The following is a 57,671-nucleotide window of genomic DNA, read 5'->3' as shown; positions in this document are numbered from 1 at the left end:
AGAGTGTTAATCGCAATTTGCGCTTCTAATCGTGCCAGCGAGGACCCTAAACAAACATGATGGCCATGACCGAATGAAAGATGCTGATTAGGACTTCTCGTAATATCGAAGACATCCGGGTTCGTGAAAATGCTTGGGTCTCGATTAGCCGCTCCTAACAAAAGATAGACTTGCTCTCCTTGACGGATCGTCACCCCGCTGATGTCAATATCCTCTGACGCAACTCTGGCTGTCATTTGCGTGGGGCTTTCATAGCGTAAACATTCCTCAACTGCGGTACCAATAAGATCTGGATTTTCTCTCAGTTTCAAAAGCTGTTCTGGATGCTGCAGCAGACAAAGGACTGAATTGCTGATGAGATTAACCGTTGTCTCATGTCCGGCGATCGCCAGCAATATGCACGTAGATGCCGCCTCCTCTTCCGTCAGCTTATCCTTTTCTCTCCCCTTCAAGAGCATGCTGATCATATCCTGTTGAGGGTGGCGTTTTCTCTTTTGAATCAGCTCTTTGAAATATGCCATAGCCTGCACAGCCATAATATTGCCCTCTGTTAATGCCTTTCTTGACCGGGTAAAATCAATCGTTTGAATGAGACTTGCAGCCCACTCCTTTAATTGCTCCCTATCTTCCTCCGGTACACCTATAATGTTAGCTATGACAAAGCTTGCTAAAGGAAAAGCAAAGTCCGAAATGACCTCCATCTTTTTTTTACCTTGCACTTGATCAAGCAAATGATGGACAGTTTCAATGATATACGGCTGATAACTCTCTGTCGTTCTCGGCGTAAACGCTCCGCTGGCAAGCGTCCGCAATCGTCTATGATCAGGCTGGTTCTGAAACAGCATCATTTGATTTTGCACATGTGAAAGGTCCTGATATTTGGTTGAGCTCTCAGGCAGCGGGGTGCGGACTTTGAATCTCGCATCTTTCAAAATAGCAGCCGTTTCTTTATATCCTGTGACATACCAGCCCGGATATTTTAAGAAACTCCCTTTATAGATAGGATGAACAGCTCGCAATGTGTCGTAAAAAGAATATGGGTTTTTCAAAAACTCAGAAGATGCAGTTGACGATGCAATTGTCACGTGATTTTCTCCTTTCTGTTCAAAAATAAAAGCAATCGACATCATACCGATTGCTTTTATTGATTCTTTCAGCTTTTCGCACTTAAACTGGCCTTCATTTCTTCGACTGATTCAACTTCAAAGCCTAAATCACTCAGCATTTTATGATCCTCCGTCTCCTCTTGCCCGGCAGTTGTTAAGTAGTCTCCAACAAAAATGGAGTTTGCGGCGTAAAGCCCTAATGGCTGCAATGAGCGGAGATTGACCTCTCTTCCTCCGGAAATGCGAATTTCTTTTGATGGATTGATAAAACGGAACAGCGCCAGCACTTTTAAACAATACAGCGGGTTTAATTCGTTGACGCCTTCTAACGGCGTGCCATCAATTGCATGCAAAAAATTCACAGGAATGGAATCCGCGTCAAGAGCCTTCAAGCTTTTGGCGATGTCAATGACATCCTGTTTCGTCTCCTTCATCCCGATAATGGCGCCTGAACACGGAGACAGCCCCGATTCTTTTGCGATTTCAACCGTACTGACTCTGTCATCGTATGTATGTGAGGTCGTGATGTTTGAATGGTTTCTCTGTGACGTATTCAAATTATGATTATAGCGGTCTACTCCGGCATCTTTGAGCCGCTTCGCCTGCTCTGGCTTCAACAGTCCAAGACATGCACAAATCTTCAGTCCATACGTCTCTTTAATTTCCTGAACCGCATCTACGACCTGATCCACTTCTCTGTTAGACGGCCCTCTGCCGCTTGCCACGATACAATATGTGCCGATATTCAGATCGTTCGCCCGCTTCGCGCCTTCAAGCAGCGTTTCCTTATTCACCATCCGGTAAGACTCAATCGGCGCTTTCGAAATCGCAGACTGTGAACAATAGCCGCAGTTTTCCGGGCAGAGCCCGGATTTCGCATTCATAATCATATTGAGCTTTACTTTTTTTCCATAAAAGTGTTTTCTGATATGAAAAGCTCCATGCATTAATAGCAAAATATCTTCATCAGGACAATGTAATATTGAAAGCGCCTCTTCGTCAGTCACTTCTGCTCCAGCCAGCACCCGGTCTGCAAGTTCCATCCATTGATTCATTCTCATACCCCCACTTGATTCATCAGTAATGATAGATTGATATGGTCTTTTACCATATGTAGAACCGTTTCTTTCGTAACGTTGGCAAGCTTTGGCGTAACCCCTAAAATCGGAACACCGCATAAGCGCTCAATCATCTCAGGATTGGTTTTTTCATCTTCATCAGGAGAGTCACTGATTCCATTGATGATAATTCCGGCAATTGGAAGCCCCATGCTTTCTGCATATTTGACAGTTAAAAAGGTATGATTAATGGTTCCAAGGTGAGGACGTGCCACAATAATCATGGGAAGCTGCAACGCTTTTATGACATGACTGACCAAATAGTCCTCTCCCAATGGCACAGAAATACCGCCCGCACCTTCTACGATGAAGCATTCATGTTTTTCTTTAATCTGCTCCCAATGGCTTAAAACCTCTTCCATGGTGACAGTCTTTCCCTCAAGTTTCCCTGCAACGTATGGTGCAAGCGGCGCCTTGAAGGCAAAAGGCGTAATGTCTTCATGGGAGAGACTGGTCTGCGACATGTCTTTCAGCAGACTAGTATCACTATCTGGATGATGACGCGATATCCCGCTTAAAAATGGTTTATACACCCCGACATCTTTGTTATGTTCTCGCAATAAAGCGGCGATTCCGCTGGATATAACCGTTTTCCCCACTTCTGTATCTGTTCCTGTCACAAAAAAACCCCTCAAATGATGTGCAGCTCCTTTCCGATTGAATGAAATGTTTGCAGCAAATGATCAATATCACCCGTACTGTGATCCGACGTGATTGTAATTCGAATACGGCTTTCACCCGGCGCAACGGTCGGCGGCCGAATGGCAGGAGCATAAATTCCCTTGCCCTGCAGCTTTTCAGCAAATATGACCGTTTTATGGGCATCGCCAATGACTACAGGAATAATCGGCGTGTGATCTCCTTTCACGACATAACCCATATTCTTCAAACTGGTTCTGATCATGCTGATATAAGAAAATAAAAGCTGTCGTTTTTCCCTGCTGGCTTCAATGATGTTGAAAGCCTCGTGAGCAGCCGCACAGCTGGCTGGCGGAATAGCGGTTTGAAAGATAAATGTTCTGGCATGGTTCAGCAAAAAGTCGATGAAGACCGCTGATCCTGCCGCAAAACCTCCTTCTGCGCCAACAGCCTTGCTTAAGGTGCCGATCACAATGTCAGGACAAACACCAAAGTACTCACTCGTTCCTCCTCCCGAATTACCCAAAACTCCTGTTGCATGGGCATCATCAACGACCACGAAGGCATGATAGCGTTGCGCAAGTGAGATGATCTGATCAAGAGGGGCGATTGTGCCATCCATGCTGAATACCCCGTCTGTTACGATAAAACGGCGCTGATAACGCTGTGTTTCATTCAGCTTGTTTTCAAGATCATTCATATCAATATGCCGATAAACAACTGTATCAGCCTTACAAAGTCGGCAGCCGTCGATAATACTTGCATGATTGAGCTGGTCACTTAAAATGACATCTTCCTTTTCTGGCAAGGATGAAAGGACACCGACATTGGCCAAGTAACCGCTCGAAAACAGCAGGGCCGCTTCTGTCCGCTTAAAGCTGGCAATCTTCTTTTCTAGCTTTTCATGCCAGACCGAATTGCCTGTCGTTAAACGTGAACCGCTGCTTCCTGTCCCAAATTGCTGCAATGCTGTTTGGGCTGCATCGATCAAACGTCTATCGCTTGCGAGCCCTAAATAATTGTTTGAGGACCAGACCGTTTGATTTTCGCTATCAATGTTCCTCTCTGGAACCGGTGCCCCATTCATTGACCGCAGGTTACGGTGTACGCCGGCTTCCTTTACTATGTCTAACCGCTCGTTTAACCAGGAATCAATCTTCAAGGCTCGTAACCTCGTGGATCGCTTGTTTCATAATGGCAACCATTTCCGAGAGCTCTTCAGCTGTGCTGGCAAGAGGAGGAAGAAATGCAATCACGTCCCCAAGCGGCCTTGTCAGCATTCCTAACTCTCTCATTTTTAAGGAAACTTTGTATCCAATCCGCCGATCAGCCGGGTAAGGTTCTTTGGTTTCCTTTGACCGGACAAGCTCTGCACCGCACATAAAGCCAAGCTGCCGAATATCCCCAACATGAGGAAGAGCGTGCAGATCTTGAAGAAGAAAATGGAGCTTTTTACTTTTTTCCGCTACTTGTTCCACAATGTTTTCAGATTCAAATAATGCCAGATTTTCAAGCGCAACCGCACAGCCAAGCTGATTGCCTGTATAGGAATGGCCATGGAAAAAGGTTTTTAGGTTTTCATAATCATCATAAAATGCCTTATAGATGTCTTCAGTGGCAAACGTAACGGCAATTGGCAAATAGCCTCCTGTAATGCCTTTACCGGCAGCCATCAGATCAGGCTGGACATTCTCGTGCTCGCACGCAAACATTTTTCCTGTACGGCCAAAGCCTGTAGCGACTTCATCAACGATCATTAAGACATCGTATGTTGTACATAGCTCGCGCACCCCTGCCAAATATCCTTCCGGCATCACGATCATACCGGACGCGCCTTGTACTATTGATTCAATGGAAAGCGCGGCAATTCCCTCGTGATGTTCCTTAAGCAGCTGTTCAAGCTCTCGGAGGCACTGATCACGGCACTCATCAGGATCACCGCTTTCAGAGCGATACACATAAGGAATCGGGGCCTTGTAACTCTCGAACATCAACGGGCCGTATACGTGGTGAAAAAGCTCAATTGAACCGACACTGACGGCGCCAATCGTATCACCGTGATACCCGTTTTTCATTGCGATGAATTTTTGTTTCTCGGGCTTCCCGATGTTCTTCCAATACTGAAACGCCATTTTTAGGGCTATTTCCATCGCTTCTGCGCCGCTGTCTGAATAAAAGACCCGCGTGAGCTTTTTTGGGCTGATATCGATTAATGTCTCGGCAAGCTGGGTTGCTGGAACATTGGTCATGCCCAATAACGTGGAGTGCGCAATTTTTCCGAGCTGTTTTTTTATGGCGTCATCTAGTTCTTTTTTGCGGTGTCCGTGGACATTAAGCCAAACTGATGAAAAACCGTCATAGTATTCCTTGCCATTTATGTCTTTGACTTTGATTCCAGTCCCGCTTTCGATGATTAAGGGGTTTTCATCATAATCTTTCATTTGGGTAAATGGCAGCCAGAGGTGCTTTTTACTTTTTTCTATCAAATCATGAGTCATGGTCTTCCTCCCACTCGATTAAAATAGGCTGCTTCTCCAGATCATGTATGTACGTGTTTACATCATTGGATCCATCAATAAAAAAGACTCGGCAGCCCTCTTCAGTCCCGTATTCTTTCATTGCTGTAATACGCTGATAGCCCATTTTCTTACCCGCAACATAGCCTGTTATGTAATCCGGATCGTCCGACCAGCATAATTCTGCAACGGCTGCCGGGTGCCAGCTTACCTTTGAAGCGAGCGCAAGGGCCTCTTTTATTCTTGAATGAGCTGGCACGTGACTGTGAAGCGCCCATTTTTCAAAATTAGCGTCCGGCCAATCCATTCTGGAGACCCGCACCCCTTTTTCTTTTGTTTGATCCATTCGCTTGCCTGTATGAATATCAAACAACACCGCACCCCTGACATCTGACCATTCAGGGATTTGTTCATATGCTTTTTCAATCACGTCTCGTGGAACGCCTTCTTTTTCCAATAACAATCGGGCAAGCTTTTGTCCTTCTTCCGGGCAGCTCACTTCATTCGTATACACAAGCAATGGCTGAATGGTTTTTATCGATTCATGTACCTCTTCAAATTGAATTTGCATAAAATCAGGTTTTCCTCTTGAATGGGATAACCCTTTTTCTAATAAAGCATTGACTGTATGCTTCATCTCATGGAAAGGAATAAGCCGTTCTCCGCCGGATATATGCTTTCCGCCGTCTTCATGAGATCCATTCATAGAAGCCCTCATTCTGACACTATAAAAAGTTTCTTCTTGCATCATTTCTCGCCCTTTCACTGAAACTGAAGAACGTGTAGTGCTTCTCACCTCAATTGTTAACCAATTATATTTAAAGGTTAACAATTAGAATATATTATTCTCTCCTGTTTCTGTCAATAGAAGAAAGGATCGATTTATGGCAGTTGGTTAAAAGGAAACAAAAAGACCGTTTTCACACAAAACGGTCTTTTTCGATTTCTTTTTACAGTCACAGCCACTTTTGCAAAAACCGGACAGCTTCATGCCTCATAACTGCTGTTTCGAAATGTCCCGAAGCAGAACGGACCACTCGGTAGCAATCAGAAGCTCCCTGTCCAGCATAGACAGCTGTCAATTCTTTTTCGATTTTGTCCACGCCCTCGGCCGGCGTTAACCGATCGTGTACACCAACAAGACTAAGGTGCGGGCGCGGCGCGATCAGGCCTTGGATCTCCGATGCGGAAAAATGCTTTGCAAGCGATGGGACGTAATAATAAAAGCCGTGCCTATCAAGATTCTGTGTTTTGATCAGCACGTGATGATCCACCTGGCTGCACAAATCCACACACACCTTAATCCGGTCATCGAGCGCCGCTGTCCACCACGCCATCAAACCTCCCATAGACATGCCGATGGTTCCGATCCTGTCAGGCTGAACATCAGAGCGTGACTGCATATAGTCCAACGCACTTAAACTGTCATAAATCATCATCCCCCACATCACTTTTCCGGTGAGAAGCATTTCTTTAAATATCTCGCTTTCCGCTTTTCCCCGCCGATCTCCAAATCCCCAATGATCAATCGCAAGAACGCCGTATCCGAGTGAAGTAAGCTCATCAGAAAAAGAAGGCGTTTTCAAATAATCCGCTCCCTCAATCAGCTCACTTTTTCCCCTATCATACTGGCCCCCATGCGAATGCTGAAACAATACGGCTGGGCACGGTCCTTCTGTTTTCTTCGGCTTCACAAAATAAGCGGGCACCTTTTCATGTCCATTTAAATCGAGCAGGAGCGTTTCAACAATATTTTCTTCTCTTTCTTCAATACGTAATGTCTCAACACTGATTGGCCTCCGATCAGGCAAATCACCAAGCAAACGAAACAGTTGCTTTCTTCTTTCGACTCTCATCCCATCACCCTTCCTTTTTCGCTTACTTCACATTTACGAGACAGATCTGGGTTCCCCTTTATTTTTCCAACATAAATCACATCATTTACTAAATATTTAGTAAATATAACGAAATATTCCGAAAACAATTATTGTAACCGCTTACTTTTATATGATAGTATCAATTTATCAAAAACAGATGAGTTAATATTTTACTAAATAGATGAGAGGGATACCCATGGTTCGTATTAAAGATATCGCCTTGAAAGCTAAAGTTTCCAGCGCAACTGTGTCCAGAATTTTAAATGAAGATGAGTCGCTTTCTGTTGCGGGCGAAACGAGACAAAGAGTCATCAACATCGCTGAAGAGCTTGGTTATCAAACCGTTGCCAAACGCCGAAAATCCCGCGGGCAAAAACAGCGGGCTCAGCCGCTGATCGGTGTGTTGAGCTGTCTGTCCCCTGATCAGGAAAGGCAGGACCCTTATTTTTCTTCCATTCGGAAAGGGATTGAAAAGGAATGCTTTGAACAGGAAATTTTCATTACAAATTCGATTCATCTCGGCTCCTTTCAGGAACATATCTTTCGGGAATTGGATGGTGTCATTGTCATCGGCCGTGTTCATGATGAAGCGGTTAAGCATATCAGCGGGAGGCTGGAGCATGCCGTATTTATCAATCATTCACCAGATCCGCAAGCATACGATTCGATTGGAATCGATTTTGAATCGGCTTCACGCCAGGCGATTGATCACCTTCTCGACTTAGGCTACAAACGGTTAGGCTACATTGGCGGACAAGAAAAAGAGCATACGCTGAAGGACGGCCAAAGCATTCGCAGAACGATTGAAGATAAACGCCTGACCGCTTTTTTGGAGTCAGCCGCCCCCCAGCCTGAGCATGTGCTGATCGGAGAATACAGCATGCGTGAGGGCTATCGCCTGATGAAGAAAGCAATCGATCAAGGCCATCTGCCGGAAGCATTCTTTATTGCCAGCGATTCTATGGCGATCGGCGCATTAAAAGCGCTTCAGGAAGCCGGACTGCAAGTGCCGCGGGATACCGCAATCGTCAGCTTTAACGGCATTGAGGAAGCTGAATTTGCCAGCACGCCTTTAACGACGGTGAAGGTATACACAGAGGAAATGGGCCGGACAGGCGTAAAACTGCTGCTTGACCGTCTCAATGGCCGAACGCTTCCTCACCATGTCACCCTGCCTACAACATTAATCGTAAGACAAAGCTGTGGATGTACAGCAAAGGAGGTGACATAAGCAAAGATTCATCACGATGATAAGGAGGAAAAGATGAAACACACTTTTGTTTTATTTCTCTCTCTTATTCTGCTTGTTCTGCCCGGGTGTTCAGCAGAGAAAAGCTCAGCAGATACCGCAAAAAAGACGTTAACCATTTATTCTACAATGTCAACCGACAGTGAAAGAGATACGTTCAGAAAACTAGCGGCAGCATTCGAAAAGGAACACAGTGACATTCATGTCAGCCTTCATTTCCCAGGCAATGACTATGAAAATATGATGCGTGTCAGAATGGCGGCCAATGATTTGCCAGATCTATTCGATACACATGGCTGGGGGAAAATCAGGTACGGTGAATATACAGCGGATCTCCGGGATATGGAATGGACTCAAGATCTTGATCCCAATTTAAACAGCATCCTCAAAAATAAAAGCGGAAAGGTGTATGCCTATCCGATCAATCAGGCAAAAGACGGTCTGGCGTATAACCGCAATATTTTAGACCGTTACGGCATTGCTCCGCCGGAAACCATGGATGACTTTATCAAAGCACTGAGAACGATTAAAGAAAAAAGCAAGGGAAGCATTGTTCCCTTCTGGTTTGCCGGCTATGACAAAAGCTCATTTGCACAATATTACGACCAATTCGCTACACCTCTTCTCATCACAGACCCTGCCCATAATGAAAAAAAACAGCTCATCAACGGCACTTTTCAATGGAGTAAATTCACTTATTTATCAGAAATCCTCAAACAAATGCAGAAAGAAAAATTGATTAACATCGACGCCGTCACGGCAAAAAAATCACAGCTCATTGAATTAATGGCCCAAAACAAAATCGCCTTTACAATGCAAGGCGGCACCCTCGGCCAAGACGTTGCCCAGATCAATCCGAACGTCAAGGTCGGCATTATCCCGACACCCGCCATACATCCCGGTGATAACCCGATATGGATCGGCGGTGAACGCTACACCCTTGCAGCATGGAAAGATTCGCCTCAATTAAAAGAGGCAAAAGAATTTATCGCATTTATGGCCCGCCCGGCCAATGCCAAACAAATGGCTGAAGCCACATCGCTTCCTTCAGGGCTGACCAATGTGAAAGCTAATATTTTCTACGCAAACGATTATGAGCATTATCAAGATGTCAAAGTCGAGCCTTACTTCGACCGTTTATACTTGCCAAACGGAATGTGGGATGTCTTGGGCACGGTTGGGCAGGAGCTGGCGGCTGACATTATGGCGCCTCAAGAAATTTCGCAGAAACTGGGAAGAGAATATAAACGACTCAGGGAGCAATCGGAAACACAGGGAGCTGAAAACAATGAGTGAGATCGCAAGGGACGTTCATGTGAAACAGGTTAAGCCAAAAAAGCAGTCCTCACTTTGGTGGATGTACATTCCTGCTTTGCTCTCCGTTCTGGTCTTTATGATTTATCCGTTTGTGAAAGGCACATTGATTACCTTTACAAACTGGAACGGCTTTTCACAAGTTTACCAATGGGTTGGATTCGCGCAATATGAAAGGCTGTTTTCTGATCCTGACACTTGGCATATCTTAAAAAACACTCTGCTTTACGGGCTTGGGAGCACCTTTTTTCAAAATGTGGTCGGGCTTCTGTACGCTCTGCTCTTAAATCAAAGCATTAAAACGAAAGCGGTAACAAGAACAATTGTGTATTTGCCGGTGATGATCAGCCCGCTCATTATGGGCTACATTTGGTACTTTTTCTTCTCCTATGACGGAGGCGCGCTCAACGATTTGCTCGGGGTCTTCGGCATCAGCCCTATTAATGCGCTCGCCAGTCCCTCGCTCAATCCATGGATCATTGTCATGATTAACACCTATCAATATGTCGGGATCGCTATGGTTGTCTACTTAGCCGGTCTGCAAAGCATTCCGAAAGACTACTATGAAGCGGCGCAAATGGATGGCGCGAAACAAGGCCAGCAGTTTTTTACCATCACGCTGCCGCTGTTAATGCCCTCCATTACCATTAATATGGTCATCAACATTATCGGAGGCTTAAAGCTGTTTGACGTCATCATTGCACTCACCGCTGGCGGCCCCGGAAATGCGTCACAATCCATGTCCACATTTATGTATGATTTGTATTTCAAACGGCAGGATGCCGGCTATGCCGCAACGCAAGGCATATTTATGGCATTTGTCATTTTGATCATCAGCTTTTGCGCGCTTGCGTACTTTAAAAGAAAGGAGACGGAAATGTCATGAGAGCCGCCCGTACAAAAAGCATGCGGATCATTACGCTTCTTGCAGCCATTGTGGCCTGTGCGCATTTTATTCCTTTTTATATCCTGCTGACCACTTCATTGAAAGCAAAAGGAGACTACAGTTCGAAATGGATATTTCCAGCCGACATCTCCTTTCATAATTTTTCAGAGGCGTGGGAGCGCGCTTCGCTAGGAAACTCTTTTATAAACACCATGATCATCACAGGTTTTTCTGCCTTGTTATTAATTATATTCGGCTCACTTGCCGCCTACCCGCTTGCCCGGCGGGAAACGAAACTGAATAAAGCCGTTTTTGCCTTGCTGATTTCCATTATGATCATCCCTCCGTTAACGTCCATGGTTCCTTTGTACCGAATGGTCGTGGACGCCGGAATGGTCAATACACACGCAATCGCCATTTTCATCAATACAGCGGCTTACATGCCTTTAACCGTATTCTTATATTCAGGCTTTATCCGATCGACCATTCCAAAAGAGCTTGAAGAAGCCGCAAGAATTGACGGCGCAGGCATGCTGAAAATCTTTTTTACGATTGTGTTTCCTCTGCTGAAGCCGATCACTGCGACCATCTGTATTATTTGTTGTGTCTTTATTTGGAACGACTATCAATTTGCCATTTTCTTTTTACAAGATCAAAAGGTTCAGACATTAACAGTAGCCATGGCAGGTTTTTTCGGAGAAAACGCAAACAACCTTCATTTAGTTGCCGCAGCGGCACTTATGGCAATGCTGCCGATGGTTGTTCTGTTTTTGGCGCTGCAAAAATACTTTATTGCCGGCCTGTCTTCCGGAGCGGTAAAGGGTTAACATTAAAGGAGGAAGCAATATGAAAAAGATTACATTTATCGGTGCAGGGAGCACGATTTTCGCCAAAAATGTTTTGGGAGACTGCCTGTTAACAGAGGCACTGAATGGATTTGAGTTCGCTCTTTACGACATTGATCCCAAACGCCTGCAGGAATCCCAGCTCATGCTCGAAAATCTAAGAGACCGTTATAACCCAAGTGTGGCCATCAACAGCTATGATGACAGAAAACTCGCCTTGCAAAACGCAGGCTATGTCATCAATGCGATTCAGGTTGGAGGATACAAACCGAGCACAGTCATCGATTTCGAGATTCCTAAACGGTATGGGCTGCGCCAGACGATCGCCGATACAGTCGGCATCGGCGGGATATTCAGATCTCTCAGAACAATCCCGGTCTTATTTGATATCGCAAAAGATATGGAGGAAATGTGCCCTGACGCATGGTTCTTAAACTATACAAATCCAATGGCCACTCTTACAGGCGCCATGCTCCGCTATACCAATATCAAAACAATCGGGCTCTGCCACAGTGTTCAAGTGTGCACGAAGGATTTATTTAAAGCTCTCGGAATGGAGCATGACGGAATTGAGGAACGCATCGCAGGAATCAATCATATGGCTTGGCTTTTGGAAGTCAAAAAAGACGGCACAGATTTATATCCAGAAATCAAAAGGAGAGCGAAAGAAAAACAAAAAACAAAGCATCATGATATGGTGCGGTTTGAATTAATGGATAAGTTCGGCTATTATGTCACGGAATCGTCCGAACATAACGCAGAGTATCACCCATACTTTATTAAACGGAATTACCCTGAATTGATCAGCGAGCTGCAAATCCCGCTCGACGAATATCCGAGAAGGTGCGTCAAGCAGATTGAAAATTGGGAGAAAATGCGGGATGACATCGTCAACAATAAAAACCTTACGCACGAACGCTCAAAGGAATATGGTTCAAGAATTATAGAAGCAATGGAAACAAACGAACCATTCACCTTCGGAGGAAACGTCTTGAATACAGGGCTGATCACCAACCTTCCTTCAAAAGCGGTTGTGGAAGTGACATGCGTCGCCGACAGAAAAAAAATTACACCGTGCTTCGCCGGAGAACTGCCTGAGCAGCTTGCCGCCTTAAACCGCACGAATATTAATACACAGCTGATGACAATCGAAGCGGCTGTCACACGGAAAAAAGAAGCGGTTTACCAAGCTGCAATGCTTGATCCGCATACAAGTGCGGAGCTTTCCATGAAGGACATCATCTCCATGTGTGACGATTTATTTGCAGCACACGGCGATTGGCTTCCGGAATACAAATAAAAACTAGGGGACCGCTCTCCCCTAGTTTTTTGGTTTTGTTTCGCCTTCCCATGCCATCATGCCGCCTTCAACATTGACTGTTTTAAAGCCTTGCTCATCCAGGTACTTGCAGACGTTCATGCTGCGCATTCCTGAGCGGCAGATAAATACGTACTCTTTGTCTTTATCAAGGCTTTCCATTTTTTCAGGAATATCCCCCATGCGAATATGAACGGCTTGCGGGATCATGCCTTCCGCTACCTCTTCATCTTCTCTGACATCAATTAAATATAATTCTTCGTCCGCCTCAATTTTTTCTTTCAAAGCGGCTGTGCTGATTTCTTTTATTTCCAAAGAAAACACTCCTATTCACAGTGATCATGTTCAGTATATCAAAGTCAGCTGAACGATTGCTATTCTGAGACTGATGAAAAAAATCCCCTTTTGGCAAAGGGGATTTTTTCTAGGCTTAGTTTGCCACAATATTGACAAGCTTGCCAGGCACCGCGATGATTTTCCGAATCGTTTTGCCTTCAAGCTGCTCTTTGACCTTTTCATCTGCTTGAGCAAGCTGTTCCAGCTGTTCTTTCGTTGCATCGGCAGGAACCTGTAATTTCGCTTTTACTTTTCCGTTCAGCTGAACAACGATTTCAACTTCATCATCCACAAGTTTTGTTTCATCATATACAGGCCAAGCTTCGTAGGCAATTGTGCCGGAATGGCCAAGCTTCTCCCAAAGCTCTTCCGCTAAGTGTGGCGCGATAGGAGAAAGAAGCTTCACGAAGCCTTCCATATATTCTTTCGGAAGTTCTGTTGCTTTATAAGCTTCATTAATAAAGACCATCAGCTGGGAAATACCCGTGTTGAAACGAAGGCCTTCATAATGGTCTGTGACTTTCATGACTGTTTCATGATAGACGCGCTCCAATGTTTCACCCGCGCCTTCAACGATTTTGCCATTAAGCTCACCGCTGTCTTCAATAAATAGGCGCCATACACGGTCAAGGAAACGGCGCGCACCGTCTAATCCTGATTCAGACCAGGCGATTGAAGCATCAAGAGGTCCCATGAACATTTCGTACAATCTCAGCGTATCAGCACCGTGAGAGGACACGATTTCGTCAGGGTTGACAACGTTCCCTTTAGATTTACTCATTTTTTCGTTATTTTCGCCGAGAATCATTCCTTGGTTGTACAGCTTTTGGAACGGTTCTTTCGTAGGCACTACGCCGATATCATAAAGGAACTTATGCCAGAAGCGGGCATACAGAAGGTGAAGCACGGCATGCTCTGCACCGCCTATATACATATCGACCGGAAGCCATTTTTCCAATTTTTCTGGTGATGCCAGCTGCTCCGGATTGTGCGGATCAATATAGCGCAAGAAATACCAGCAGCTTCCCGCCCATTGCGGCATTGTATTCGTTTCTCTTCTTCCTTTTTTCCCTGTCTCAGGGTCTGTGACTTCCACCCACTCTTTAATGTTCGCAAGCGGTGATTCGCCCGTTCCGCTCGGTTTGATTTCATCCGTTTTCGGCAAAATCAGCGGCAGCTCCTCTTCCGGGACAGCTGTTGACGTTCCGTCTTCCCAATGAATGACCGGAATCGGCTCGCCCCAATAACGCTGGCGGCTGAAGAGCCAGTCACGAAGACGGTACGTCACTTTCTTCTCACCGTTTTTCGTTTCTTCCAGCCAAGCGATCACTTTCTCAATCGCTTCCTGTTTGTGAAGGCCGTTCAGGAAATCAGAGTTCACGTGCTCGCCGTCGCCAGTATAAGCTGCTTCCTCAACGTTCCCGCCTTTTACGACTTCCTTCACCGGAAGGCCAAATGTTTTGGCGAATTCAAAATCACGCTCGTCGTGGCCTGGAACTGCCATGACAGCACCTGTTCCGTATGATGCAAGAACATAATCCGCAATCCAAATCGGCAGTTTTTCTCCGTTTACAGGATTGATCGCATACGCTCCTGTGAATACGCCTGTCTTTGTTTTCGCAAGATCTGTGCGTTCAAGGTCACTCTTTGATTGAATTTCTTTGATATAAGCTTCAACAGCTTCTTTTTGCTCAGCCGTTGTGATGTTTTCCACCAATGCGTGTTCCGGGGCAAGGACAGTGTATGTAGCGCCAAACAGCGTATCTGGTCTTGTTGTAAACACCGTAAAGGAATCATCATGTCCATCTATAGCAAAATGAACGTGAGCGCCTTCCGAACGGCCGATCCAGTTGCGCTGCATATCTTTAATGCTTTCCGGCCAATCAAGCTCTTCCAAATCCTCAAGGAGCCTGTCCGCATAAGCGGTGATTTTCAGCATCCACTGCTTCATTGGGCGTCTCTCTACCGGATGGCCGCCGCGTTCGCTCTTGCCGTCAATGACTTCTTCGTTGGCAAGAACAGTACCGAGCGCAGGGCACCAGTTTACAGGCACTTCGTCAACGTAAGCAAGGCCTTTTTCGTATAGCTTTAAGAAAATCCATTGCGTCCATTTATAGTATTCAGGGTCAGTCGTATTGATTTCGCGATCCCAGTCATATGAGAAGCCAAGCGCTTGAATTTGGCGGCGGAAGTTATCAATATTCTGCTTCGTAAACACAGCAGGGTCGTTCCCTGTGTCAAGGGCGTATTGTTCAGCTGGCAGGCCGAATGCGTCCCAGCCCATTGGATGAAGGACATCATAGCCCTGCATGCGCTTCATGCGGGACAGAATATCCGTAGCTGTGTATCCTTCAGGATGGCCGACGTGCAACCCAGCTCCAGACGGATAAGGAAACATGTCCAGCGCGTAAAATTTTTGTTTTTCATTATTATCAAGAGTGGCAAATGTTTTGTTTTCAAGCCAATATGTTTGCCATTTCTTTTCTATCTCTTTGTGCTGAAAACTCAAAGTAAAAACCTCCTTCTGATTGAATACGGCGTGTATGGTTCAAGTATTGACGGGAAGGAGAGGATTATATTCAGAATATTCCCAAACTAAAAAAAACTCCCTCATCCCAAAAAGGGACGAGAGACTTTCGTTTTCCCGCGGTACCACCCTCGTTAGCGCGGCATACGCCGCACTCACTTGATACTTTTAACGCAGTTATGCGTCAGCGGCTTTTCACCGCTGCAACTCTGAGGTGAGTTCGGAAACAAACTTGATTGACTTTCACCAGCCGTCAACTCTCTGCAACAATATCTGTTTCTTACTGCTCCTCTTCATTGTTCTTATCGCAACCGTAATCTAACTGTATTTTATAGAATTCTGTTCATAAGTGCAAGCAGGTTTGTATACAATGGGAATGTACCCTGAACGGGCGAAGATTGAGGACAATTATTCGGGTGGAGTTTTGGTTTGACGTTTGGACTCGGCCGGTTCGCCGCCGCTGTTCAGTTCTCTCACAAAGTCAAAACTTCTGAGAACAGCTTCACCGCCGTAGCCTGAGATAATGGATAAGATGACAAGTTGAATTCCTGAATCGGGGTCAGCGGATAATACAAGTAAAATGGAAGCTGTCATTCCGATAAACCAATCTTCCAAAAATCCAAGGTAGATAAACCGCTTCGTCATTCTGGGCTTCTCCAGTCTGCCTCTCTTTTTCACATGACCGAGAATCCCCATGATTCCTCCAATTACACAAGCAATAAGTACCTGATGCAGCATCTTCATCATCACCTTCCTAAAGCCCTTATTTCGTAAAGCGACTTCAGGCCATCCAGCCCCCTTAAACGATTCCGATGATTTTCGATATCTACATACCGGCAAATCTGTAAAAAGCTTGTTTCTTCCATTATATGTGAACACATGATCGGTAAGCTTGATGCATTGGATTCATTTTTCACCCAGTGACATTTACCTAGTCACCTATTTAGCATGTAGAAAACCTTTCCGTTCATATGTTCATATTCTGTTCTTATTTTTAGTGTATACGAGGACAAGCCCTAATGACAAACAACAAACTGCACTTGCTTGAATCAGAACATGTGTTGTGCTACGGTTACTGTAGAATTCATTTTAAAAAAGGGGAATATCAGGCTTTCGCATAGCAAGCTGACGGCCTAAGGGGGATTTATATGGCTAGTTTTCAATCATTTGGGATACCAGGACAGCTGGAAGTCATCAAAAAAGCGCTTGATCACGTGCGAGTCGGTGTGGTAATTACAGATCCCGCACTTGAAGATAATCCTATTGTCTACGTAAATCAAGGCTTTGTTCAAATGACCGGCTACGAAACCGAGGAAATTTTAGGAAAGAACTGCCGCTTCTTACAGGGGAAACACACAGGTCCTGCAGAAGTGGACAACATCAGAACCGCTTTACAAAATAAAGAACCGGTCACCGTTCAGATCCAAAACTACAAAAAAGACGGAACGATGTTCTGGAATGAATTAAATATTGATCCAATGGAAATAGAGGATAAAACGTATTTTGTCGGAATTCAGAAAGACATCACCAAGCAAAAAGAGTATGAAAAGCTTCTCGAGGATTCCCTCACGGAAATTACTGCACTTTCAACTCCTATAGTCCCGATTCGCAATGGCATTTCAGCTCTTCCGCTAGTCGGAAACCTGACAGAGGAGCGATTTAATTCCATTGTTTGCACATTGACGAATATCTTATCAACATCCAAAGATGATTATTTGATCATTGATTTATCCGGATTGGCCCAAGTGAACGAACAAACGGCCGACCAAATTTTCAAGCTGAGCCATTTGCTGAAATTGACTGGAACTGAGTTAATCATTACCGGCATTAAGCCTGAATTGGCCATGAAAATGAATAAATTGGATGCCAATTTTTCGTCGCTGAAAACATTTTCAAATGTAAAGGATGCCGTTAAAGTGCTTCCGATTATGTAAAAAGATCCCGCTCATCCGGCGGGATCTTTCAGATTGTTGACAAAATCCTAAAATGGTTTTCATTTTAGGATTTTGTCATCTTTTCAGCGTGATTGAAAACCCTTGAAGTCTAGGAAGGACGAGCATAGGAGCGGAGCGAATGTTCTAATTCGTGAGCACCGAAGCGCAGGCCTGACAACGAATGCGAGGGTTTGTCGACACGCTGAAAGATCCCGCTCATTCGGCGGGATCTTTTATTATGAAGAGATTGATGCCTGCTTATTTGTTTCTTTAGCTGATTTTATCCGTTTGTCATATAGAAGCGTTGTGGCAATACTGATCAGCAGCAATACCAACAGAGATAAAACAAGGGCCTTAATGCCGTAATGATCGACAAGCACTCCTCCGAACAGGGGACCAATCATTCTGCCGCCTGTCGCCGCACTGTTGACAAAGCCTTGATAAAAGCCTTCTTTCCCTTTAGGGGCGAGCTGATTGGCAATTGTCGGCACAGCAGGCCAAACAAGCATTTCTCCGATCGTCAGGATCACCATCGCAGCGAGAAACATCGGAAATTGCTTTGCAGTCAGCAGCATGCTGAAAGACACAATAAAAATGATAAAGCCGATGACCATTTGCGCTTTTAGCGACTCGGCCCATTTTTTCACCACAAAACTGACGAGCGGCTGGCCGAGCACAATGAGAATTCCGTTAACTGTCCACAGCACGCTGTATAAGGAAAGAGATATTCCAATGCTTTGTGTGTACGAAGCAATTGTGGTTGACCACTGAGAATAAGCCAGCCATCCGAGTACATAGCCTCCGCTTAAAATGATCAATGCGGCAAATTTTGCTTTGCTGTTCACAGCATCATAATCAAGCACGGATGTTTGGGATGCATCGCCCGTCTGAATATTTCGAAATCCGAAATATACAACAAAGAAAAAGATCAGATACAATACGGCATTTGCCAAAAATACATATGAAAACGAGAAAGATGCCACGACACCGCCAAGTGCTGAACCGACGGCCACACCCGCGTTTTGCGCGACATATATCGCATTAAATGCCTTCCTTCCCCCTTCAGGCCATACCGATCCCGCCATTGCGTAGCTGGCCGGAAAAACTACACCGGAGCCAAAGCCCACAATCGTCAGCAGCACAATATAGGTCGGCCAATCATGAAAAAAGACAAGGCCCATCAGGCTTGCTAACGTAATGGCTATCCCAAGCATAATCGATTTAAAACCGCCGATTTTATCAAACAAAAAACCTCCGCATAAATTACCAGCCACACTGGCGCCGGAGTTCAGCATCAGGACAAGTCCGGCTACCGTTAACGACTTTCCTAAATGATTATGGATATAAATCGTATTCAGCGGCCATAAAAAAGAAGCACCCGTCACATTGATAAACATTCCAATGACTAAAATTTTAAGAGCACGCGGCATACTTATCCCCCTTTCTTACCTAAAAAAGCTCATGAAAAAAACGAAACCTAAAACGGCTCCGTACGAATCCAGTTATCATAGCACATTCATTCTATCTATCTCTCTCACATTTTTCAACTGATGAGCGTGAAAAAATCTAACAAATATTGTTTGAAAAATGTAAAATAAATAGAAAAAGGGGTCATATTATGGAAATGGTATTAGCATTCTTAGGTTTTCTGGCATGTCTCATTGCACTGGGCTATAGATTATATCACTTTGTCAGATATGTACTGAAAAAGGAAAAACGTTTCTCCAAGAGACTTTTTTGGCCGCTTTTCATTGGAGGCCTTGTGCTGCTCTTTACCGGGGCAGCATTGGCAGAACCTGACACTTCCGCAGCAAATGCCGAGAAAAAATATTCAGCGCTAAACGCCGAATATAAAAACCTCACAAAAGAGCATGAAGAACTTGAGAAAGAATATAAATCTGTCAGCTCTGAAGCAAAGAAATTAATAGACAACAAAGAAGATCAAGACAAGCTTGAGAAGCTTAAAAACGAAAATAGCGATCTAAAAAAGACTCAGAAATCATTAAAAGCTGAGATTAAAGAGCTTCAAGAAAATCAAAAGCAGCTCAAAGAAGATGCAAAAACGGCAAAGGCTGAAAATGAAACACTCCGACAAGATAAAACAAAGCTTGAAAATCAATTAAAAGAGACGGAAAGCCAAACCGCCAGTTCTCATGAAGACACTGGAAGTTCTTCAAACAATACGAGTAAAAGTGATGAAACCAAAACAGCTGACAAAGCAGAAGGCTGTAATATCAAAGGAAGCAAAAACGGCATCTACCACACGCCAGGCAGTACATACTATGACCGGACAACCGATCCGGCTGAAATGTTTTGCTCAGTTGAAGAAGCTGAAGCCGCCGGTTATAGGGCGCCAAAACGATAAACAAAAAGCTCCAGAATGTCTGGAGCTTTTTCTGTTTCACAACGACGATTTAATGACCTTCTTATAATAAAGAACTGACAGAAAACCAAAAATGGAGTAGAGCGCAGTATATAACACCATCACCATAATCATAGGCGCCCATACCTCTGATCCGAATAAGAACCAGCCGGATTGGACGGCAAAGTAACTGTGGAAGAGGCCGACAACGAGCGGAATGCCGAAGTTGTACATTTGTTTGATGCGTATTCCCTTTATTAGGTCGCCCTGCGTAAAACCGAGTTTTCTTAAAATCGTATAGCTCGGTTTTTCATCTTCACTTTCACCCATTTGTTTAAAATAAAGGATACAACCTGATGTAATCAGGAACGTTAACCCTAAGAAGCCGACGATGAACATCACCATACCAAACAGTGATTTTTGCGCAGCGCTTGTATCCAGTCTTGATAAATGCTCGTTTTTCTTGTTCACCTGTTGAAAAAGCTCATTTGCTTTTTCCATTTGATCGTCATGTTTCACATTGACGCCGATAAATGTAGATTGCGCCAGCTGAATGCGGGGGTCCTTATCCTTGTTCAGCTGTTGAAACAGGCTGTCATCCACAATGACAGCGGGCATGCCCCCGCTTGTAAACGTGTAGGATACAAGAAACTCTTCTCTTAATCCTTTATATTTTAATGGCTGCGTCTCATGTTTGCTTTTTATTTTAATAACACCAGAGTCCTTGAAAACCATTATTTTTTGCAGCAAGTCGGTGTATCCTGAGAAAACGGCTTCTCCAGCCGCCACATCGACTCCTTTTACATCTTTGTCGCTAACAACAGCAAGCTGCATATTGCTGGGATCGCCCTGCATCTCTTTCGGAGTTCCATCCATGATATTTGCAATGTCAACATTTGCTTGCAGGACAGGTGTTGCCTTTTTTACAAACGAGATGTTGCTTTCCCTCAATCTGTTTTCAAATAACTTGGCATCTTTCTCATTCATGAATGAAAAATCAGCCGCTACATTTTGTTCAGCGGTCTTTTCTGACGAGTAATACGAGATATATGCAAGAGATAACAGCCCGATCGCAAGTGCTGAAACGGTTGTAATAATCGTCAGCAGCAGAGCATTCGATTTCATTCTGAACATGATTGATGACAGTGACAGGACCTCAGAAATATTTAAGTAGCCGCCCTTGCTTTTTCGAATGATATTCGAGATAAACGTAACTGATCCTTTATAAAACAAAAACGTCCCGATAATGACGCTCCCCAGAATGAAGCTCATCGCAACAAACAGTTCATTAATGGTCTTAAATTTTCCGCCAAACAGCTCAGAAGACACATAGTATCCTGTCAAAATCAACACGATGCCTAAAGCGCCGATTATCATTTGGAAAAATGATATTTTCTTTACTTTGTCTTCAGTGGAGGACGTTACTTTAAACAAAGATAAAATACTCTGTTTTTTGATAAACGTATAATTCATGATCATGATCAAAAGGTAAATGCCGCAGAACACAATGACCGTTTGGACCAAGGCCTGCTCAGAAAAATGCAGTTTCGCATCCGCTTTGACATCGACAATTTTGAACAGAATCATCAAGACAAGCTTCGATATCGAAAACCCGGCCGCTACCCCGATCGCTAATGAACCGAAATACAGCATGACATTTTCTGCACTTAAGATGCGGAAAATTTTATGCTTCGTCATTCCAATCAATTGAAACAGCCCGATTTCTTTACTCCGTCTCTTAATAAAAATCGTATTGGCATATAAAATGAAGATCGCCACTACAGCCACAAGCAAAATCGAAGCGGTTTTAATAGCCGCAGCTCCCTTGATCGAAGCCTTCACTTCGTTAATTGCTGGGTCATACTGCAGCGTGACAAAGGCGAAATAAAGCGCCACGCTAAAGATGAGCGCAAACACATACAGATAGTAATTACGAAGATTCTTTTTCAAATTTCGCAGGATGAGCTGATTAATGTTCATGCTGCACCCCGCCTAACACGCCTTGCGTTTTCATAATATCCTGGAAAAACGTCTGCCTGTCCTGGCCCCCTTTATTCAGCTGTGTATACATTTGCCCGTCCTTAATAAAAATGACTCTGCCGCAGTAGCTGGCTGCGACGGGATCATGGGTAACCATAATAATCGTGGCGTTTCGTTTTTGATTGAGCTGGCTCAGCTTATTTAATAGATCAGAGGCCGATTTCGAATCAAGCGCGCCGGTCGGTTCATCAGCGAAAATAATGCTCGGGTCATGAATAAACGCTCTTCCGGCGGATGTTCTCTGCTTCTGGCCGCCGGAAATTTCATTCGGGTACTTATCCCGCAATTCATATATTCCCAGTTCCTTTGCAACTTCCTCAAACTTGCGATTGGCTTCCTTTTTTGATAGTTTCGTGATCGATAAAGGCAGAAGGATATTCTCTTTCACTGTCAATGTGTCTAACAAATTGTAATCCTGAAAGATAAAGCCTAAATGCTGTTTTCTAAATTCAGCCAGCTGCTTTTCCTTCATAGCTGTCATGTCATTTCCATTAATATGAATGGTTCCGTGACTGACCTGATCGATTGAGGACAGTACATTAAGCAAAGTGGTTTTTCCTGACCCGGAAGCACCCATAATACTGACGAATTCGCCCTTTTCAATGTGAAGATCAATGCCCTTCAGCACTTCCTGTTTATTCAGCTTGTTTCCATAACTTTTTCGAATTTTATTCGCTTCTAAAATCACCATTTACGCAGTCTCCTTTATATTGGATAATCTCATTATAAAAAGGAATGCCGCGCTTTTCCTTCGATACGGCGAACAAAAAAGAAAAGCATGTGACATTTTCGTCACACGCTTATGACCCGTTCAAATTGATTCCGTTTCGGAAAGGTTAATGTAAAAACTGTCCCCGCACCGAACTCCGACTCAACATCAACATGAATCAATAACGGCGCCGCTGCTTTTTTCACCAAGTACAGCCCCATGCCAGTGGACGCTTGATTATGGTGATCTGTTGTGGATGTGAACCCTTTATCAAAAATACGCGGTACATCTTTTGGATCAATGCCCCTGCCACAGTCTTTCACTTGGAGCTTCGTCTGTTCCCCTTTTTGAAAGCTTTTGATCTCAATTTCAGAGGCTTCGCTGTATTTCACCGCATTTGTCAGCAGCTGCCTGATGATAAACGCCAGCCATTTTGCATCACTCAGCACTTCTTTGGCCTCGAGCTGTATGTCAAAACCGATCCCTTTTTGGATACACCACGATTGTAAATCTTTGATTTCTTTAAAGATCAAAGGCTGAAGCTGAATGAATTCTACTGACAGATCGTTTTCAATAAATGAAATGCGTTTTTGATGAAGCTGTTGATCAAGAAGCAGGTGAATACGCAGCCATTCATATGACAGCTGGGATTTCAAAGCTTTTTCTTCCATTCTGTCAATGATTAAATGCATTGCTGTTAATGGGGTTTTGACCTCATGAATCCATGCCATCAGTTCATCTTTTTCCTTTTCCAATGCTAAGCGATGCTGTGTTGCAGTCTGCTTCAAGTGTTTCGTTTGCCCGGCAATGCTTCTGTCAACGATTGCTTCAAATGGCGTTTCCGGTTCATTTATGGCAGTCACATCGAGATTGTTTTCCCATGTTTTCAGGCTTTTATAAAACGCGGTTTCTTTCCGATAGCGGAACCAAAGGAATATAACAAAAAACAAGATGCACAAATACACCATATAAAGCACATTTCCAAATGATATGGAAGGATCGACAAAAGCAATGAACAGCATCAAAGCCTGCTGAAACAAAAACGCGGCAATCCAGCTCCGCCTTTCGATAAGGAATGCTTTAATCATAGAACTTGTCCTCTTCCTTCGCGATGTAGCCCTGGCCCACCTTTGTCTCGATATATGCACCTAGCTGCAGGACCTCCAGTTTTTTTCGCAGGCGATTGACATTGACGGTCAGCGTATTATCACTAACAAAACGCTCATCGTTCCACAAGCTTCTGATCAGCTCTTCCCGGCTGACGATCTTGTTTTTTTGCTCTATTAGTTGTTTAAGAATGAACATCTCATTTTTGGTCAGTTCAACAGATCCTTTGTCATTGCTGACGAGGTTCTGCTCCGCGTCTACAGCAGCGCCGCACCACGTTTTAATCGTACTCGGCTCCGTATTATAATGGTGCACACGCCGGAACATCGCTTGGATTTTCGCAATCAGCACATCAAAATGAAATGGCTTTTGGATAAAGTCATCTGCCCCGAGCTGCATGGACATCACCATATCAGCAGGATGATCCCGGGAGGATAAAAAGAGAATCGGAACATTAGACCGGGAGCGGATCTGCCGGCACCAATGAAAGCCGTCAAATTTAGGCAGCTGTACATCAATAATGACACAATCAGGATTAACCGCCGCAAATTCCTGCAGCACCTGACTGAAATCCTGAATGCCGTATACATCATAGGACCATCCCGTTAAACGATCCTTGATTTCATGAAACAGCGATTCATCATCTTCAATCAGCAAAAGTTTAAACAATCAACTCACCGCACTTTTTCCTTTTTTATCAAGTGTATAGCAAAACGCTATCATGTGCTATAGAAAAAGCCGGCTGTCTCAGCCGGCTGGTTCGCATTATAGTTCTCTTCTCAACGCTGTCAGCACGTTGGTTTTTGTTGCTTTTCTCGCCGGGTTCATTCCGGAAATGACTGCGACCCCTCCGCAAATCACAACGGCAATGATCACAAGACTCGCCGGGATGTAGGAGAATGTGTAATTCAAGTCGCCCGCATCGCTTCCGCTTGTGGCCGCAAGAATCATCGGAACGGCCAGGTTGACAAGGTAGCTCACGCCGTAAGAAATGATAATCCCAATCACACAGCCTAAAATTCCGATATACGCGCTTTCCATCAAGAACATTCGGCGAATAATTGACGGGCTCGCCCCAATCGCTTTCATAATGCCGATCTCTTGCGTTCTCTCTGTCACCGCCATCGTCATCGTGTTAAAAATGCCGATCGCTGAAATGATAACTGCGATACATCCGACAAAGATCAGTCCGATTTTGAAGACCATGAAGAAGGTATTGGCTCCCTCAAGTTCGGTAGTCACTGATGTGACATAGTAACCGTCATCTGTTAGATCATTTGTCAGCTGTTCCACATTCTCAAACTTATCAGCAAAAACACCAATGTTCGTTTCAACATTTCCGCCTTTGAAATCTAAGAATTCCGAAAAATCTTTTTTGAATTGATCACTGATAAAAATGTTTGAGTCCTCCATCCAGTCTTGAGATGGTTTTTTTGTAATACCGACAATTTTAAAGTCATATGTTTTTGTTTTTGTAACATCCCCTGTTTTAGGATCTGTCTTCGATACACTTAGTTCTATTGTTTTGTTCAGAATATCTTTCGTATAGCCCTTTGGTTCTTTTATATCTTCTGGATTTCCTTTTGCTTCTTCGATTTTTTTGTTATATTCTTCCGATTCTTTTTTCGTCAATAATCTCTTTGCGAAGTCGTATCCTACTACGATTTCATTTTCTGACTTTGCGACTCTTCCCTTTTCCAATTCCATATTGGCCTTTAATTCATCATTCATATTAGTAAAAATGAGATTTGAGCTTTCATTTGTACGATTGCCTAAAGTAGCTTTGTTTGGTTCATACACTTGCGTTCTTTCTACAACTGACCTTACGTGATCATACTTCTCTAAATCAGCTTTTTTAATAGGCTTGTCTCCTTCCTTGCCCATTACACTGACTTTCGTTACAATCTGCTGGCTCATTGTCATATCTGTAATTGTCTTTTGAATCCCAAATCCAACGGACGACAGCACAACCAAAAACGCACACGCCATTGTTGTCGCAAGAATCGTCATAAAGACGCGAAGTCTGTTTTTCTTCATATTTCTTCTGATAAAATGAACCTGATCCTTAAACCTCAACGGTAATTCCTCCTTTTAGCACACCATCATGAAGCTGAAATTTTGAATGTCCGATAGAAGCGACTTCATCATCGTGAGTAATGATCACAAATGTAATGCCACGCTCACGATTCAGCTGCTGGATCAATTCCAGCACTTCATGTTCCGTTTCTGAATCAAGGCTTCCCGTCGGCTCATCCGCTAAGATAATCGAAGGATTTAAAATCAACGCTCGAGCAATACTGACACGCTGCTGCTGGCCGCCTGACAGTTCATTCGGATAATGAGCGGCGTGGTTTTCCAGACCGACGCGTTTCAGCATGTCTTGCACCTTTTGCTTCCGCTCAGAGGGCTTGATTCCTTTTAACGCCAGCGGCATTTCCACATTCTCATACGTCGTTAAACCCGGGATGAGCTGAAAGCTTTGGAAAATAAACCCGAAATGATCAAGCCGAAATTGCGCCCATTCCTTTTCATTAAACCCCGTAACATCAGTGCCATTAATGACAATCCGCCCTTTTGTCGGCGATATGTAGCCGGAAATCAAATTCAAAAGCGTTGATTTCCCTGAGCCGCTTCGCCCGACAATACAGGCGATCTCACCTTTCGCCACACGTAATGAAACATCCTTCAATACTGGAACTTCATTCTCACGGCCCTTTTTTCCGATCGTGAAAGAATGGTCGATATGCTGAACATCTATCATATGTTCTCTCTCCCTTACAAAAGTTTTGTTTTTTTATAAATCGCAAAATAACTAATCAAGAAACCGATTACCGCGCCGGCAGCCATGCCAATGAGATAGCCTGCAAAGCTTTCGCTGGCAGAAAATCCAAAGTAGCCGAAGCCCATGATTCCTATGATAATCACGATCATCTGCACCGGACGGTCAAGCGGCTTCCATAAGAAGAAGTACCCGTTTCTTTCATTAGATAGTTTGACAAAACTAATATAGCCGATGATGTAGAAAATGATAGTCATGATAGCCGGAATCACTAAATAATATGGTGAATTCTCAGCCCATTTCGAGTCTATATAAATTATCGGAATGAAATACTGCACCCATTTGGGTACTGGACCATGGATAAAATCGATTGATCCGCCAAAAAGGATCTCCAGGTTGATCGCAGGCAGGCTGATGAGTAAAAACGGCGAAATGGCCACGGTAAATGAGACTAGAAGCTGTGCGAAACTATTGCCTGTCAAAGCTCCTCCGGCCATAACCAAAGAATAAGCCAGCATGCTAACAATAATCATTCCCAAGCTGTAATTGTGAAAATAAACGGCCTGATCAGGCTTCAAAAACAAAATCAGTAAAACAGATAAAACATAACCTATGAGCTGCGGGATCACAATCACCATTCCGCTAGTAAAGAACTTCGCGTTAAATATCTGCCCTCGTGTATAAGGAAGGCTTAATGTAAAATCAAAAAAGCCCTTGCTTCGTTCAATCCCTAGCTGGCTGACCGCCAAAACGACTCCCCAAATCCAAAACAATGAGATAAATGAGCTGTTTAAATAATCAACGCTGAATACGCAGGGGCCGACCCAATTTTCTTTTCCAGTGACACAGCCTTGATAGATGAGATACATATTTAAAATTGATAATGGATTACCTAATATAAAAACCAAAATGGTGATAACTAAGGCGACTTTATTCTGCCGCCACTCTTTGTAAAGCAGTCCGGAATCCGGCAACTCACTTCCCTCCAAACCTAAGGCATTTCTTACACTTTTGTTTTCTTATAAATAGAGAAGTAGCTCACAAAGAATCCAGCCACTGCCCCAATGATCATACCCAAAATATAACCAATAATGGAATGTCCGGTATAGTATCCAAATAAACCAAATCCAAGGATGCCGAAAGCCATAACCAGAATTTGCACCGGACGGTCTAATCTGTTCCATAAGAAAAAGTGTCCGTTTCGTTCACTTGGATGCTTTTTGAAGCTTATCAAACCAATCAAGTAAAATAGAATGCTCATTACGGCTGGAATCAATAAAAGATATTTACTGTTAGTCATCCATTCATTTACAACGTAACTAATCGGTACTAGGTTCGATAAATTGCTTGCCAGAGAGAAATAACTCTCAGGGGAAGGGAACATTTCCCATATATTCACACCAAAAACAACTTCAAGGTTTCCAACCGGCAATGCAATAATTAAATACGGCAATATAGCTGCAGAAAACGCCGTTAACAGCTGGGCAAAAGCATTTCCAGTTAAAGCTCCGGCGGCCATCACCAGTGAAAAAGCCATAAAACTAATCACAATTACTCCAACGCTGCTGTGCTCAAAAAAGTAGACGTGTTCAGGGTTATAGACAACAATCAGCAGCCATGCGAGTAAAAAGCCAATCAATTGCGACAGCACAATCACAAAACCGCCTAACCAAAATTTCGTCTGAAAAATTTGGCTTCTGTTATACGGGAGGCTCAATATAAAATCCATCGCGCCTTTCGAACGTTCCATTCCCATGAAGCTGACCGCCAAAATGACACCCGGCACCCAGTTGATATCTATCAGATTGCTTACTCTATAATTGACAATAAAATCACAATATTGCGGGTCTTGATGAGCCAGACATCCTTGATAAGACAAATACGTATTCACAATAGAGAGCGGATTTGCCAGCACTAAAAACGCAATACTTAGCAAAATCACCACTTGATTCTGCTTCCACTCTCGATAGAGGAGACCTCGGTCTACCATCTCCGCTTCCCTCCAAACTTCGCAATGAACACTTCTTCCAAGTTGACAGGAAGCTCATTCCATACTTTTGGCTTCAGCTCTCTCAAAAAGCTCTTTTTCTCCTCATCGCTTTTCGGAATCAGCACTGTGTAAAACACGCCGGCCTGATCGAGCATCGGAATGTTTTGCTCTCTGATGGCCAAATTGACATCTGTATCGAAGGCCATTTGAATTTTAATGTATTCTTCTTTTAACTCATCAAGATCCATGACGTTGGTCAGCCTGTTATCTTCAAGAAAGCCAATTCGGTTGCACATCCGCTCTATGTCTTCAAGCCGGTGGGACGTAATCAGGATACTCGTATCACGCTCTGCCACTTCATCGACCATCAGCTGCAGCACATCATGTCTAGTTACCGCATCAATACCATCCGTCGGCTCATCAAGGAGGATCAGCGCCGGTCTCGCCGCAAACGACAGAACGAGCGACAGCTGTTTTTTCAAGCCTGTCGACAGCTCACGGTATTTTTTCGTTTCCGGAATTTCGTATCTGTTCATCAGCTCATTCGCGTACGTGACATCAAATTTCGGATATATTCTTCTCAGGATATCAACAAGCTGCTTGTATGTATACTTGTCGTAAAAAGGATTTTGAACAGGCATGTAGATGATATTTTGTTTGACCTTCGGGTGCTTTTTGATTTCTACGCCGTCAAATAAAATCGTTCCGCTGTCAGCGAAAATGATTTGCTGGATTAAGCGAAGCATCGTCGTTTTCCCTGATCCGTTGCGTCCAAGCAATCCAAAGATTTCTCCTTTTTCGATTGTTAATGAAACATCTTTTAATACTTGATTGCCGTCAATCGCTTTTGACAGCTGCCGTAGTTCAATCATTTTTTTTGCCTCCCTTCACATCAGCGCTGATTTCCTTTATCCATTCGTGCAGTTTTTCCAGCTCAACCCCTGCATAGTGTGCATCGATGATGAGCTGTTTGAGTTGCTCTTTAATCATCGTCATCTTCCCTTCAACCAGTGTCGTTTTTGCATTCTCCGATATATAGGTCCCTCTGCCCCGCAGCGTCTCAATAATCCCCTCTCGCTCAAGTTCTTTATACGCTTTGCTGACAGTATTCGGATTCGCAATAATGATCGTTGCCAATTCTCTGACAGAAGGAAGCTTATCACCAGGCTTCATGATCCCTTTCAAACAAAGCTCTTTCATTTGCTGAATAATTTGTTCGTAAATGGGTGTTGAGCTTCTTGGATCGATTTGAATCATTTACTTCCCTACTTTCTATACGATCTGAACCTTTTATAGATAAAAATGATCAATTATACTTTTTTGCCATTCAAAACCGATCATCACAAGAACAAGAAAAAAAGAACAAGCGATCACAGATGCCGCAATCAGCATTGGCACGTTACGTTTGTTTCGTTTTTTATGTTTCATAACTGCCTCCCTTAATGTCAATATATAAATGATTTTATATTAGTGTCTATAGTGTATTACTTCAATTAGTACACTTAATACAATAAATACTTTGACTCACAAAGTCAATCCTTTTTTTACAAAAAAACGGACCCTTTTAAAAGGGTCCGTTTTCCTACACATCAAGAGGGTGCTGCAGGATCATATTATTTTGCAAAGATTGAAGCTGAAGTCTCATTCTGTACAGCTGTTCTCTCTGCTGATCATTTGACGACAGCCATAGTTTATTCAAGGCATTTACCGCATCTTCTAGCTGCATTTGTGCATCACTATATTCTTGATCGTTATAATGCTCTTGTTTAGAAGCGATTTTCAGCTGTTCTTCAGCATAATCATAGGCCTGCATACATTGCTGGAGATGTTCATCTACTGATTGTCTTGTTGCCACAGTAACCCCTCCTCTTGGTAATGGAATTCATCCATCATTCATATTGTAGCCTCATCTGACTTTATTCAATAAAGTAATTTATGGTCGATATTCATTTGTTCTCTTGTGAAATGCGTGCTACAATTTTAGGATGCAATCGTACGCAAGGAGGCACATGAATTGTGATGCAGAACAATCCTTTTCCTTATTCAAATACGGAAAAACGCTATCATACATTGAATTATCATCTCAGAGAACATTTCGGCCATAAGGTGTTTAAAGTGGCGCTTGACGGCGGTTTTGACTGTCCAAATCGGGACGGCACCGTAGCCCACGGAGGCTGTACGTTTTGCAGCGCAGCAGGCTCCGGCGATTTTGCCGGGAACAGGGCCGATGATTTAATTACGCAATTCCACGACATCAAAAACCGCATGCACGAAAAATGGAAGGACGGCAAATACATCGCTTATTTTCAGGCTTTCACAAACACTCACGCCCCGGTTGAGGTGCTTCGTGAGAAATTCGAATCCGTCCTCGCTTTAGATGATGTGGTCGGCATTTCGATCGCCACACGCCCGGACTGTCTGCCTGATGATGTCGTTGATTACTTGGCAGAGCTGAATGAACGCACCTATTTGTGGGTTGAGCTTGGGCTTCAAACAGTTCATGAACGGACTGCACTTCTGATCAACCGCGCACATGATTTTAACTGCTATGTGGAAGGCGTCAATAAATTAAGAAAACACGGCATACGTGTCTGCTCGCATATTATCAATGGGCTGCCTTTGGAAGACCGGGACATGATGATGGAAACGGCAAAGGCCGTCGCAGATTTGGATGTCCAGGGCATTAAAATCCATCTGCTTCACCTACTGAAAGGCACGCCGATGGTCAAGCAATATGAAAAGGGAAAGCTAGAATTTCTTTCTCAAGATGATTATGTGCAGCTCGTGTGCGATCAGCTTGAGATCATTCCGCCTGAAATGATCGTCCACCGCATTACAGGTGACGGACCGATTGAGTTGATGATCGGGCCAATGTGGAGCGTCAACAAATGGGAAGTGCTTGGCGCCATTAATAAAGAGCTAGAAAACCGAGGCAGCTATCAAGGAAAGTTCTTTCAACGGCTTGAGGAGGAATCAGTGCTATGATTTTGAAGAAAATTCTTCCCTACAGCAAAGAACTGCTGAAAATGGCCGCGGGAGAAGGAGATATTGTCGTAGATGCGACAATGGGCAACGGACATGATACACAGTTTTTAGCGGAGCTTGTTGGTGAAAACGGCCATGTATACGCATTCGACATCCAAGAATCAGCCGTGGCCAATACAAAGGAACGGCTTGGTGACATATATCGAGCGCGAACAACGTTATTTCACAAAAGCCATGATAAAATCGCTGAATCCCTCCCGCCTGAAACACATGGCAAAGTGGCGGCCGCGGTATTTAACCTCGGCTATTTGCCAGGCGGGGACAAATCAATTACGACAAACGGCAGTTCTACGATCAAAGCCATTGAACAGCTTCTCAGCATCATGAAAGACGAAGGTCTAATTGTTCTCGTCGTCTATCATGGCCACCCGGAAGGCAAAGCTGAAAAAAACGACGTGCTCGAGTTTTGCCGGGACTTGGACCAGCAAACAGCCCGTGTATTATCATACGGATTTATCAATCAGCAAAATGACCCGCCATTTATTATCGCCATCGAAAAAAAAGCTCAGATCAGCAAATGATTTGAGCTTTTTTCTTTGAGTTTTTCATCCAGGACATTTTTTGAAATTTCCGGTAGGCTCTGCCGTTGATATAAAAGAAAAGGGAGGTTTTTCCGCTGGCTTTGATCAGCTTCTTTGCGAGCCGGCCCATTTCCTTTTGGCCCGCCACTTTATCATCTGACAAATAAACGCCAAGCAAGCCGCGATTGATTAAACGATGGAAGTTTTCATGCGGAATGCCTTGTAAATGCTCGTCAGCTTTATGGATAAAGTGTTCAAGCCGATTCATCATCTCTTCATGAGACTGATAATACGAGCAGAAATTCAAGTCTCCTTCCAGCAAGTCCTCCTCTTGATCAATCAAATAATCAAGAAGAATATGAAGGCCCTGTATGTAAGGAAAATAACTGTCGCGGATTTTTTTAGCGGTGCTTTCTGTGAAATCAGGCTGGAACGAATACGCAACCAGACAGAAAATGCCTAACGTTGAGCCTGCACAGGCTGAAAATTCATACCATTCCATCTCAGGCAGCTCTGATTCATATTGAGTAAACCACTTTTCAAGCCGCGGAACACGCTCATGCTCAATAACGTGCTTATGCACCTGCAAATCGCAATAATAGCCGCACAGTTCAAGCAGATAAGGTTTAATCATGTCATAGTGCTCAATGGAGCCGAGAACACGCTGGCACGTTTTAACCAGTTCATGCAAATATCCGCTGTCATCCTGTTCTTCCCTGAATTGATAATAGTTTTGCAGTTCCGCCCCAACTGTCAGTGCATCCTGCATTGAGGCATGGAGCATCCGAAAATCCTGCGGGTCCAGCGAGGTGCTGCGGTCACACAGATTGTCCAAATAATCACTAATCGTTTGATACGCGATGATAAACTCGACACATTTCTGTTTTTGGCTGCCTGACAATAAGGCCAGTATGCCGCCGCCTTCACAGTGAAACGTTTTGTCCCGAATACTTGCGGTTGCCTGTGCTTTCAATTCACTGTTATGAATCGATTCTGATTTTTGCTTCCATATGTCCAGCTCTTGATGAACGAGCGGAAAAATATCTCGATATACCTTTGCCATCAATCCAAAAGGATGTTCCGGTACTGTCAACACATGCACCCCCTACTAGTTCAAATATATTGATCAGTAAACGCTCTTGCTGCTTTAAAGACATCTTCTCTCTCGGGTTCATTGAAGATCTCATGGTAAAGCCCTTCCCACTCTCTGTATGCTTTATTATGAGAAGCAACACCATTAAACCACTTGATGACCATCGTTTTGTCAACAAGCTTGTCATCACCGGCTTGCATCACAAGAAGCGGAACTTTCAAAAATGCCTCTGTCGGCACCATTGCCGATTCAATTGTCTTTAAAAGCTCTCTGTACCATCTGACAGAAACTTTCCTGACGTATAACGAATCATTTTGGTCAGCTTCGATGACGTCCTCATTGCGCGTCGCCATATCAATTGATAATCCCGAATCAACCTTAAGTGACGGAGCGATGACATTCAGGCCTTTTGATGCAAGATCAAGCGCTTTATTCACTTTAATTTGCAGTCCGAGACACGGTGATGATAAAATAATTCCCGTAATCTTGGGATTTCTTTGCTGTTTAATCCATTCAATCGCGACCAGACCGCCCATGCTGTGACCTAGAAGAAAAACCGGCAGATCAAAAGTTCGCGCTTTATCTATCCAAGCATCTACTTCATCAATGTATTCTTGAAACGAGCGAATATGCCCTCTCGCTCTTGTCGTTGTTCCCTGTCCAGGCAAATCGCCCATGACAACGTGATAACCCGAGGACCGCCACATTTCAATCAGCCATTTATATCGTCCGTGATATTCACTTGCCCCGTGAATAATTACAATCACGGCAACAGGTCTGTCTGCTTTCCAGGTCCACATGCTCTTCACCTCATACGAAATTTAAATAGAGAAAGAAGGATGAATCTTATGATCTACCCTTATAAGGAACACAAGCCAGATATCCACCCAACAGCCTTTATAGCTGATAATGCAACAATTACCGGTGATGTCGTGATCGGAGAACAGTCCAGCATTTGGTTTTCTGTTGTCATAAGGGGAGATGTTGCGCCGACCAGAATCGGAAACAGAGTCAATATCCAGGATTTAAGCTGCCTCCATCAAAGCCCGAACAAGACGCTGCTCATTGAAGATGACGCCACGATAGGCCATCAGGTTACACTTCATAGCGCTGTTATCCGCAAGAACGCCTTAATCGGCATGGGCTCAATCATTTTAGACGGAGCCGAAATTGGCGAAGGCGCTTTTATTGGTGCCGGCAGTCTTGTCCCGCCTGGAAAAACCATTCCGCCTGGCCATCTCGCCTTTGGCCGCCCTGCAAAAGTCATCCGCCCTTTGACGGAAGAAGACCGAAAAGATATGCAAAGAATACGGTCAGAATATGTAGAAAAGGGCCAATATTATAAATTTCTTCAACAAACATAAGACCTGCTTCGTCTTACTTTACCATTTTTCAAATTATATTTGAAAGCAATAACCATCGTTAACCCGGACGTCATCACAGTTCGGGTTTCGATTTTTCCATAAAACGTTCACATATAGCATGAAACGTATGACTTTTATCTTATCACAAAACTATAAACAGCCTCTGCAAACACACATACCTATTCTTTCCTGTTCTCTATTTTCTATGAGCACACACAAAAAGAGCCCACTGGGAGCTCTTTTTGTCAGCTGATATTTCGTTCGCTGGCAGCAGCCGCATTTTTTTTGTGAAACCCTTTTCCATAGTACACAGCCAGCAAGATGAGAAACCATATCGGCCCGATAATCACGGCTACTCTTGTATCAGGGCTGTAAGCCATAAGAATGACGACGAATGCTAGAAATGCCAATGACACATAAGACGTAAACGGAAATAAAGGCATTTTGTACTTTAATTGTTTCTTTTCTTCCGGCTTCAAACTTTTCCTGTATTTTATTTGAGAAAGCAAAATGATTGCCCACGTCCAAATCGCTCCGAAGGTCGCAATACTTGTAACCCAAGTAAATACCTTCGCAGGGACAACATAGTTTAACAGCACTCCGACTAATAAAGCGCCCGCTGAAGCCAGAACAGCTTTACCCGGGATGCCGCCTTTCGTCAGCTGACCGTATGCTTGTGGCGCCTCTTTCTGTTCCGCCAAGTTAAACAGCATCCGTCCTGTGCTGAAAATACCGCTGTTGCATGAAGACAGCGCGGCAGTCAACACGACAAAGTTAATGATACCTGCGGCCGATGGAATGCCCACTTTTTGAAATGTGAGAACAAATGGACTTCCTTGAGAGCCAATTTCCTGCCACGGATAAATAGACATAATGACAAATAAAGCGCCTACATAAAAAATCAAAATCCTCCAAAATACTGTATCGATTGCTTTGGCTAACGATTTTTGCGGGTTTTTTACTTCGCCAGCCGTCACCCCGATCATTTCAATCCCTAAATAGGCGAACATGACCATTTGAAGAGACAATAGAACCCCTTTTAAACCATGAGGGAAAAATCCTCCGTTGTTCCACAAATTGCTGATTCCAGTGGCAATGCCCCCATTGCCGACTCCTGCAATAATCATCAATAAACCGACAGCAATCATGGATAAGATCGCAACAATTTTAATCAATGCGAACCAAAATTCCAACTCACCGTAAGCTTTGACAGCCAGGAAATTAACACCCGTCATAATGACCAGCGCCGATAATGCCCAAATCCAGTTTGGCACGTCAGGAAACCAGAACCCCATATAAATACCGACAGCAGTAATTTCGGCCATACAGGTGACAACCCATAAAAACCAGTAGTTCCACCCTGTTAAATAGCCTGCAAGCGGTCCCAAATAATCACGCGCATACCTGCTGAAGGAGCCTGCGACCGGTTTTTGAATGGCCATTTCCCCAAGCGCTCTCATAATAAAAAACATGACCAGGCCGCTTGCGGCATACGCTACCAAAATACCAGGCCCTGCTAATTGAATAGCTGATGCGGAGCCGAGGAACAACCCTACTCCTATAGCAGCTCCTAAAGACATTAAAGAAATATGCCTTTCTTCGAGTCCGCGGTGCAGCTCTTGTTTTTGTTTTTGCATGCTTCTTCTCCCCTAGAAAAAAATATCATTATATCATTTTTCTGAATATTCCGTACGGATTGGGTAAATCAATGATGATGGAGAAATAAAAGGATAACAACAAGGCTTTCGACTACTCGAAAGCCTTGTTGTCTGTTACACAAAGATGACTTCTTTAGGCTGATGGCTCAGCTCTTCAGGCATATACCGTTTTTCAATATTGATGCTGTGCCAGATCATAAAGATCAGTACAGTCCAGATTTTACGGCTGTTATCAGCCTTGTCCGCACAATGGTCTTCAAGAAGCTGAAGGACATAATCCTTATGGATATAAGCATCCGTTTGGCTTTCTTGAATAATATTCCGCACCCATTCGTTCATTTCGTTTTTCAGCCAATGACGGATCGGTACAGGGAAACCGAGCTTTTTGCGGTTTAATACATGCTCAGGCACAATTCCTTCAGCGGCTTTGCGAAGAAGATACTTCGTCGTGCCGTTCTTCGTTTTCAGCTCATCAGGAATTTTTGAAGCGACGTCGAATACGACTTTATCCAAGAACGGCACACGCAGTTCCAAAGAATTCGCCATCGTCATTTTATCCGCCTTTAACAAAATGTCGCCGCGCATCCAAGTGTGGATATCGACATACTGCATTTTATTGATATCGCTGTACGAGCTGCTTTCCGTAAAGTAAGTCTTCGTCACATCGCGATATGAAAGGTTCGGATTATAATGCTTCAACAGCTGCTTTTTGACAGACTCTTCAAAGATTTTCGCGTTACCGATATAACGATCTTGAAGCGGAGTACAGCCGCGCTCAAGCAGGCTCTTTCCTCTCATACCTTCAGGCATAACGGCAGCAACGTGCAGAAGCATCTTTTTCAAGCCGGACGGAATCCGTTCAAACGGTTTAAGCGAAAGCGGTTCACGGTAAATGTTATATCCGCCGAAGAGCTCATCCGCTCCTTCACCTGATAAAGCAACCGTAACATGTTTTTTCGCTTCTTTTGCAACAAAGTACAACGGAATCGCTGCCGGGTCAGCTAGCGGGTCATCAAAATGCCATACGATCTTCGGAAGCTCATTCATGTATTCCTCAGGCGAAATGACTTTGCTGATATTTTCGATGCCCAGCGCCGCTGCCGTTTCTTTCGCTACATCAACCTCACTGAAGCCCTGCTGTTCAAAGCCGACAGAGAATGTTTTTAAGCTTGGATGAAATTCCTTCGCAACAGACACAATAAAGGAAGAATCAATCCCGCCAGACAGGAACGAACCGACAGGAACGTCACTTCTCATATGAACGTTTACAGAGTCATAGATCGCGTCTCGGACTTCTTTCACAAGCTTGTCTTCTTCAGTCTGAACCGGCTTGAAGTTCGCTTTGAAATACGTTTTGAATGTGATATCGCCGTCCGGGCGGATTGTGAATTGTGAACCCGGCTCTACTTTTTTCACATGGGCATCAAGCGTGCTTGGTTCAGGAACAAATTGGAAAGACATGTACTGCTGCAATGCCTCTTTATCTATTTCAATATCATTCTGAGCAACCATTAAACTTTTTCTCTCTGAGGCAAAATAAACCTGATCATTGATCGTTGTGTAGTACAACGGTTTAATGCCGAATGGATCTCTTGCCCCATAAAGCACATGATCGTTTTTATTCCAAATCAGAAAGGCAAACATACCGCGCAGTTTGGACGCCGCTTCTTCTTTATAGTGACGGTAAGTCGCAAGAAGAACCTCTGTGTCCGAATCCGTGTTGAATGTGTACCCCTTTGCTTCAAGCTCTTCTCTCAGTTCAATATAGTTATAGATTTCTCCGTTAAAGATAATCCAATATGTTTCATCTTCATATGATAAAGGCTGTCCGCCATTTTCTACATCAATAATGCTGAGCCGTCTGAATCCGAAGCCGACGTGCTCATCATGGAAATATCCATCACTGTCAGGACCGCGGTGAACGATCATTTGGTTCATTTGTTTGATTAGTTCTTCTTGATCAGCGGTTTGAGCTAACGGATGCTTGTTAAAAACCCCGACAAATCCACACATAGTATTGCCTCCATAATTAAAATTGTCATCATTGAACCCCTATTTATAGACGCTGTGAATAGTATTTGGTTTCACAGTTATGTAAAAAAATAAACATGAATACAACGATAAAAAAGGGAAAGCCGCTTAACCAGTAAGCGGCTATAAAATTATTCTCCTAACGCTTCTTTACGCAACTGCTCCGCTTTGTCTGTGCGCTCCCATGGAAGGTCAACATCGTGACGTCCAAAGTGGCCGTACGCAGCAGTTTGTTTGTAGATCGGACGGCGCAAATCAAGCATTTTGATAATGCCGGCAGGTCGTAAATCAAAGTTATTGCGAACAACTTCAATCAGTTTTTCCTCAGAAGCTTTTCCGGAACCGAATGTGTTGATTGAGATTGACACAGGCTGTGCAACACCGATCGCGTAAGCAAGCTGTACTTCGCAAGAATCAGCAAGCTCAGCCGCAACGATGTTTTTCGCAACGTATCTTGCCGCATAAGCTGCAGAACGGTCTACCTTCGTCGCATCCTTACCTGAGAACGCGCCTCCGCCGTGGCGTGCATAGCCGCCGTACGTATCAACGATGATTTTGCGTCCTGTAAGTCCCGCATCCCCTTGAGGGCCTCCGATTACGAAACGTCCTGTAGGGTTGATGAAATATTTTGTTTCTTCATCAATCAGCTCTTCAGGAACAACCGGATTGATGACATGTTCTTTAATGTTGCGCTGAATTTGCTCAAGTGTAATTTCAGGATGATGCTGAGTTGAAATAACAATCGCGTCAATGCGGACTGGTTTGTTATTTTCATCGTACTCAACCGTTACCTGTGTTTTGCCGTCAGGGCGAAGGTACGGAAGAATATCTTCTTTACGGACTTCACTTAGGCGGCGGGCTAATTTATGGGCAAGTGAAATTGGAAGAGGCATAAGCTCTTTCGTTTCGTTGCACGCATAACCGAACATTAATCCTTGGTCACCCGCACCAATCGCTTCAATTTCTTCGTCGCTCATTGTGCCTTCACGGGCTTCAAGCGCTTGATCTACGCCCATCGCGATATCAGCAGACTGCTCATCAATTGATGTTAAAACCGCACAAGTTTCCGCATCAAATCCGTATTTTGCACGTGTGTATCCGATTTCTTTAATGGTTTGGCGAACCGTTTTCGGAATGTCAACATACGTAGAAGTTGTGATCTCTCCGCTTACAAGAACCAAACCTGTTGTCACAGATGTTTCACAAGCAACACGCGCGTTAGGGTCTTTCTTTAAAATTTCATCTAAAATGCTGTCAGAAATCTGGTCACAGATTTTATCCGGATGCCCCTCCGTAACAGATTCTGATGTAAATAAACGACGATTTTTACTCATGATTTGCTTCCTCCTGCACAAGGCCTCCCGAAAGACCTTGTATATATGATACGGAACTCGCTCCCTCTTATACAATGTACAGTTATATTAGAGAATGTTAATTGGCATATTTATGAAATAAAAAAACCTTTTCCATCGAGGAAAGGGTTTGGTCTTTGTGCCTTTCACTCTTATCGCTCAAGGAATCATACAACCTTGCAACAGGTTAGCACCTTGGTTGTCTCACTCAGTTGAACATAATAAATAACAGAGAAACCGGTTGCTGGGCTTCATAGGGCCTGTCCCTCCGCCAGCTCGGGATAAGAGTATCCGCTCAATGAAATATCTTATCGTAAAAGGGTTTGCAATGTCAATATGATTCAGAAGAAATAGGCACCTATATTGAGGGAAAACAATGGAAATGCACACACAAAAAATAATAAATAGTATAGACTATTTGAAAATATATGTTATACTAATTCACAATTAGCAAAACACAAAAAACGATAAAGGAAGGTTTCATATGAACTCAGTTGATTTGACCGCTGATTTACAAGCCTTATTAACATGTCCAAATGTGCGTCATAATTTATCTGCAGCACAGCTAACAGAAAAAGTCCTCTCCCGAAACGAAGGCATTTTAACATCCACAGGTGCTGTTCGCGCGACTACAGGCGCTTACACAGGACGCTCACCTAAAGATAAATTCATCGTGGAGGAAGAAAGCACGAAAAATAAGATCGATTGGGGCCCGGTGAATCAGCCGATTTCAGAAGAAGCGTTTGAGCGGCTGTACACGAAAGTTGTCAGCTATTTAAAGGAGCGAGATGAGCTGTTTGTTTTCGAAGGATTTGCCGGAGCAGACGAGAAATACAGGCTGCCGATCACTGTCGTAAATGAGTTCGCATGGCACAATTTATTTGCTCGGCAGCTGTTTATCCGTCCGGAAGGAAATGATAAGAAAACAGTTGAGCAGCCGTTCACCATTCTTTCTGCTCCGCATTTCAAAGCGGATCCAAAAACAGACGGCACTCATTCCGAAACGTTTATTATTGTCTCTTTCGAAAAGCGGACAATTTTAATCGGCGGAACTGAGTATGCCGGTGAAATGAAGAAGTCCATTTTCTCCATTATGAATTTCCTGCTGCCTGAAAGAGATATTTTATCTATGCACTGCTCCGCCAATGTCGGTGAAAAAGGCGATGTCGCCCTTTTCTTCGGACTGTCAGGAACAGGCAAGACCACCCTGTCGGCAGATGCTGACCGCAAGCTGATCGGTGACGATGAACATGGCTGGTCTGATACAGGCGTCTTTAATATTGAAGGCGGGTGCTACGCTAAGTGCATTCATTTAAGCGAGGAAAAGGAACCGCAAATCTTTAACGCGATCCGTTTCGGGTCTGTTCTCGAAAATGTCGTTGTTGACGAAGATACACGCGAAGCCAATTATGATGATTCCTTCTATACTGAAAACACGCGGGCAGCTTACCCGATTCATATGATTGACAACATCGTGACTCCAAGCATGGCCGGCCATCCGTCAGCAATTGTATTTTTGACGGCTGATGCATTCGGAGTCCTGCCGCCGATCAGCAAACTAACGAAGGAGCAGGCCATGTACCATTTCTTGAGCGGTTACACGAGTAAGCTTGCCGGAACCGAACGTGGTGTAACGTCTCCTGAAACGACGTTCTCTACATGCTTCGGCTCACCTTTCCTGCCGCTTCCTGCTCACGTCTATGCTGAGATGCTCGGCAAAAAGATCGATGAACACGGCGCAGACGTTTTCTTAGTCAATACCGGCTGGACCGGGGGCGGCTACGGCACAGGCGAACGAATGAAGCTTTCTTACACTAGAGCAATGGTCAAAGCAGCGATTGAAGGTAAATTAGAGGATGCTGAAATGATAACTGACGATATTTTCGGCCTGCACATTCCGGCACATGTTCCTGGCGTTCCTGATCATATCCTTCAGCCTGAAAATACGTGGACCAACAAGGAAGAATACAAAGAAAAAGCAGTCTACCTTGCAAATGAATTCAAAGAGAACTTTAAAAAGTTCGCACATACCGATGCCATCGCCCAGGCAGGCGGCCCTCTCGTATAAAAAACAAAAGCCAAGAGCAATTATGCTCTTGGCTTGTTTTAATTGACGGAATGCAAAGAAGTCAGCTTGTATGTAATGATGGTCCGGCCTTCTTCCCATTGAAGCTTCTGCACTTCAGCTGTGCCTGACTTTTCGCCAAACTTTGTTTTGCGTACATCCATTGGAATCTCCATCGGATATACTCGGTATCCGTCCTTCTCTAACGTGAATATATTTTCATCTATGCGAACTTCTTTTCCTTTTGTCACAATCAGTGTATTAAATTCAACAGGCATTCCCAAAGTGAAATCCCCTTTCGTTCTCTTTTTTCTTTATCATAACATATTTCACTGTCAGCGGTTTTTCATCCATTGTGTGAGCTGCCGCACGATACGCCGGTTTTCTTTTGGCGGGAAATAATGTGTGAATGTACTGTAGTACCACGTCTCCACCGGCTTATGCAGTTGTTTTAGCTTCTCTTCAAATAAATAGGAATGCTGAATCGAAACATTTTGGTCTTTTTCTCCATGGATTAACAGCACGGGTGCCTGAATTTTATTTACTTGGTCAAACGGTGTCCTCCATTGATATTCCTCAGGCACCTTTTTCGGTGTTCCGCCGATGACTCTTTTCATCATTCGCCGCAAATCCTGCCGCTCCTCGTATGTAAGAATCATATCACTGACGCCTCCCCAGGAAACAAATGAAGCTGCCTGCCCGCCCATTTCGATCGCAGTGAGCATTCCCATAATTCCGCCGCGGGAAAAACCGAAGATGTGGATTCTATCCTTCTTGACATTTGGGTGCTGCTGAAGCAGGCGAAAAGCAGAAAATGCATCCTCCCTGTCTTCTCCGGCAAAATCCTCATTGCCTTCTCCTCCTTGATTTCCTCTGTAAAAAGGAGCAAACACCACAAACCCTTGGGATGCAAACTGGATAATCCGGCCCGGCCGAACCATGCCCACGCTTTTAATCCCGCCGCGCAAATATAAAAATCCGTCATATTGTCCGGGTTCCGCCGGCTCAGCCAGAAGCCCCTTAACCCGTAATCCATTTGACAGATAGCAGATCGTATACAAACGCACATGCTGGCTTGGCGACGGAAATCTTCTTTTCTCTACAATCAAAACAGCCGCCTCCTTTTTTTCTATATGCTTTCCTTACTCCAAAATTACATCCGGAGAACCTGGTTAGGCATTCACACATTTTTATACCCATCATACGATATGTAAAGCAAAAAAGGATATTAACTTGATGCGAAATAAGGAGGTTGTCTATGTGAACAGATGGTTAAGGCTGAGCTTCGCCTGTGTCGGCAGTATCTTTCTGATGTTCGCCCTGGCGGCTTGCAAGCAGGAAGAAACGCTCACAAAAGTCAAGGTAGCTGAAGTGACCCATTCAATTTTTTACGCACCTTTATATGTTGCTGAGTCTAAAGGGTTTTTTAAAGAAGAAGGGCTTGATGTCGATGTGAATACGACCTGGGGCGGAGACAAAACGATGACATCGCTTCTTTCCAACGGCTCCGACATCGCGCTTGTCGGGTCAGAAACATCTATTTATGTCGAAGCGCAAGGGGCTAAAGATCCCGTCATTAATTTCGCCCAGCTGACTCAGACAGACGGAACGTTTCTTGTCGCGAGAGAAGATGTTGAACACTTCGACTGGGATCAGTTGAAAGGAAAAACGTTTCTCGGTCAGCGAAAAGGCGGCATGCCGCAAATGGTCGGCGAGTATGTACTGAACAAACATAAGATTAACCCGCATAAGGATATAGACCTCATCCAGAACATAGACTTCGCCAATATTGCCAATGCGTTTGCTTCTGGAACCGGTGAGTATGTACAGCTCTTTGAACCGCAGGCTTCTCTCTTTGAGAAAAAAGGCATCGGCCATATCGTGGCTTCATTCGGAGAAGAATCAGGAGAGGTTCCTTATACGACTTTTATGGCGAAACAAAGCTATTTGAAGAAAAATGAAGACACAGCCGTCAAGTTTACAAAGGCCATTTATAAGGCGCAGCAGTGGGTTGAAAACCATTCTGCGAAGGACATCACAGATGCCATTAAAGATGAATTTGATGATACCGACCCAGACGTCATCGAAACATCCATTGAACGCTATAAAAAACAGCATTCATATTCACCAGACCCTCTGCTTAACGAAAAAGAATGGGAGCTTCTCCAAACCATTATGGATCAATCGGGAGAACTGCCGAAGCACATTCCATACAATCAGCTTGTAAATAAAGAAATTGCTGAAAAAGTCACCTCGGAGAAATAGGAGGCGCCATCTATGTCTTTCTTACATGTCGACCATGTAACCCATACTTATTTTTCTATTAAAGAAAAAACAACGGCTGTGCGGGATATTCATTTCGATGCCGAAAAAGGCGATTTCATCTCATTTCTCGGCCCAAGCGGCTGCGGAAAAACAACATTGCTTTCCATTATTGCCGGTTTGATTGAGCCATCAGAAGGCAGAGTTCTGATTGAAGGCCGTGAGCCGAATCAAAAAGAACATAATATTGGCTATATGCTTCAGCAGGATTACTTATTTCCCTGGAAATCTATCGAGGAAAATGTGCTTCTCGGTTTAAAAATCGCCGACACGCTGACAGAAGAAAGCAAAGCCGCTGCACTCGGTCTATTGCCGGAGTTCGGCCTCATAGATGTGGAGAAAAAATATCCGAAAGAGCTGTCAGGCGGGATGCGCCAGCGGGCTGCGCTTGCAAGAACACTTGCGCCTAACCCTAGTCTGCTTTTGCTGGATGAGCCATTTTCCGCGCTTGATTTTCAGACAAAGCTGTCTTTGGAAAACCTGGTATTCCGCACATTAAAGGAATATCAAAAAACAGCAGTGCTTGTCACTCATGATATAGGGGAAGCGATAGCGATGAGCGATACGATCTTTTTATTTTCAAATCAGCCGGGCACCATCCATCAGATTTTTACCATCCCTAAGGAATTGGCCGCGATGTTGCCTTTTGACGCCCGTCAGGAACCTTCCTTCCAGACACTGTTTCAAACGATATGGAAGGAGCTGAATTCTCTTGAGAAACAGCAAAGAAACCATTGATCTGCTTCACGAGCAGTATCAATTCAAACAGAAAAAGGAAAAGTGGAAGGTCCATTCCTTTCAGCTTGCCATATTTATTCTCTTTTTCTCGGGCTGGGAAATCTCCAGCAGGCAGGGCTGGATCGATCCGCTGATCTTCAGCTCTCCATCAGCTGTGTGGCGATTATTGCTGGAGAAACTTGGTGACGGTTCTTTACTGTCACACATCGGCGTCACTTTATTTGAAACGGTGCTTGGCTTTTTGCTCGGGACGTTTATGGGCACGTGCCTCGCCGCTTTGTTATGGTGGTCTAACCGACTTGCCAGAATTTTAGATCCGTATCTTGTGATTTTGAATGCAATGCCGAAAGTGGCCCTGGGCCCGATCCTGATTGTCGCGCTCGGTCCCAGTTTTATCAGCATCATTGCGATGGGAGCCATCATCAGCGTCATTATCACAACCATCGTTGTCTACACCGCCTTCCAAGAGGTCGACGAAAACTATACGAAAGTCATGAAAACATTCGGCGCAAAAAAATGGGTTATTTTTAAAGAAGTCATACTGCCTGCATCCTCCCCCGCAATTATTTCAACACTAAAAGTGAACGTCGGTTTATCATGGGTTGGCGTCATTGTAGGGGAATTCCTCGTTTCGAAGGTCGGATTAGGATATATGATTATTTACGGATTCCAAGTCTTCAATTTTACACTCGTCTTCTTAAGCCTGCTGATCATCGCCATCTTCGCCACTCTGATGTATCAGGGCGTCGAGCTGCTGGAAAAGAAATGGACGAAGGGGAGGACATAAAAAACCCGGCACATGTGCCGGGTTTTTTATTCAATCCATCCAGACTCTTTCAGTTTTTTCAAGCTGATCGGAAGAACGGAATCCTTCATAATAAAGCTGAATTTTTTATTGCGGGAAAGGTTCTCCGGCAGCTCGTGAAACAAAACCGGGCCTTTCGTTTCAAAGTAATCAGCCTGCTTTTCAAGCTTTTCTATATCTGCAAAATATATATTTTTCACAATCACTTTTTCTTTTCCGAGAACTTTATACTGTCCGAGATACTTGAGGCTTTTGACTCTCGCGCCCGTCTCTTCCTTTACTTCCCGGAGCGCAGCCTCTTCTGCGCACTCCATCGGCTCTACTTTCCCGCCTGGAAACTCATAGCCTCTGTCCTCATGTTCTGTTAAAAGCCATTTGCCGCCAAAACGGCAAATCACCCAGACATGCTTCGGGCTGTCCGAGAAAGGCTGATCGTCAAAGGAAAGCTGAACAGTATTCTGATAATAATCTTTAAACTCGTACATGTTTATCCCTCAAATCCGTTCCTAGCTATCTTCCATACATCATACCACAGTTACGTTTCTTCGGAAGCCTTTTATCAAAAAATAAGGGAAACCCAGCACGCCGTTAGGTTCTGCATGCAGACTAGCTCGTACAGTTTTTTGCGATAGCTTTTGCCGAAAAGTGCGACCGACGCTCTGGGCTTTATTATGACCCTCGAACAGGGAAAAGTTACGGTTTGCGCTTAAATTTATTTTTTAACGTTTCTAAAAGATCGACAAGCATCTGGGGAACCGGTATGCCAAGAGAGCTGGCTGTCACAACAATTTGCACAGATTCATAAAGAATATAAAACATAATAGCCAAGTCACGAATTGATCCCTGTGTATTCAGCAGCTGATCAAAAAAGTGGCATACAGAGATCAGAGCCAGCGTGACTAATTTTTTGACAAGCCGGGCAAATATCTTTTTAAATGACAGTTTGTGAATAATGGTTTCCTTCAAAGTCGTACTGATAAATTCAATTGCCATAAGAGAGAGCAAAATCAGAAATGAATACTGAAAACCTCCAAAGAAAAAACCCGCTGCTGAAACGCTGACTGCTAAAAACGAAAAGATGCCAAAGTCTCTATCCATTTATCCCAACATCCTTTCACAGAAACGGCCTTACGATATTCTATGGTAAACAAGCCGAACGGATTGGATTTTTCAGAAAAATGGACTGGTTGTCGCCTATTTTTAAGATACAAAAAGAAAAGCCGGACGTCTTTTTTAAGACATCCGGCCGTTCTATTTTTGAACTTAACCTAGGTAAGCTTTTAACATCCAGTTATGTTTTTCAATATTTTGATGGATCGCAAGAAGCATGTCCCCTGTTGTTTCGTCACCGACTTCATCAGCTAAATCCATGCCGTTTTTCAGCTCTTCCGCGATGACTGTGAAATCATCATATACGCTTTGAACCATTTGTTCAGCTGTTTCATTTCCAGCAGCTTCTTTGACAGAAGCCGTTTCTAAGGATTCCTTCATTGTTGCAATCGGTTTTCCGTTCAGCGCCAAAAGACGTTCTGCTAAGTCATCAATATAAGTTGCCGTTTCATTGTACAGCTCCTCAAACTTTTCATGAAGAGTGAAGAAATCTTTTCCTTTCACATACCAGTGATAATTATGTAGTTTCACATACATGACTGTCCAGTTGGCTACTTGTTTGTTCACTGCTTGAATCAATTGTTCTGACATGGTATCTCCTCCTTGTTATATGACTATGTATACCCTTAATATCGTACGCTAAAACCTCTTTTTTACCCTTATCTGTCACGATTTCTTCTATTATGCTACAATTGTTAAAAAACGGGAGGTGGAATGTCATGACGCTTCTCATTACGATAAGTATTTTGATTGTGCTGGCTGTTTTGCTTGTAACCATTTGGACGACTGTAAAAGCCTATAATGTAAAGCATACCATTGATCCACCACAAGAAAATCACTCTGATTCACACAATCAATGATGATGTGAATGCTCCTCTTCTGACTGATTGCTGGCAGCATCGGCGTCTCCGACTTGGACTTTTAAGGTCGGCATGCTATGCTGTTTTTTTGCTGTGACATGGGATTGGACAGTGTATACACCATCTTCCTTAAACGTCGTTTCCAATCGGTATACGCCTTTTTCTTGTTTCGCCTTAAACATTTGGCTTGCGTCTTTTTCCCCTTCTTTCCATACTTCAAACTCTACTTCATCGGCATCCGTCACAGCTTCATCACCATATGATACGGCTGCTTCATAAGCAGCGCTTTCTCCGGGATTTACTTTTTCAGGCCCGGTCAGCTTGACATCCAAAACCTCGGGCGTCTCAGCTGTATTTGCTTTGCTTTCACCAGATCCGCATCCATTAAGCAATAAAGCAGAAAAAAGCAGAACAACCAACATCTTTTTCATGCCATCACCCTTTCATCGTTTACCTAAATAGTAGCAAACGCTTACAGCAAATGGTACATAAAATATGAGACGTCACAAAAAAGACCTTTTTGCTTATGCGCAAAAAGGTCCTTTCTATTTTAGCCAAATACTTTTAGCAATTCTTCTTTATCCTGTGAAAGCCAGAAACGCATTAAACGTTTAGCGCCTTCCAGATCATGAAGCTTCGCTTGGCCGCACTGCTTTTCATTCGCAGCTGGTATTTCTGTAATCTCTACCGCTTCCTTCATTGTGTCTTCAAGCAGATCAACGATTTCCGCTGATGTCGGCTCTCCGCTCACAACTAGATAATAGCCTGTCTGGCAGCCCATTGGAGAAATATCAATGATATCAAAATGATCGTATTTCTCAGCATGAGAACGAATCGTAAACGCGAGCAAATGCTCGAGTGTGTGAATGGTGTCAGGCTTCATCGCCTGTTTATTTGGCTGGCAAAAACGAATGTCAAATTTATTTACAACGCCGTCTGTTCCCACTTTATGCACGCCGCAATGTCTTACATATGGAGCAACAACCGCATTATGATCAAGCTCAAAACTTTCTACTGAAGGCATAATGGCACTCTCCCTTTTTTAAAAATGTAATTTCATTATAACATACTTTTCCGATAAGAATTATTGATTAACTTTTCAATCTGTGTTTTTTTTCTTATACTTGCATCAGAAAGGTTGCTGAAGAAACATGAAAACCCTATTCATCGCTCTGATCAGAGGATATCAAAAATTCATCTCGCCCCTGACACCGCCAACGTGCCGCTTTTATCCGACCTGTTCCCAATATGGAATCGAAGCGATTAAAACACATGGCGCTTTAAAAGGCGGATGGCTGACAATCAAACGGATTTTGAAATGCCACCCGTTCCATCCGGGAGGAGTCGATCCCGTTCCTGAAAAGAAACAAAAACATTAATTGTTATAACCGTTTACGATAAGATCCAGTTTTCCGGTTTTAGGATCAATGACTAAGCCATGGACCGGAACGTTTTCAGGGAACAGCGGGTGATGTTTAATAACGTCTACGCTGTCTTTCACACTCGCTTCCACTGAATCAAAGCTTTTAAACCATTGATCAAAGTCTACACCGGAGTACTTTATTGTTTCGATGCGTTCTTTCGGAATCCCTCTTGCTTTGATTTTTTCAAGCATGCTTTTGCTGCTGATTTTGCTCATGCCGCAATCGTGATGCCCGATCACACACACCTCATCTGCATTCAGCTCGTACACTGCGACGAGTAAACTTCTCATGATGCTTCCGAATGGGTGTGTCACAAGCGCACCGGCACTTTTAATGATTTTCACATCACCATTTCGCAAATTCATCGCATGCGGCAGCAGTTCAACCAGACGAGTGTCCATGCAAGAAAGAATCGCCATTTTTTTATCTGGAAATTTTGATGTTTGATACTTTTCATACTCTCTTTGTTCAGTAAATGTCTTGTTAAATTCGAGAATATCATTTAGAAGACTCATGTTCGTTGTCCCTTTCTATTCTTTTTACTCTTCAATATATCACAACCCTTGTTTATTCGTCATAATAAAAAAAGACAAACCCTCTGGTCTGCCTTATTTCCCCATGTTATAGCGTTTTTTGAACTGCTCAACTCGTCCGCCTTTTTCATTGAATTTCTGGCGGCCTGTATAAAATGGATGCGTGTCAGAACTTACCTCTATTTTAATGACAGGATATGTGTTGCCGTCTTCCCACTCTGCTGTTTCATTAGATGTTTTCGTAGAGGTGCTGAGAAAACGGTAGCCGCTGTTGACATCCTGAAATATCACTTTGTGGTTCTTCGGATGAATTCCTTCTCTCATGTGTATCTCCTTTCAACAAATCGTAATAATTACGTTTTATTTTATAACCTTACAAACGTTTTGTCAATCTTCTTATATCCTTCCCTCTGTTTTCACATCGTAAACCTCATGGCATTTAAGAATAGGAAGAATAATCTAACCGAGGAAGCAAATAATAAACCCAAAATACATACAGAACGTCTTTTTAGAAAGGTGGTTTACGATTGTGGATGATTTAGTTTTGGCCAGAAGCCTCTTTGGCACGACAATGGGCTTTCATATTATTTTCGCAACGCTTGGAGTCGGTCTCCCGCTCATGATTTTAGTGGCGGAATTGATCTATCAAAAAACGAAAGATGACCATTATGCGATCATGGCGAAAAGATGGACGAAAGCACAAGCCGTTTTGCTGGGGGTCGCCATACCGACCGGAACGATCGCGGGCACTCAGCTCGCGCTTTTATGGCCGGGATTTATGGAAGTCATCGGCCGGGTGATGTCCCTGCCATTTCAAATTGAAATCTATGCTTTTTTTGTTGAAGCCCTATTCATGTCGATTTATGTATACGCTGCAGACCGTTTGTCACCTGCAATGAGGATTGTTGCTGTTTTCTTTGTGTTAGTCGGGGCAGCAGCATCAGCTGTTCTGATTACGAATGTTCACGCTTTTGAAGGTACGCCCGCCGGTTTTAAAATTTCAAACGGAAAAATTACAGATGTTGACCCGTGGGCTGCGTTTTTTAATCCTAGCTTTTTTATCACTGCCGGCCATGTCGTGCTGTCCGCGTTTATGACCGGTGCGTTTATCGTGGCTTCTGTTGCGGCGTATAAAATGATCCGGACGAGGAAAAAGGAAAAGGTCTATCGCTTTCACCGGAAAGCCCTTTTGCTCGCACTGACGATCGGCGGTATTTTTTCATTGCTGACCGCTTTGAACGGACACGAATCTGCACAGATGCTGTACGAATACCAGCCCGAAAAATTAGCCGGTGCGGAAGGCCTGTTTGAAACAAGATCCCACGCCCCGCTCGCTATCGGCGGTTTTACCGACCCGAATGAAGAAAAAGTAAAATGGGCAATCGAGATTCCATGGGCTTTAAGCTTTTTGGCAGCGAACCGTTTTGACACTGTTGTAAAGGGATTAAATGCATTTCCGAGAGATGAATGGCCGCCGCTTTTCATTCACACGCTGTTTAATGCGATGGTCGGTGTAGGCATGCTGCTTATTCTTTATTCCATTATCGGTGTGGTCTGGAGAAAGGTGCTTAAGAAAGACCGTTTCCCAACGTGGCTTTTGGTCATTTTCATGACAGCAGGCCCTTTTAGTCTCATCGGCATTGAATTCGGCTGGATTTTCGCATGTACGGGGAGGCAGCCTTGGGTCATCTATCATCTGCTGAAAACGTCAGATGTCGTAACAACGACTGGCTCGATCGGGGTGCTGTTCTTATTTTTCACATTTGTTTATGCCGTGTTAGGCGCAGCTGTCGTCTACGTGCTGCTGTATTATTTCCGCAAGCACCCGGTTGACGAAGATTTAAATACAGCGGAGTCGTAATGGCTCCGCAAACAGGAAACCAAATGGAAGGAAGATCGACAAATGGAGATTTCAACTGACGCTCTGATCGCCATCTCAATTATCTGGGGCTTTGTGTTTATTTACGCCGTCATGGCGACAATGGATTTTGGAGCGGGATTTTGGTCTATGATCTATTTAAATAAGGAGCATATGAAGGCCACCGATATTGCGAATCGCTTTTTGTCCCCGACTTGGGAGGTCACAAACGTCTTTATTGTGGCCATCGTCGTGGCGCTTTTCAGTTTTTTCCCCGGCGCGACATTTGTGCTCGGAACCGTTTTATTAATTCCCGGAAGCATGATTTTGCTGCTTTTAGCGATTCGAAGCGGATTTCTCGTTTTTTCAAATACAGCAAAGGAGCGGAAAACGCTAAGATATATTTCCGGCATCTCCGGCTTTATCATTCCTGCTATTTTAATTTTGGTGCTTCCTGTGACACACGGAGGGTTTATAGAAAAAACGGATGGAATCTATAACTTAAATATGTCTAAAATCTTTTCAAGCCCCAACGCCTATTCATTTATCGGGTTTGCGATTTTAAGCACCTTATTTTTGTCCTCGCTGCTGCTTGCAGATGTTTCAAATGTGGCAGAGGAACAGGATGCGTACCGAGCCTACAGAAAAAGCGCCCTGATTACCGGCCCGATTTCACTGTTGTTTGCTGTATGCATCATGGTAACAATGCGGAATGAAGCAAACTGGCTGTACAGCGGAATGATGAATGATTTTACTTGGATTATTGCATCGTTCATTACATTTGTCATTGCTGGAATCGCCCTTTTTCTGCCTAATAAGAGCTTTGGGCAAAACATCGGAAAACCGCGGCTTGCACTTGTCGCGATTGGGATACAGTATTTTCTCGCAAGCTACGCGTACGGGCGGGCGCATCTTCCGTATATGATTTATCCTGATGTGACAGTCATGTCAGGCTTCACAGAGCCAGCAACGTTCAGGGCGCTGTTTGCGACTTATATCGTTGCATTTATCATTCTATTTCCGGGCTTTTATTTCTTCTGGAAAATGTTTATGCGAGATAAACGCTATATCCGCCAGGAGGAATAGAGGGCAAGCCAGCCGGCTATACTAATCCAGAACCTTTATAAGGAGGGGATGGCATGGAGCAGAAAATTCTATGTGAGGTCAACAACTGTTCTTATTGGGGCAAAGGTAACAAATGCACCGCTGATGCCATTTATGTTGTCAGCCATACTGGTGAAACGGCTGAAAACAGCCGGGAAACAGACTGCAAAACGTTTAAGCCGCATGATTTGTAATTAAAAGAAAGAGCTGCGTCAGCCAGCTCTTTCTTTTTGCATGTTGAGTGTTCTTAACTTTTTAGTCATGACCCCGTTTGCAGGTGAAAACAAAAAGGCGCTTGCATAACATACACCTGTCATGGCCGCCATCGCTCCTGAAATTGAAACATTAAGCCACGTTGCGAAGAAATAGCCCATGACCGCCGACAGCCCGCCAATCAACGCGCTGAGAATCAGCATATAAAGAAGCCGGTCTGTCAGCAAATGCGCAGCAGCAGGCGGAACAATCAGCATGGCCACAACCAATACGGCACCCACCGAATCAAAGGAAGCAACAGTTGTCAGGGACAGCATACCCATTTGCACGTAATGAATGAGCAAAACCGGTATTCCCAAGGCTAAGGCCATTTGAGGATCAAACGAAGCGATTTTAAACTCCTTATAGCACACACTGATCAACACTACGTTTAAAACCAGAACAGATGTCAGCATCCAAAACGCTTTCGGCCCAATATCAACCCCGAATACCGTCACCGTATTCCACGGCACAAAAGCGATTTCTCCCATTAACGAGTGCTCAATATCGAGATGGACATTCGCTCCATACACAGAAAGCAAAATAACCCCGATTGCAAATAAGGATGTAAACACAACTCCTATGGCAGCATCTGATTGAACCCCCTTGCTATGAAGAAGCTGAACCAAGAAAGCCGTTAACAGACCGGTTGCGGCTGCGCCAATAAACATAGAAATCCCATCGAGACTTCCCGTCACTAGAAAAGCGCCGACAATGCCAAGCAACACTGTATGACTGATTGCGTCGGCCAGCATCGCCATGCTTCTCAGCACAAGAAATGTGCCGATCAATCCGCAGCTTACACCGACTAATACACCGGTAGCTATAATCCATGCTTCAAAACTCATTTGCGATCTGTCCCTTCTCGGCATCATGAGACGCTTTTCGACGCTCAGGCATCCGTCCATACAGCTTTAAGAGTGAATAAAGCCGCTCTCTCGTTTCTCTCGGTAAACGGTCCGGGTCAAAGCAGTCTTGATCGGATTCTATATTGGCAAGTTCCATTTCCTGCATGAGATACACTTCATACATCCGCTGCTTCAAAGCTGTGTGATAGCCTTTTTCTATCCCTTTGCTTGTGATTTGCCAAATTCCATTTTCGATACGCTCAATGCACCTCTCTTGTTCCAAGTCATTTAATGCCTTAAGGCATAATGAAGGGGATAGGCGTCTTTTCTTTCTTACACTTTCAACAGTTACACAAAGATTATTCTTTTCATACTGTTCATAAATCTCCAAAAGCACTTGCTCCCTGCTTGTTCTGCGCCGCAGCCTCATCAGCCTTATGGCTTTAGCAGCCAATCCCCGCTTAGGCGCGCAAATCATTGAAAAAAGAAAGAGCAGCGTTGCAGATAAGATCATTAATGGCCCTGTCGCCATTCCCTTCATCGTGGTGCTAAGCAGGGTTCCGGCCACGCCGCTGACCCCGCCTGTAATCCCGGCAATGACGATCATCCCGGTTAATCGTTCGGTCCAATATCTCGCAGCTATGGCAGGTGTAATCAGCATTGCCGCCATTAATATCACACCAACAGTCTGAAGCCCAATGACGACAGCACAGACAATCAGACAAGCCAAAAGCCCGTTTAAAAAACGCACCGGGATTCCTAATCCCTTTGCAAACGCGAGATCAAAAGTAATCAATGTAAATTCCTTAAAGAAAACAATACATAGGAGCAGTAGAACAGCGGATATTCCTGCAATAAGGATGATATCCTGCCTGACCAATGAAGCAGCCTGGCCGAATAAAAAAGAATCAAGCCCGCTTTGGCTTCCCGCCCCCTGTTGCTGAATATATGTCAGCAGAATGATCCCGACGCCAAAAAACACAGAAAGAACAATCCCGATCGCCGAGTCCTCCTTTGTTTTTGAAAGCCGCGGAATCAGCTGTATACAAAACGTTCCGAGCAGCCCGGCGAGCGCCGCACCCAGCAAAAAGAAAGGCAGTGATTTTTGCCCAGTGAACAGAAAAGCGAGACACACTCCCGGCAGAGCTGAATGGGCCATCGCATCGCCGATTAAACTTTGCTTTCTCAGCAGCACAAAGCTGCCCAAAACACCGCTTGCCATCCCGAGCAAAAGCGTACCGGCCAGCACCCACTGTGTATTCGGATGCTGGAGCTGCAGCCACAAACTTTCAAACATCGCGCTCACTCCTTATGTCCTTCTGCCAGCACTTTATCTTTTAAAAACGTAAGCCTTCCTCCATATGTTTTTTGCAGGTTTTCGATCGTAAAAACGTTTTCCGCCGGTCCGAAAGCGATTTTTCTTAAATGAAGCAGTAAGATCCAATCGAAATAATCCTCGGCGGTCTGCAGGTCATGATGGACGACAAGCACGGTTTTTCCTTTTTCTTTGAGTTCTGCCAACAGCGTCATAATCGCGCGCTCCGTCGCTGCATCGACACCTGCAAACGGTTCATCCATAAAATAAATGTCAGCGTTCTGGCAGAGTGCCCGGGCAAGAAACACCCTCTGCTGCTGGCCGCCTGACAGCTGGCTGATCTGCCTCTTCGCATAATCAAGCATCCCGACTTTTGCTAATGCGGCCTTCGCCATCTCCACATCCGCTTTCTTTGGCCTCTTTAATAAACCGATTCTCCCGTATCTTCCCATTAGGACGACATCGAGCGCGCTTGTGGGGAAATCCCAGTCAACCGAGCCGCGCTGCGGAACATATCCGATTCTGGTCCGCTGATCCTTATAGTCTTTGCCGTAAATAGAGATGTCTCCGGAAGCTCGGGGCACAAGACCAAGAATCGTTTTGATCAAGGTTGATTTTCCCGCGCCGTTTGGGCCGATAATGCCAATAAGTTTTCCTTCCGGCACCTGCAGCGAAATGTCCTGCAGTACAGGCTTTTTATGATAAGCAACCGTCACATTATCAAGCTCAACAGGGAACATATCCTCCACCTCTTTTCTTTATTTAAGCGCTTTACTAATCGTGTTGATATTGTGGCGGAACATTCCTTCGTATGTGCCTTCTTTTGTGCCCTTTTCGCCCATGGCATCCGAATAAAGCTGACCGCCGATTGTGACTGTATGGCCTTTTTCTTTAGCGCCTTCCACCACTGCATTGATTGATTTTTCAGATACACTGCTTTCTACGAACACAGCTTTTATTTGTTTGTCTGTCAGAAGATCAACCAGCTCCTGAACATCCCTTAATCCATAGTCCGAATCTGTGCTGAGTCCCTGCAGGCCTTTTACCTTAAATCCATACTCATTCCCAAAGTACGCAAACGCATCATGAGCAGTCACGAGCACACGGCTTTTCTCCGGAATATGTGCGATCTCCTTACGTGACCACTTATCTAAATATTGCAAATCTTCTTTGTACTCTTTGGCATTTTTCCGAAAGGCATCTGCGTGCTGAGGCATTGCTTTGCTGAATTGCGCTTCAATTTCATCCACCGCATAGATCCATAACGGAATGCTGAACCAGACGTGGGGATCAAACGTCTTGCCTTCCCCCGCGGGAATAAGCTTATTTTTCGGAATGGCCTCAGCTACTGCCGCCGATTGTTTTTGTTCGCCGATTTTTTGGAGGACATCCTCCATTTTCCCTTCCAAATGCAACCCGCTGTACAGAACAACATCGGCAGACATTAATTTTTTCGTGTCACCTTGGGAAGCTTTGTAGAGGTGCGGATCAACCCCCGGTCCCATTAAAGAGGTGACTTTTACATGTTCACCTCCGATGTTTTCTGCTGCATCGGCAATTTGAGATGTTGTCGCTGTCACTTGTAATTGCTGATCAGCGCTTTTTCCGGCTGAATCCGTTCCGCATCCCGTTAAAGCAAAGGTCGCAAAAAGCACTGCTGCCATCAGCCCTCGTCTCATATTTCTCCTCCTCTTTGCCATCAATGTCCGATTGTTTTATCTTATGTTGTCAGTTCTTAGACATGTGACATTAAATTAGCCAAAAGCATGTTTTATTTACACAGGACAAAAAGTTTCCTTTGTGCAAAATTATCGCGTTTGACCATTTTTGTCAAGCTGATTTACATAAAAAAACCGGCTGGGTCAGCAGCCGGTCCAAACGAGAAGGGATGTATTCAACGAACACTTTTACTGTAACAGCACAGTGTCATTTATTCAAAATAGCAAAATTCTTTTTTCTTACCCATGCTGTGTGAAAACATCCATTTTGGTCACATATTTTCGCATAATGTCTTGATTCACCTCAACCCCTAAACCAGGCTGTTTTGACACAGAAATAAATCCATTATCAATACGAATATCAGGGGTTACAATATCTTCATCCCAATATCGTGAGGATGAAGATATATCGCCAGGTATTGTGAATTGAGGCAGTGAAGCAAGCGCCACGTTCTGCGCTCTTGATATGCCTGTTTCCAGCATTCCGCCGCACCAAACCTGCATATGATGCTCTTTGCATAAATCATGAATTTTTAAGGCTTCTGTTAAGCCGCCGACACGAGAAGGTTTTATATTAATAATTTTGCAGCTTCCTAGCTCAATCGCCCGTCTCGCATCATCAACTGAACAAATGCTCTCATCAAGGCAAATGGCCGTTTTCAAATGTTTCTGCAGGTGGCGGTGATCAACGATGTCGTCGGATTGAAGGGGCTGCTCAATCATCATTAAATGGTACTCATCAAGCTCCTTTAAACGGCTGATATCCTTCAATTCGTACGAGGAATTGGCATCGGCCATAAGCGGGATGGTTGGGAATCGGCTGCGGATGGCCTTGACCAATTCCACATCCTGCCCAGGCTGAATTTTAATTTTTATTCTTTGATAACCTTCTTTTTGATAGCTCTCAATTTCCTTCAGCATATCATCAAGAGGCGCCAGGCCGACTACCACCCCGGCAGGGACTTTATCTCTTGTTCCGCCCAATGCCTCAGCAAGGGATACG

At 44.1% G+C, this 57,671-nt stretch carries 61 protein-coding genes, 1 riboswitch and 1 other annotated feature (2 of these 63 only partly in view); of the genes, 19 read left to right on the top strand and 42 right to left on the bottom strand.

Annotated elements, in window-relative coordinates:
• The 7 genes from bioI to M1D94_RS05875 form a co-directional block, all read right to left on the bottom strand.
• A protein-coding gene (gene bioI, locus M1D94_RS05905) for a biotin biosynthesis cytochrome P450 (protein WP_282627306.1) crosses the window boundary here: on the bottom strand, window positions 1-1,085 show its 5' portion. 103 nt of this gene lie to the left of the window's left edge; the window shows 1,085 of its 1,188 coding nt (coding positions 1-1,085); it begins with the start codon at window positions 1,083-1,085; its stop codon lies beyond the left edge, outside the window.
• Window positions 1,086-1,153: 68 nt separating this feature from the next.
• Window positions 1,154-2,161, bottom strand: a complete 1,008-nt coding sequence (bioB, locus tag M1D94_RS05900; protein WP_424934977.1) for a biotin synthase BioB — start codon at window positions 2,159-2,161, stop codon at window positions 1,154-1,156.
• Window positions 2,162-2,163: 2 nt separating this feature from the next.
• Window positions 2,164-2,859, bottom strand: a complete 696-nt coding sequence (bioD, locus tag M1D94_RS05895) for a dethiobiotin synthase (RefSeq protein WP_282627307.1) — start codon at window positions 2,857-2,859, stop codon at window positions 2,164-2,166.
• Window positions 2,856-4,025, bottom strand: a complete 1,170-nt coding sequence (gene bioF / locus M1D94_RS05890) for an 8-amino-7-oxononanoate synthase (protein WP_253137140.1) — start codon at window positions 4,023-4,025, stop codon at window positions 2,856-2,858. The genes bioD and bioF overlap by 4 nt, the downstream gene beginning before the upstream one ends.
• Entirely contained in the window at window positions 4,015-5,361 is a 1,347-nt protein-coding gene (gene bioA / locus M1D94_RS05885; RefSeq protein ID WP_021480339.1) for an adenosylmethionine--8-amino-7-oxononanoate transaminase, read from the bottom strand. The genes bioF and bioA overlap by 11 nt, the downstream gene beginning before the upstream one ends.
• Entirely contained in the window at window positions 5,351-6,127 is a 777-nt protein-coding gene (bioW, locus tag M1D94_RS05880) for a 6-carboxyhexanoate--CoA ligase (protein WP_161621747.1), read from the bottom strand. Before bioW ends, bioA begins: the two co-directional genes overlap by 11 nt.
• A 208-nt stretch (window positions 6,128-6,335) precedes the next feature.
• On the bottom strand, window positions 6,336-7,235 hold the full coding sequence (locus M1D94_RS05875) for a dienelactone hydrolase family protein (RefSeq protein WP_041851112.1): 900 nt from the start codon (window positions 7,233-7,235) through the stop codon (window positions 6,336-6,338).
• Window positions 7,236-7,452: 217 nt separating this feature from the next.
• Here M1D94_RS05875 and M1D94_RS05870 point away from each other — a divergent pair, with 217 nt between their 5' ends.
• The 5 genes from M1D94_RS05870 to melA are packed head-to-tail and all read left to right on the top strand — an operon-like array spanning window position 7,453 to window position 12,850.
• Window positions 7,453-8,487: a LacI family DNA-binding transcriptional regulator gene (locus M1D94_RS05870; RefSeq protein ID WP_041851113.1), complete on the top strand. Its 1,035-nt coding sequence runs from the start codon at window positions 7,453-7,455 to the stop codon at window positions 8,485-8,487.
• Between the two features lie 33 nt (window positions 8,488-8,520).
• Window positions 8,521-9,801: an ABC transporter substrate-binding protein gene (locus M1D94_RS05865; protein WP_041851114.1), complete on the top strand. Its 1,281-nt coding sequence runs from the start codon at window positions 8,521-8,523 to the stop codon at window positions 9,799-9,801.
• A complete protein-coding gene (locus M1D94_RS05860; protein ID WP_015251409.1) occupies window positions 9,794-10,705 on the top strand; it encodes a carbohydrate ABC transporter permease in 912 nt (303 codons plus the stop codon). The genes M1D94_RS05865 and M1D94_RS05860 overlap by 8 nt, the downstream gene beginning before the upstream one ends.
• Window positions 10,702-11,532 carry a carbohydrate ABC transporter permease gene (locus tag M1D94_RS05855; RefSeq protein ID WP_456270454.1) on the top strand — a complete coding sequence of 277 codons (831 nt, stop codon included), beginning with the start codon at window positions 10,702-10,704 and terminating at the stop codon, window positions 11,530-11,532. Before M1D94_RS05860 ends, M1D94_RS05855 begins: the two co-directional genes overlap by 4 nt.
• Before the next feature lie 19 nt (window positions 11,533-11,551).
• Window positions 11,552-12,850, top strand: a complete 1,299-nt coding sequence (gene melA / locus M1D94_RS05850) for an alpha-galactosidase MelA (protein WP_003246000.1) — start codon at window positions 11,552-11,554, stop codon at window positions 12,848-12,850.
• Window positions 12,851-12,871: 21 nt separating this feature from the next.
• Here the strand turns inward: melA and M1D94_RS05845 are convergent, their stop codons facing one another.
• From M1D94_RS05845 to M1D94_RS05835, 3 genes are all read right to left on the bottom strand, one after another.
• A complete protein-coding gene (locus tag M1D94_RS05845; protein WP_041851115.1) occupies window positions 12,872-13,183 on the bottom strand; it encodes a rhodanese-like domain-containing protein in 312 nt (103 codons plus the stop codon).
• A gap of 115 nt (window positions 13,184-13,298) precedes the next feature.
• A complete protein-coding gene (gene leuS / locus M1D94_RS05840) occupies window positions 13,299-15,713 on the bottom strand; it encodes a leucine--tRNA ligase (RefSeq protein ID WP_321541005.1) in 2,415 nt (804 codons plus the stop codon).
• 109 nt (window positions 15,714-15,822) lie between these two features.
• Window positions 15,823-16,037, bottom strand: a binding site (T-box leader).
• A 102-nt stretch (window positions 16,038-16,139) separates the two neighbouring features.
• Window positions 16,140-16,475: a DUF4257 domain-containing protein gene (locus M1D94_RS05835; RefSeq protein ID WP_003246114.1), complete on the bottom strand. Its 336-nt coding sequence runs from the start codon at window positions 16,473-16,475 to the stop codon at window positions 16,140-16,142.
• A gap of 404 nt (window positions 16,476-16,879) precedes the next feature.
• On the opposite strand from M1D94_RS05835, the gene M1D94_RS05830 reads away from it, so the two are divergent.
• Window positions 16,880-17,665 carry a blue-light photoreceptor gene (locus M1D94_RS05830; protein WP_049140998.1) on the top strand — a complete coding sequence of 262 codons (786 nt, stop codon included), beginning with the start codon at window positions 16,880-16,882 and terminating at the stop codon, window positions 17,663-17,665.
• 236 nt (window positions 17,666-17,901) lie between these two features.
• Here the strand turns inward: M1D94_RS05830 and M1D94_RS05825 are convergent, their stop codons facing one another.
• Window positions 17,902-19,095: an MDR family MFS transporter gene (locus M1D94_RS05825; RefSeq protein ID WP_064670874.1), complete on the bottom strand. Its 1,194-nt coding sequence runs from the start codon at window positions 19,093-19,095 to the stop codon at window positions 17,902-17,904.
• Between the two features lie 188 nt (window positions 19,096-19,283).
• Here M1D94_RS05825 and M1D94_RS05820 point away from each other — a divergent pair, with 188 nt between their 5' ends.
• Window positions 19,284-20,030 (top strand): sunset domain-containing protein, encoded by a 747-nt coding sequence (locus M1D94_RS05820; protein WP_456270453.1) that lies wholly within the window; start codon window positions 19,284-19,286, stop codon window positions 20,028-20,030.
• A gap of 36 nt (window positions 20,031-20,066) precedes the next feature.
• On the opposite strand, the gene bceB is transcribed toward M1D94_RS05820, so the two are convergent.
• The 12 genes from bceB to M1D94_RS05760 all read right to left on the bottom strand — a co-directional run bounded on the left by bceB (window position 20,067) and on the right by M1D94_RS05760 (window position 30,507).
• Entirely contained in the window at window positions 20,067-22,007 is a 1,941-nt protein-coding gene (bceB, locus tag M1D94_RS05815) for an FtsX-like permease family protein (RefSeq protein ID WP_213419803.1), read from the bottom strand.
• A complete protein-coding gene (gene bceA, locus M1D94_RS05810) occupies window positions 21,997-22,758 on the bottom strand; it encodes a bacitracin ABC transporter ATP-binding protein BceA (RefSeq protein WP_103803281.1) in 762 nt (253 codons plus the stop codon). The genes bceB and bceA overlap by 11 nt, the downstream gene beginning before the upstream one ends.
• A gap of 101 nt (window positions 22,759-22,859) precedes the next feature.
• Entirely contained in the window at window positions 22,860-23,864 is a 1,005-nt protein-coding gene (bceS, locus tag M1D94_RS05805) for a two-component sensor histidine kinase BceS (protein WP_424926213.1), read from the bottom strand.
• Window positions 23,857-24,552 (bottom strand): two-component response regulator BceR, encoded by a 696-nt coding sequence (bceR, locus tag M1D94_RS05800; protein ID WP_038828831.1) that lies wholly within the window; start codon window positions 24,550-24,552, stop codon window positions 23,857-23,859. Before bceR ends, bceS begins: the two co-directional genes overlap by 8 nt.
• 96 nt (window positions 24,553-24,648) lie before the next feature.
• Window positions 24,649-25,959 (bottom strand): ABC transporter permease YtrF, encoded by a 1,311-nt coding sequence (gene ytrF, locus M1D94_RS05795; RefSeq protein WP_015251399.1) that lies wholly within the window; start codon window positions 25,957-25,959, stop codon window positions 24,649-24,651.
• On the bottom strand, window positions 25,949-26,644 hold the full coding sequence (ytrE, locus tag M1D94_RS05790; RefSeq protein WP_014477726.1) for an ABC transporter ATP-binding protein YtrE: 696 nt from the start codon (window positions 26,642-26,644) through the stop codon (window positions 25,949-25,951). Before ytrE ends, ytrF begins: the two co-directional genes overlap by 11 nt.
• Window positions 26,645-26,658: 14 nt before the next feature.
• Window positions 26,659-27,636: an ABC transporter permease YtrD gene (ytrD, locus tag M1D94_RS05785; protein WP_172850137.1), complete on the bottom strand. Its 978-nt coding sequence runs from the start codon at window positions 27,634-27,636 to the stop codon at window positions 26,659-26,661.
• 29 nt (window positions 27,637-27,665) lie between these two features.
• Complete coding sequence (gene ytrC / locus M1D94_RS05780) at window positions 27,666-28,652, bottom strand: ABC transporter permease YtrC (RefSeq protein ID WP_426841826.1); 987 nt, start codon at window positions 28,650-28,652, stop codon at window positions 27,666-27,668.
• Window positions 28,646-29,524 carry an ABC transporter ATP-binding protein YtrB gene (gene ytrB / locus M1D94_RS05775; RefSeq protein WP_003229123.1) on the bottom strand — a complete coding sequence of 293 codons (879 nt, stop codon included), beginning with the start codon at window positions 29,522-29,524 and terminating at the stop codon, window positions 28,646-28,648. The genes ytrC and ytrB overlap by 7 nt, the downstream gene beginning before the upstream one ends.
• Window positions 29,517-29,909: a GntR family transcriptional regulator YtrA gene (ytrA, locus tag M1D94_RS05770; RefSeq protein WP_003229121.1), complete on the bottom strand. Its 393-nt coding sequence runs from the start codon at window positions 29,907-29,909 to the stop codon at window positions 29,517-29,519. Before ytrA ends, ytrB begins: the two co-directional genes overlap by 8 nt.
• 33 nt (window positions 29,910-29,942) lie before the next feature.
• Entirely contained in the window at window positions 29,943-30,080 is a 138-nt protein-coding gene (locus tag M1D94_RS05765; protein WP_003229119.1) for a hypothetical protein, read from the bottom strand.
• Between the two features lie 154 nt (window positions 30,081-30,234).
• The gene (locus M1D94_RS05760) at window positions 30,235-30,507 is read right to left on the bottom strand and encodes a YtzC family protein (protein WP_003229117.1); all 273 of its coding nucleotides are present in this window, start codon (window positions 30,505-30,507) and stop codon (window positions 30,235-30,237) included.
• A gap of 161 nt (window positions 30,508-30,668) precedes the next feature.
• Between M1D94_RS05760 and M1D94_RS05755 the strand changes: the two genes are divergently transcribed.
• Complete coding sequence (locus M1D94_RS05755) at window positions 30,669-31,637, top strand: TIGR01212 family radical SAM protein (protein ID WP_070547664.1); 969 nt, start codon at window positions 30,669-30,671, stop codon at window positions 31,635-31,637.
• Window positions 31,634-32,218 (top strand): class I SAM-dependent methyltransferase, encoded by a 585-nt coding sequence (locus M1D94_RS05750; protein ID WP_128740658.1) that lies wholly within the window; start codon window positions 31,634-31,636, stop codon window positions 32,216-32,218. Before M1D94_RS05755 ends, M1D94_RS05750 begins: the two co-directional genes overlap by 4 nt.
• Here the strand turns inward: M1D94_RS05750 and tbcS are convergent.
• Together tbcS and ytpA are read right to left on the bottom strand one after the other, a co-directional pair.
• A complete protein-coding gene (gene tbcS, locus M1D94_RS05745) occupies window positions 32,208-33,311 on the bottom strand; it encodes a tetraprenyl-beta-curcumene synthase (protein ID WP_033882168.1) in 1,104 nt (367 codons plus the stop codon). The two genes, M1D94_RS05750 and tbcS, sit on opposite strands and share 11 nt — an antisense overlap.
• Window positions 33,312-33,331: 20 nt before the next feature.
• Entirely contained in the window at window positions 33,332-34,111 is a 780-nt protein-coding gene (gene ytpA, locus M1D94_RS05740; protein ID WP_003229109.1) for a phospholipase YtpA, read from the bottom strand.
• Window positions 34,112-34,159: 48 nt separating this feature from the next.
• Between ytpA and M1D94_RS05735 the strand changes: the two genes are divergently transcribed.
• Entirely contained in the window at window positions 34,160-34,675 is a 516-nt protein-coding gene (locus tag M1D94_RS05735; protein ID WP_014477735.1) for a gamma carbonic anhydrase, read from the top strand.
• Window positions 34,676-34,920: 245 nt separating this feature from the next.
• Here M1D94_RS05735 and alaP read toward each other — a convergent pair whose 3' ends face one another.
• The 3 genes from alaP to metK all read right to left on the bottom strand — a co-directional run bounded on the left by alaP (window position 34,921) and on the right by metK (window position 39,698).
• Window positions 34,921-36,312 carry an alanine permease AlaP gene (gene alaP / locus M1D94_RS05730; protein WP_003229105.1) on the bottom strand — a complete coding sequence of 464 codons (1,392 nt, stop codon included), beginning with the start codon at window positions 36,310-36,312 and terminating at the stop codon, window positions 34,921-34,923.
• Between the two features lie 135 nt (window positions 36,313-36,447).
• Window positions 36,448-38,346: an asparagine synthase (glutamine-hydrolyzing) gene (gene asnB, locus M1D94_RS05725; protein WP_004398625.1), complete on the bottom strand. Its 1,899-nt coding sequence runs from the start codon at window positions 38,344-38,346 to the stop codon at window positions 36,448-36,450.
• A gap of 149 nt (window positions 38,347-38,495) precedes the next feature.
• A complete protein-coding gene (gene metK / locus M1D94_RS05720) occupies window positions 38,496-39,698 on the bottom strand; it encodes a methionine adenosyltransferase (protein ID WP_003229102.1) in 1,203 nt (400 codons plus the stop codon).
• A 167-nt stretch (window positions 39,699-39,865) separates the two neighbouring features.
• Window positions 39,866-40,004, bottom strand: a riboswitch (SAM riboswitch).
• A 196-nt stretch (window positions 40,005-40,200) separates the two neighbouring features.
• Between metK and pckA the strand changes: the two genes are divergently transcribed.
• Window positions 40,201-41,784 (top strand): phosphoenolpyruvate carboxykinase (ATP), encoded by a 1,584-nt coding sequence (gene pckA, locus M1D94_RS05715; protein WP_014480627.1) that lies wholly within the window; start codon window positions 40,201-40,203, stop codon window positions 41,782-41,784.
• Window positions 41,785-41,822: 38 nt separating this feature from the next.
• Here the strand turns inward: pckA and M1D94_RS05710 are convergent, their stop codons facing one another.
• Window positions 41,823-42,065 (bottom strand): DUF2584 domain-containing protein, encoded by a 243-nt coding sequence (locus tag M1D94_RS05710; protein ID WP_004398611.1) that lies wholly within the window; start codon window positions 42,063-42,065, stop codon window positions 41,823-41,825.
• A 51-nt stretch (window positions 42,066-42,116) separates the two neighbouring features.
• A complete protein-coding gene (locus M1D94_RS05705) occupies window positions 42,117-42,890 on the bottom strand; it encodes an alpha/beta hydrolase family protein (RefSeq protein ID WP_029318292.1) in 774 nt (257 codons plus the stop codon).
• Window positions 42,891-43,041: 151 nt separating this feature from the next.
• On the opposite strand from M1D94_RS05705, the gene M1D94_RS05700 reads away from it, so the two are divergent.
• The 3 genes from M1D94_RS05700 to M1D94_RS05690 are packed head-to-tail and all read left to right on the top strand — an operon-like array spanning window position 43,042 to window position 45,628.
• Window positions 43,042-44,046, top strand: coding sequence for an ABC transporter substrate-binding protein (locus M1D94_RS05700; RefSeq protein ID WP_456270452.1), 1,005 nt, complete (start codon window positions 43,042-43,044; stop codon window positions 44,044-44,046).
• Window positions 44,047-44,058: 12 nt separating this feature from the next.
• The gene (locus M1D94_RS05695; protein ID WP_003229092.1) at window positions 44,059-44,841 is read left to right on the top strand and encodes an ABC transporter ATP-binding protein; all 783 of its coding nucleotides are present in this window, start codon (window positions 44,059-44,061) and stop codon (window positions 44,839-44,841) included.
• Entirely contained in the window at window positions 44,816-45,628 is an 813-nt protein-coding gene (locus tag M1D94_RS05690; RefSeq protein ID WP_003229090.1) for an ABC transporter permease, read from the top strand. The genes M1D94_RS05695 and M1D94_RS05690 overlap by 26 nt, the downstream gene beginning before the upstream one ends.
• Window positions 45,629-45,654: 26 nt before the next feature.
• Here the strand turns inward: M1D94_RS05690 and ytkD are convergent, their stop codons facing one another.
• The 3 genes from ytkD to M1D94_RS05675 form a co-directional block, all read right to left on the bottom strand.
• Window positions 45,655-46,131, bottom strand: coding sequence for an RNA deprotection pyrophosphohydrolase (gene ytkD / locus M1D94_RS05685; protein WP_003229087.1), 477 nt, complete (start codon window positions 46,129-46,131; stop codon window positions 45,655-45,657).
• 208 nt (window positions 46,132-46,339) lie between these two features.
• On the bottom strand, window positions 46,340-46,744 hold the full coding sequence (locus tag M1D94_RS05680) for a phage holin family protein (RefSeq protein ID WP_021480358.1): 405 nt from the start codon (window positions 46,742-46,744) through the stop codon (window positions 46,340-46,342).
• A gap of 165 nt (window positions 46,745-46,909) precedes the next feature.
• A complete protein-coding gene (locus M1D94_RS05675; RefSeq protein ID WP_003229083.1) occupies window positions 46,910-47,347 on the bottom strand; it encodes a Dps family protein in 438 nt (145 codons plus the stop codon).
• Window positions 47,348-47,475: 128 nt separating this feature from the next.
• On the opposite strand from M1D94_RS05675, the gene ytzI reads away from it, so the two are divergent.
• Entirely contained in the window at window positions 47,476-47,616 is a 141-nt protein-coding gene (gene ytzI, locus M1D94_RS05670) for a YtzI protein (protein ID WP_003229081.1), read from the top strand.
• Here the strand turns inward: ytzI and M1D94_RS05665 are convergent.
• On the bottom strand, window positions 47,610-48,047 hold the full coding sequence (locus tag M1D94_RS05665; protein WP_014477743.1) for a FixH family protein: 438 nt from the start codon (window positions 48,045-48,047) through the stop codon (window positions 47,610-47,612). The two genes, ytzI and M1D94_RS05665, sit on opposite strands and share 7 nt — an antisense overlap.
• A 119-nt stretch (window positions 48,048-48,166) precedes the next feature.
• Window positions 48,167-48,640, bottom strand: coding sequence for an S-ribosylhomocysteine lyase (locus M1D94_RS05660; RefSeq protein WP_003219361.1), 474 nt, complete (start codon window positions 48,638-48,640; stop codon window positions 48,167-48,169).
• Window positions 48,641-48,767: 127 nt separating this feature from the next.
• On the opposite strand from M1D94_RS05660, the gene yidD reads away from it, so the two are divergent.
• Complete coding sequence (yidD, locus tag M1D94_RS05655; RefSeq protein WP_003229076.1) at window positions 48,768-48,995, top strand: membrane protein insertion efficiency factor YidD; 228 nt, start codon at window positions 48,768-48,770, stop codon at window positions 48,993-48,995.
• On the opposite strand, the gene M1D94_RS05650 is transcribed toward yidD, so the two are convergent.
• Window positions 48,992-49,555: a beta-class carbonic anhydrase gene (locus tag M1D94_RS05650; protein WP_041851128.1), complete on the bottom strand. Its 564-nt coding sequence runs from the start codon at window positions 49,553-49,555 to the stop codon at window positions 48,992-48,994. The genes yidD and M1D94_RS05650 overlap by 4 nt on opposite strands.
• Window positions 49,556-49,648: 93 nt before the next feature.
• Complete coding sequence (locus M1D94_RS05645) at window positions 49,649-49,897, bottom strand: type B 50S ribosomal protein L31 (protein ID WP_456270451.1); 249 nt, start codon at window positions 49,895-49,897, stop codon at window positions 49,649-49,651.
• A gap of 205 nt (window positions 49,898-50,102) precedes the next feature.
• Between M1D94_RS05645 and M1D94_RS05640 the strand changes: the two genes are divergently transcribed.
• From M1D94_RS05640 to M1D94_RS05630, 3 genes are read left to right on the top strand one after another with little or no spacing between them, the layout of a single operon-like run.
• Window positions 50,103-51,434: a cytochrome ubiquinol oxidase subunit I gene (locus M1D94_RS05640; RefSeq protein WP_072175875.1), complete on the top strand. Its 1,332-nt coding sequence runs from the start codon at window positions 50,103-50,105 to the stop codon at window positions 51,432-51,434.
• Window positions 51,435-51,476: 42 nt separating this feature from the next.
• Complete coding sequence (locus M1D94_RS05635) at window positions 51,477-52,517, top strand: cytochrome d ubiquinol oxidase subunit II (protein WP_015251386.1); 1,041 nt, start codon at window positions 51,477-51,479, stop codon at window positions 52,515-52,517.
• Between the two features lie 53 nt (window positions 52,518-52,570).
• The gene (locus M1D94_RS05630) at window positions 52,571-52,729 is read left to right on the top strand and encodes a DUF1540 domain-containing protein (protein WP_003229069.1); all 159 of its coding nucleotides are present in this window, start codon (window positions 52,571-52,573) and stop codon (window positions 52,727-52,729) included.
• An 18-nt stretch (window positions 52,730-52,747) separates the two neighbouring features.
• Here the strand turns inward: M1D94_RS05630 and mntD are convergent, their stop codons facing one another.
• From mntD to menC, 5 genes are all read right to left on the bottom strand, one after another.
• Window positions 52,748-53,635 (bottom strand): manganese ABC transporter permease MntD, encoded by an 888-nt coding sequence (gene mntD, locus M1D94_RS05625; RefSeq protein ID WP_038829938.1) that lies wholly within the window; start codon window positions 53,633-53,635, stop codon window positions 52,748-52,750.
• The gene (gene mntC / locus M1D94_RS05620; protein ID WP_456270450.1) at window positions 53,625-54,932 is read right to left on the bottom strand and encodes a manganese ABC transporter permease MntC; all 1,308 of its coding nucleotides are present in this window, start codon (window positions 54,930-54,932) and stop codon (window positions 53,625-53,627) included. Before mntC ends, mntD begins: the two co-directional genes overlap by 11 nt.
• Before the next feature lie 5 nt (window positions 54,933-54,937).
• On the bottom strand, window positions 54,938-55,690 hold the full coding sequence (gene mntB / locus M1D94_RS05615) for a manganese ABC transporter ATP-binding protein MntB (RefSeq protein WP_014480635.1): 753 nt from the start codon (window positions 55,688-55,690) through the stop codon (window positions 54,938-54,940).
• 18 nt (window positions 55,691-55,708) lie between these two features.
• Window positions 55,709-56,629, bottom strand: coding sequence for a manganese ABC transporter substrate-binding protein/adhesin MntA (gene mntA, locus M1D94_RS05610; RefSeq protein WP_046160762.1), 921 nt, complete (start codon window positions 56,627-56,629; stop codon window positions 55,709-55,711).
• A gap of 279 nt (window positions 56,630-56,908) precedes the next feature.
• Window positions 56,909-57,671, bottom strand: the 3' portion of a protein-coding gene (menC, locus tag M1D94_RS05605) for an o-succinylbenzoate synthase (RefSeq protein ID WP_103803288.1). 353 nt of this gene lie beyond the right edge of the window; only the last 763 of its 1,116 coding nucleotides appear in the window; its start codon lies off the right edge, out of view — the gene reads right to left on this strand; it ends in the stop codon at window positions 56,909-56,911.

The sequence above is a fragment of the Bacillus sp. JZ109 genome (assembly GCF_053903135.1).
The sequence above is the reverse complement of the archived record's forward strand: the minus strand, read 5'-3'. Positions and strand labels throughout refer to the sequence as shown.

Excerpts from the sequence above, each read along its gene's own strand:
- bioB (WP_424934977.1), bottom strand. The coding sequence starts at position 2,161 with ATGAATCAATGGATGGAACTTGCAGACCGGGTGCTGGCTGGAGCAGAA.
- bioA (WP_021480339.1), bottom strand. The coding sequence starts at position 5,361 with ATGACTCATGATTTGATAGAAAAAAGTAAAAAGCACCTCTGGCTGCCA.
- bioW (WP_161621747.1), bottom strand. The coding sequence starts at position 6,127 with ATGCAAGAAGAAACTTTTTATAGTGTCAGAATGAGGGCTTCTATGAAT.
- M1D94_RS05875 (WP_041851112.1), bottom strand. The coding sequence starts at position 7,235 with ATGAGAGTCGAAAGAAGAAAGCAACTGTTTCGTTTGCTTGGTGATTTG.
- M1D94_RS05870 (WP_041851113.1), top strand. The coding sequence starts at position 7,453 with ATGGTTCGTATTAAAGATATCGCCTTGAAAGCTAAAGTTTCCAGCGCA.
- M1D94_RS05865 (WP_041851114.1), top strand. The coding sequence starts at position 8,521 with ATGAAACACACTTTTGTTTTATTTCTCTCTCTTATTCTGCTTGTTCTG.
- M1D94_RS05860 (WP_015251409.1), top strand. The coding sequence starts at position 9,794 with ATGAGTGAGATCGCAAGGGACGTTCATGTGAAACAGGTTAAGCCAAAA.
- M1D94_RS05855 (WP_456270454.1), top strand. The coding sequence starts at position 10,702 with ATGAGAGCCGCCCGTACAAAAAGCATGCGGATCATTACGCTTCTTGCA.
- melA (WP_003246000.1), top strand. The coding sequence starts at position 11,552 with ATGAAAAAGATTACATTTATCGGTGCAGGGAGCACGATTTTCGCCAAA.
- M1D94_RS05835 (WP_003246114.1), bottom strand. The coding sequence starts at position 16,475 with ATGAAGATGCTGCATCAGGTACTTATTGCTTGTGTAATTGGAGGAATC.
- M1D94_RS05830 (WP_049140998.1), top strand. The coding sequence starts at position 16,880 with ATGGCTAGTTTTCAATCATTTGGGATACCAGGACAGCTGGAAGTCATC.
- M1D94_RS05825 (WP_064670874.1), bottom strand. The coding sequence starts at position 19,095 with ATGCCGCGTGCTCTTAAAATTTTAGTCATTGGAATGTTTATCAATGTG.
- M1D94_RS05820 (WP_456270453.1), top strand. The coding sequence starts at position 19,284 with ATGGAAATGGTATTAGCATTCTTAGGTTTTCTGGCATGTCTCATTGCA.
- bceB (WP_213419803.1), bottom strand. The coding sequence starts at position 22,007 with ATGAACATTAATCAGCTCATCCTGCGAAATTTGAAAAAGAATCTTCGT.
- bceA (WP_103803281.1), bottom strand. The coding sequence starts at position 22,758 with ATGGTGATTTTAGAAGCGAATAAAATTCGAAAAAGTTATGGAAACAAG.
- bceS (WP_424926213.1), bottom strand. The coding sequence starts at position 23,864 with ATGATTAAAGCATTCCTTATCGAAAGGCGGAGCTGGATTGCCGCGTTT.
- ytrE (WP_014477726.1), bottom strand. The coding sequence starts at position 26,644 with ATGATAGATGTTCAGCATATCGACCATTCTTTCACGATCGGAAAAAAG.
- ytrC (WP_426841826.1), bottom strand. The coding sequence starts at position 28,652 with ATGGTAGACCGAGGTCTCCTCTATCGAGAGTGGAAGCAGAATCAAGTG.
- ytrB (WP_003229123.1), bottom strand. The coding sequence starts at position 29,524 with ATGATTGAACTACGGCAGCTGTCAAAAGCGATTGACGGCAATCAAGTA.
- ytrA (WP_003229121.1), bottom strand. The coding sequence starts at position 29,909 with ATGATTCAAATCGATCCAAGAAGCTCAACACCCATTTACGAACAAATT.
- M1D94_RS05765 (WP_003229119.1), bottom strand. The coding sequence starts at position 30,080 with ATGAAACATAAAAAACGAAACAAACGTAACGTGCCAATGCTGATTGCG.
- M1D94_RS05750 (WP_128740658.1), top strand. The coding sequence starts at position 31,634 with ATGATTTTGAAGAAAATTCTTCCCTACAGCAAAGAACTGCTGAAAATG.
- ytpA (WP_003229109.1), bottom strand. The coding sequence starts at position 34,111 with ATGTGGACCTGGAAAGCAGACAGACCTGTTGCCGTGATTGTAATTATT.
- M1D94_RS05735 (WP_014477735.1), top strand. The coding sequence starts at position 34,160 with ATGATCTACCCTTATAAGGAACACAAGCCAGATATCCACCCAACAGCC.
- alaP (WP_003229105.1), bottom strand. The coding sequence starts at position 36,312 with ATGCAAAAACAAAAACAAGAGCTGCACCGCGGACTCGAAGAAAGGCAT.
- asnB (WP_004398625.1), bottom strand. The coding sequence starts at position 38,346 with ATGTGTGGATTTGTCGGGGTTTTTAACAAGCATCCGTTAGCTCAAACC.
- metK (WP_003229102.1), bottom strand. The coding sequence starts at position 39,698 with ATGAGTAAAAATCGTCGTTTATTTACATCAGAATCTGTTACGGAGGGG.
- pckA (WP_014480627.1), top strand. The coding sequence starts at position 40,201 with ATGAACTCAGTTGATTTGACCGCTGATTTACAAGCCTTATTAACATGT.
- M1D94_RS05695 (WP_003229092.1), top strand. The coding sequence starts at position 44,059 with ATGTCTTTCTTACATGTCGACCATGTAACCCATACTTATTTTTCTATT.
- ytkD (WP_003229087.1), bottom strand. The coding sequence starts at position 46,131 with ATGTACGAGTTTAAAGATTATTATCAGAATACTGTTCAGCTTTCCTTT.
- M1D94_RS05680 (WP_021480358.1), bottom strand. The coding sequence starts at position 46,744 with ATGGATAGAGACTTTGGCATCTTTTCGTTTTTAGCAGTCAGCGTTTCA.
- M1D94_RS05675 (WP_003229083.1), bottom strand. The coding sequence starts at position 47,347 with ATGTCAGAACAATTGATTCAAGCAGTGAACAAACAAGTAGCCAACTGG.
- ytzI (WP_003229081.1), top strand. The coding sequence starts at position 47,476 with ATGACGCTTCTCATTACGATAAGTATTTTGATTGTGCTGGCTGTTTTG.
- M1D94_RS05665 (WP_014477743.1), bottom strand. The coding sequence starts at position 48,047 with ATGAAAAAGATGTTGGTTGTTCTGCTTTTTTCTGCTTTATTGCTTAAT.
- M1D94_RS05660 (WP_003219361.1), bottom strand. The coding sequence starts at position 48,640 with ATGCCTTCAGTAGAAAGTTTTGAGCTTGATCATAATGCGGTTGTTGCT.
- yidD (WP_003229076.1), top strand. The coding sequence starts at position 48,768 with ATGAAAACCCTATTCATCGCTCTGATCAGAGGATATCAAAAATTCATC.
- M1D94_RS05650 (WP_041851128.1), bottom strand. The coding sequence starts at position 49,555 with ATGAGTCTTCTAAATGATATTCTCGAATTTAACAAGACATTTACTGAA.
- M1D94_RS05645 (WP_456270451.1), bottom strand. The coding sequence starts at position 49,897 with ATGAGAGAAGGAATTCATCCGAAGAACCACAAAGTGATATTTCAGGAT.
- M1D94_RS05635 (WP_015251386.1), top strand. The coding sequence starts at position 51,477 with ATGGAGATTTCAACTGACGCTCTGATCGCCATCTCAATTATCTGGGGC.
- M1D94_RS05630 (WP_003229069.1), top strand. The coding sequence starts at position 52,571 with ATGGAGCAGAAAATTCTATGTGAGGTCAACAACTGTTCTTATTGGGGC.
- mntD (WP_038829938.1), bottom strand. The coding sequence starts at position 53,635 with ATGAGTTTTGAAGCATGGATTATAGCTACCGGTGTATTAGTCGGTGTA.
- mntC (WP_456270450.1), bottom strand. The coding sequence starts at position 54,932 with ATGTTTGAAAGTTTGTGGCTGCAGCTCCAGCATCCGAATACACAGTGG.
- mntB (WP_014480635.1), bottom strand. The coding sequence starts at position 55,690 with ATGTTCCCTGTTGAGCTTGATAATGTGACGGTTGCTTATCATAAAAAG.
- mntA (WP_046160762.1), bottom strand. The coding sequence starts at position 56,629 with ATGAGACGAGGGCTGATGGCAGCAGTGCTTTTTGCGACCTTTGCTTTA.